This window comes from Nonomuraea sp. 3N208 (genome assembly GCF_052245935.1).
Classification (GTDB): Bacteria; Actinomycetota; Actinomycetes; order Streptosporangiales; family Streptosporangiaceae; genus Nonomuraea.
This window is the reverse complement of record NZ_JBQQBR010000039.1, coordinates 57,672-115,342: the sequence shown is the minus strand read 5'-3', so window position 1 is coordinate 115,342 and position 57,671 is coordinate 57,672. Positions and strand designations below refer to the sequence as shown.

47 protein-coding genes and 3 pseudogenes (2 of these 50 cut by a window edge) are annotated in these 57,671 nt (G+C 68.0%); 21 read left to right on the top strand and 29 right to left on the bottom strand.

All coding sequences use genetic code 11. The features are described 5' to 3' along the window. The 7 genes from ACTWPT_RS44450 to ACTWPT_RS44420 all read right to left on the bottom strand — a co-directional run. Positions 1-331 carry the 5' portion of an AraC family transcriptional regulator gene (locus ACTWPT_RS44450; RefSeq protein ID WP_443183577.1) on the bottom strand. The gene continues 353 nt to the left of window position 1, outside the view, so 331 of the gene's 684 nt are visible here — the first part of the coding sequence; its start codon is at positions 329-331; its stop codon lies off the left edge, out of view. Positions 332-637: 306 nt separating this feature from the next. Then, entirely contained in the window at positions 638-1,450 is an 813-nt protein-coding gene (locus ACTWPT_RS44445; protein WP_443183576.1) for an SDR family NAD(P)-dependent oxidoreductase, read from the bottom strand. A 142-nt stretch (positions 1,451-1,592) separates the two neighbouring features. Continuing rightward, positions 1,593-1,931, bottom strand: coding sequence for an ArsR/SmtB family transcription factor (locus ACTWPT_RS44440; protein WP_443183575.1), 339 nt, complete (start codon positions 1,929-1,931; stop codon positions 1,593-1,595). Beyond that, the gene (locus ACTWPT_RS44435; RefSeq protein WP_443183574.1) at positions 1,928-2,377 is read right to left on the bottom strand and encodes an SRPBCC domain-containing protein; all 450 of its coding nucleotides are present in this window, start codon (positions 2,375-2,377) and stop codon (positions 1,928-1,930) included. Before ACTWPT_RS44435 ends, ACTWPT_RS44440 begins: the two co-directional genes overlap by 4 nt. A gap of 434 nt (positions 2,378-2,811) precedes the next feature. Beyond that, the gene (locus ACTWPT_RS44430; protein ID WP_443183573.1) at positions 2,812-3,003 is read right to left on the bottom strand and encodes a hypothetical protein; all 192 of its coding nucleotides are present in this window, start codon (positions 3,001-3,003) and stop codon (positions 2,812-2,814) included. A gap of 142 nt (positions 3,004-3,145) precedes the next feature. Further along, entirely contained in the window at positions 3,146-3,427 is a 282-nt protein-coding gene (locus ACTWPT_RS44425) for a hypothetical protein (protein WP_443183572.1), read from the bottom strand. A 160-nt stretch (positions 3,428-3,587) separates the two neighbouring features. After that, the gene (locus ACTWPT_RS44420) at positions 3,588-4,346 is read right to left on the bottom strand and encodes a hypothetical protein (protein ID WP_443183571.1); all 759 of its coding nucleotides are present in this window, start codon (positions 4,344-4,346) and stop codon (positions 3,588-3,590) included. A gap of 96 nt (positions 4,347-4,442) precedes the next feature. On the opposite strand from ACTWPT_RS44420, the gene ACTWPT_RS44415 reads away from it, so the two are divergent. Continuing rightward, positions 4,443-5,069: a TetR/AcrR family transcriptional regulator gene (locus ACTWPT_RS44415; protein WP_443183570.1), complete on the top strand. Its 627-nt coding sequence runs from the start codon at positions 4,443-4,445 to the stop codon at positions 5,067-5,069. 609 nt (positions 5,070-5,678) lie between these two features. On the opposite strand, the gene ACTWPT_RS44410 is transcribed toward ACTWPT_RS44415, so the two are convergent. Together ACTWPT_RS44410 and ACTWPT_RS44405 are read right to left on the bottom strand one after the other, a co-directional pair. Further along, on the bottom strand, positions 5,679-6,632 hold the full coding sequence (locus ACTWPT_RS44410; protein WP_443183569.1) for an aldo/keto reductase: 954 nt from the start codon (positions 6,630-6,632) through the stop codon (positions 5,679-5,681). Further along, a complete protein-coding gene (locus ACTWPT_RS44405) occupies positions 6,614-7,855 on the bottom strand; it encodes a cytochrome P450 (RefSeq protein ID WP_443183568.1) in 1,242 nt (413 codons plus the stop codon). The genes ACTWPT_RS44410 and ACTWPT_RS44405 overlap by 19 nt, the downstream gene beginning before the upstream one ends. Positions 7,856-8,004: 149 nt before the next feature. Here ACTWPT_RS44405 and ACTWPT_RS44400 point away from each other — a divergent pair, with 149 nt between their 5' ends. The 6 genes from ACTWPT_RS44400 (at position 8,005) to ACTWPT_RS44375 (ending at position 17,683) form a co-directional block, all read left to right on the top strand. Beyond that, complete coding sequence (locus tag ACTWPT_RS44400; RefSeq protein ID WP_443183567.1) at positions 8,005-9,606, top strand: FAD-dependent monooxygenase; 1,602 nt, start codon at positions 8,005-8,007, stop codon at positions 9,604-9,606. Positions 9,607-9,669: 63 nt separating this feature from the next. Further along, a complete protein-coding gene (locus ACTWPT_RS44395) occupies positions 9,670-10,551 on the top strand; it encodes a phytanoyl-CoA dioxygenase family protein (RefSeq protein ID WP_443183566.1) in 882 nt (293 codons plus the stop codon). 43 nt (positions 10,552-10,594) lie between these two features. Beyond that, positions 10,595-11,644: a ketoacyl-ACP synthase III family protein gene (locus ACTWPT_RS44390; protein WP_443183565.1), complete on the top strand. Its 1,050-nt coding sequence runs from the start codon at positions 10,595-10,597 to the stop codon at positions 11,642-11,644. A 26-nt stretch (positions 11,645-11,670) separates the two neighbouring features. Next, positions 11,671-12,732: a ketoacyl-ACP synthase III family protein gene (locus ACTWPT_RS44385; protein ID WP_443183564.1), complete on the top strand. Its 1,062-nt coding sequence runs from the start codon at positions 11,671-11,673 to the stop codon at positions 12,730-12,732. After that, positions 12,732-16,478, top strand: coding sequence for a type I polyketide synthase (locus ACTWPT_RS44380; RefSeq protein ID WP_443183563.1), 3,747 nt, complete (start codon positions 12,732-12,734; stop codon positions 16,476-16,478). The genes ACTWPT_RS44385 and ACTWPT_RS44380 overlap by 1 nt, the downstream gene beginning before the upstream one ends. 26 nt (positions 16,479-16,504) lie before the next feature. Then, positions 16,505-17,683 (top strand): cytochrome P450, encoded by a 1,179-nt coding sequence (locus tag ACTWPT_RS44375; RefSeq protein WP_443183562.1) that lies wholly within the window; start codon positions 16,505-16,507, stop codon positions 17,681-17,683. A 6-nt stretch (positions 17,684-17,689) separates the two neighbouring features. Here ACTWPT_RS44375 and ACTWPT_RS44370 read toward each other — a convergent pair whose 3' ends face one another. Continuing rightward, positions 17,690-18,697 (bottom strand): NAD-dependent epimerase/dehydratase family protein, encoded by a 1,008-nt coding sequence (locus ACTWPT_RS44370; RefSeq protein ID WP_443183561.1) that lies wholly within the window; start codon positions 18,695-18,697, stop codon positions 17,690-17,692. Between the two features lie 372 nt (positions 18,698-19,069). Further along, the gene (locus ACTWPT_RS44365; protein ID WP_443183560.1) at positions 19,070-21,766 is read right to left on the bottom strand and encodes a glycoside hydrolase family 3 C-terminal domain-containing protein; all 2,697 of its coding nucleotides are present in this window, start codon (positions 21,764-21,766) and stop codon (positions 19,070-19,072) included. A 501-nt stretch (positions 21,767-22,267) separates the two neighbouring features. Between ACTWPT_RS44365 and ACTWPT_RS44360 the strand changes: the two genes are divergently transcribed. The 10 genes from ACTWPT_RS44360 to ACTWPT_RS44315 all read left to right on the top strand — a co-directional run bounded on the left by ACTWPT_RS44360 (position 22,268) and on the right by ACTWPT_RS44315 (position 36,482). After that, on the top strand, positions 22,268-23,293 hold the full coding sequence (locus ACTWPT_RS44360; protein WP_443183559.1) for a LacI family DNA-binding transcriptional regulator: 1,026 nt from the start codon (positions 22,268-22,270) through the stop codon (positions 23,291-23,293). Further along, positions 23,290-24,663, top strand: coding sequence for an ABC transporter substrate-binding protein (locus tag ACTWPT_RS44355; RefSeq protein WP_443183558.1), 1,374 nt, complete (start codon positions 23,290-23,292; stop codon positions 24,661-24,663). The genes ACTWPT_RS44360 and ACTWPT_RS44355 overlap by 4 nt, the downstream gene beginning before the upstream one ends. Next, positions 24,660-25,562 carry a carbohydrate ABC transporter permease gene (locus tag ACTWPT_RS44350; protein ID WP_443183557.1) on the top strand — a complete coding sequence of 301 codons (903 nt, stop codon included), beginning with the start codon at positions 24,660-24,662 and terminating at the stop codon, positions 25,560-25,562. The genes ACTWPT_RS44355 and ACTWPT_RS44350 overlap by 4 nt, the downstream gene beginning before the upstream one ends. Beyond that, positions 25,559-26,470, top strand: coding sequence for a carbohydrate ABC transporter permease (locus ACTWPT_RS44345; protein WP_443183556.1), 912 nt, complete (start codon positions 25,559-25,561; stop codon positions 26,468-26,470). Before ACTWPT_RS44350 ends, ACTWPT_RS44345 begins: the two co-directional genes overlap by 4 nt. A 20-nt stretch (positions 26,471-26,490) precedes the next feature. Then, a complete protein-coding gene (locus tag ACTWPT_RS44340) occupies positions 26,491-28,569 on the top strand; it encodes a beta-galactosidase (RefSeq protein ID WP_443183555.1) in 2,079 nt (692 codons plus the stop codon). Positions 28,570-28,901: 332 nt separating this feature from the next. Next, positions 28,902-30,566 carry an ABC transporter substrate-binding protein gene (locus tag ACTWPT_RS44335; protein WP_443183554.1) on the top strand — a complete coding sequence of 555 codons (1,665 nt, stop codon included), beginning with the start codon at positions 28,902-28,904 and terminating at the stop codon, positions 30,564-30,566. Beyond that, positions 30,563-31,480 carry an ABC transporter permease gene (locus ACTWPT_RS44330; protein WP_443183553.1) on the top strand — a complete coding sequence of 306 codons (918 nt, stop codon included), beginning with the start codon at positions 30,563-30,565 and terminating at the stop codon, positions 31,478-31,480. The genes ACTWPT_RS44335 and ACTWPT_RS44330 overlap by 4 nt, the downstream gene beginning before the upstream one ends. Beyond that, complete coding sequence (locus ACTWPT_RS44325; protein WP_443183552.1) at positions 31,477-32,376, top strand: carbohydrate ABC transporter permease; 900 nt, start codon at positions 31,477-31,479, stop codon at positions 32,374-32,376. The genes ACTWPT_RS44330 and ACTWPT_RS44325 overlap by 4 nt, the downstream gene beginning before the upstream one ends. A gap of 90 nt (positions 32,377-32,466) precedes the next feature. Continuing rightward, positions 32,467-33,483, top strand: a complete 1,017-nt coding sequence (locus tag ACTWPT_RS44320; RefSeq protein ID WP_443183551.1) for a LacI family DNA-binding transcriptional regulator — start codon at positions 32,467-32,469, stop codon at positions 33,481-33,483. An 11-nt stretch (positions 33,484-33,494) separates the two neighbouring features. Then, the gene (locus ACTWPT_RS44315) at positions 33,495-36,482 is read left to right on the top strand and encodes a cellulase family glycosylhydrolase (RefSeq protein ID WP_443183550.1); all 2,988 of its coding nucleotides are present in this window, start codon (positions 33,495-33,497) and stop codon (positions 36,480-36,482) included. A 53-nt stretch (positions 36,483-36,535) separates the two neighbouring features. Here the strand turns inward: ACTWPT_RS44315 and ACTWPT_RS44310 are convergent, their stop codons facing one another. Both ACTWPT_RS44310 and ACTWPT_RS44305 read right to left on the bottom strand, forming a co-directional pair. Next, the gene (locus ACTWPT_RS44310) at positions 36,536-37,204 is read right to left on the bottom strand and encodes a glycoside hydrolase family 2 TIM barrel-domain containing protein (protein WP_443183549.1); all 669 of its coding nucleotides are present in this window, start codon (positions 37,202-37,204) and stop codon (positions 36,536-36,538) included. Beyond that, positions 37,205-38,020: a sugar-binding domain-containing protein gene (locus ACTWPT_RS44305; RefSeq protein ID WP_443183548.1), complete on the bottom strand. Its 816-nt coding sequence runs from the start codon at positions 38,018-38,020 to the stop codon at positions 37,205-37,207. It abuts the gene before it with no gap. Positions 38,021-38,299: 279 nt separating this feature from the next. Here ACTWPT_RS44305 and ACTWPT_RS44300 point away from each other — a divergent pair, with 279 nt between their 5' ends. Continuing rightward, a complete protein-coding gene (locus ACTWPT_RS44300; RefSeq protein ID WP_443183547.1) occupies positions 38,300-39,346 on the top strand; it encodes a LacI family DNA-binding transcriptional regulator in 1,047 nt (348 codons plus the stop codon). Between the two features lie 149 nt (positions 39,347-39,495). On the opposite strand, the gene ACTWPT_RS44295 is transcribed toward ACTWPT_RS44300, so the two are convergent. The 5 genes and pseudogenes from ACTWPT_RS44295 to ACTWPT_RS44275 all read right to left on the bottom strand — a co-directional run. Further along, positions 39,496-39,660 carry a hypothetical protein gene (locus ACTWPT_RS44295; protein WP_443183546.1) on the bottom strand — a complete coding sequence of 55 codons (165 nt, stop codon included), beginning with the start codon at positions 39,658-39,660 and terminating at the stop codon, positions 39,496-39,498. 202 nt (positions 39,661-39,862) lie between these two features. After that, positions 39,863-41,035, bottom strand: a complete 1,173-nt coding sequence (locus ACTWPT_RS44290; RefSeq protein ID WP_443183545.1) for an ROK family protein — start codon at positions 41,033-41,035, stop codon at positions 39,863-39,865. A 392-nt stretch (positions 41,036-41,427) separates the two neighbouring features. Further along, positions 41,428-42,507, bottom strand: a complete 1,080-nt coding sequence (locus tag ACTWPT_RS44285) for a phosphotransferase (RefSeq protein WP_443183544.1) — start codon at positions 42,505-42,507, stop codon at positions 41,428-41,430. Positions 42,508-42,534: 27 nt separating this feature from the next. After that, on the bottom strand, positions 42,535-44,010 hold the full coding sequence (locus tag ACTWPT_RS44280) for an aspartate aminotransferase family protein (protein ID WP_443183543.1): 1,476 nt from the start codon (positions 44,008-44,010) through the stop codon (positions 42,535-42,537). Positions 44,011-44,073: 63 nt separating this feature from the next. Next, a pseudogene (locus ACTWPT_RS44275) lies at positions 44,074-44,399 on the bottom strand (XdhC family protein); the annotation flags it as partial. Between the two features lie 82 nt (positions 44,400-44,481). On the opposite strand from ACTWPT_RS44275, the pseudogene ACTWPT_RS44270 reads away from it, so the two are divergent. Then, positions 44,482-45,428: pseudogene (locus ACTWPT_RS44270) on the top strand (isocitrate/isopropylmalate family dehydrogenase). Positions 45,429-45,621: 193 nt separating this feature from the next. Here ACTWPT_RS44270 and ACTWPT_RS44265 read toward each other — a convergent pair. From ACTWPT_RS44265 to ACTWPT_RS44215, 11 genes and pseudogenes are all read right to left on the bottom strand, one after another. Continuing rightward, on the bottom strand, positions 45,622-45,825 hold the full coding sequence (locus tag ACTWPT_RS44265) for a hypothetical protein (RefSeq protein ID WP_443183542.1): 204 nt from the start codon (positions 45,823-45,825) through the stop codon (positions 45,622-45,624). Positions 45,826-46,212: 387 nt separating this feature from the next. After that, a complete protein-coding gene (locus tag ACTWPT_RS44260; protein WP_443183541.1) occupies positions 46,213-47,697 on the bottom strand; it encodes an NAD-dependent succinate-semialdehyde dehydrogenase in 1,485 nt (494 codons plus the stop codon). A gap of 60 nt (positions 47,698-47,757) precedes the next feature. Next, positions 47,758-48,624, bottom strand: coding sequence for an ABC transporter permease (locus ACTWPT_RS44255; RefSeq protein WP_443183540.1), 867 nt, complete (start codon positions 48,622-48,624; stop codon positions 47,758-47,760). Then, positions 48,621-49,508 carry an ABC transporter permease gene (locus ACTWPT_RS44250; protein WP_443183539.1) on the bottom strand — a complete coding sequence of 296 codons (888 nt, stop codon included), beginning with the start codon at positions 49,506-49,508 and terminating at the stop codon, positions 48,621-48,623. Before ACTWPT_RS44250 ends, ACTWPT_RS44255 begins: the two co-directional genes overlap by 4 nt. Before the next feature lie 3 nt (positions 49,509-49,511). Further along, positions 49,512-50,651, bottom strand: coding sequence for an ABC transporter ATP-binding protein (locus tag ACTWPT_RS44245; protein ID WP_443183538.1), 1,140 nt, complete (start codon positions 50,649-50,651; stop codon positions 49,512-49,514). After that, positions 50,644-51,747: an ABC transporter substrate-binding protein gene (locus tag ACTWPT_RS44240; protein WP_443183537.1), complete on the bottom strand. Its 1,104-nt coding sequence runs from the start codon at positions 51,745-51,747 to the stop codon at positions 50,644-50,646. The genes ACTWPT_RS44245 and ACTWPT_RS44240 overlap by 8 nt, the downstream gene beginning before the upstream one ends. A 60-nt stretch (positions 51,748-51,807) precedes the next feature. Continuing rightward, positions 51,808-52,028: pseudogene (locus ACTWPT_RS44235) on the bottom strand (transposase); the annotation flags it as partial. A gap of 170 nt (positions 52,029-52,198) precedes the next feature. Beyond that, entirely contained in the window at positions 52,199-52,933 is a 735-nt protein-coding gene (locus tag ACTWPT_RS44230) for an SDR family NAD(P)-dependent oxidoreductase (protein WP_443183536.1), read from the bottom strand. A 49-nt stretch (positions 52,934-52,982) separates the two neighbouring features. After that, positions 52,983-54,092, bottom strand: coding sequence for an alanine racemase (locus ACTWPT_RS44225; protein ID WP_443183535.1), 1,110 nt, complete (start codon positions 54,090-54,092; stop codon positions 52,983-52,985). Between the two features lie 126 nt (positions 54,093-54,218). Continuing rightward, positions 54,219-54,692, bottom strand: coding sequence for a RidA family protein (locus ACTWPT_RS44220; RefSeq protein ID WP_443183534.1), 474 nt, complete (start codon positions 54,690-54,692; stop codon positions 54,219-54,221). A 938-nt stretch (positions 54,693-55,630) separates the two neighbouring features. Then, positions 55,631-56,317, bottom strand: a complete 687-nt coding sequence (locus ACTWPT_RS44215; protein ID WP_443183533.1) for a GntR family transcriptional regulator — start codon at positions 56,315-56,317, stop codon at positions 55,631-55,633. Positions 56,318-56,692: 375 nt separating this feature from the next. Between ACTWPT_RS44215 and ACTWPT_RS44210 the strand changes: the two genes are divergently transcribed. Beyond that, positions 56,693-57,373 carry a haloacid dehalogenase type II gene (locus ACTWPT_RS44210; RefSeq protein WP_443183532.1) on the top strand — a complete coding sequence of 227 codons (681 nt, stop codon included), beginning with the start codon at positions 56,693-56,695 and terminating at the stop codon, positions 57,371-57,373. Between the two features lie 58 nt (positions 57,374-57,431). Beyond that, positions 57,432-57,671, top strand: partial view of a RidA family protein gene (locus ACTWPT_RS44205; protein WP_443183531.1) — the 5' end (the start) only. It continues 246 nt past the right edge of the window; 240 of the gene's 486 nt are visible here — the first part of the coding sequence; it begins with the start codon at positions 57,432-57,434; the stop codon falls past the right edge of the window.

The window sequence follows — 57,671 nt, the reverse complement described above, 5'->3', positions numbered from 1 at the left end:
GCCCGGTGCACCAGGCCCGCAACGCGATCACGAGGAGCAGGTCCAGGAGCCGGGCGAGAACGGCGTCTTGGCCCGGCTCGTCGTGGGCGGTTTCGGTGGCGAGGAGGTCGAGGGCTGCCTGGGTACGGGGGCCTGAGGGGACGACCGCCAGGGGCGGGATGAGGGCCAGCAGCCTGGAGGCCGAAGAGCCATGCAGGTCGTAGACGCCGCGGAGCATGACGGTGGCGCCAGCATGGTGGAGCTGGCCAAAGACGTGGGTGCCATGTCGGTGCGCGGCGGGTTCATCGTCATCGGCGTTGACGGTCGCGGGGCCCCACGGGAAAGACGACAAGCGCCCACACCGCGGCGTTCGACGAAGTGCGGCTGAAGCAGTCGCTGGTCAAGTGGCTGCCTGACACGCTGCAAATTCGCACCCAGTCCCATCAGATCGACGGCTGTCAGGTGGTCCTGATCGCGGTTGCGCCCAACCCGGCCGGGTGCGCCTTCTTCCGCGCCGATGGCCAGCATGTACACGGCCTCGTCGACGACGGCGCGGGCGCTGCCCACGTCCCAGGCGTTCGGCAGCACCAGCGGAGCGCCCGGGATGTGCAGGGAACGAAGCAGATTGGCCTTGTCGGCTTGATTCGACATAGCGGTCTCAGTCGACAAGTGCGCCGGCGGACAGATTGGCGATTGTTCCGGTCATGGCTCCAGCTCGATCTGAAGCCAGGAACGCGGCCGTCTCTGCGATTTCAGAGAGCGTAGGCAGCCTCTTTAGAAGCGTCCCCTGCGCCATCCCCCCGCCTTCGAGCAATTCCTGGACCGACTGCCCGGCCGCTGCCGCGATTTGCTTGAAGAGGTCCTTGGTGTAGGAACCCGCTGCCGGCGCATCGACGACAGCGTGTGGACGGATGCCGATCACCCGGATGTTGCTGGGTGCAAGCTCCGCAGCCAGAACCCGCGAGAAGGCCTCCTTGCCGGCCGCGCTCACGCTGTGCCCCAAGATGCCGCCTATAGCCAGTTTGGAACCCGGCTCGGACAAAGTCAGGATGACGCCAGGACGCTCGCGACCCATGTGCCGTGCCACAGCCTTGCTTGTGATGAACAGCGTCCGCAGAAAGCCATCGATCGGCCGCATGAACTCCTCCAGCGAGAGGTCCGCCAGCAACGTCCCCTGGTCGTGCATGACACTCACGGCGTTGATGGCGATGTCGATGCTGCCGGCCGTCGCCGCGATGGCATCGGCGTGCTTTTCGACCGCCTGTTGATCGAGAACGTCAACTTGCGCGGTCTCGACTTTTCCGCCCGTGGCGGCGATATCATGCGCCACGTCGTCGAGCTTCGCCTGCGTCCGCCCGGCGATGAAGACCCTCGCGCCTTCCCGGGCGAATACCCGTGCGATTGCGCCGCCGATGGCGCCCCCGCCTCCATAGATCACAGCGTTCTTATCGCCAAGCAGCAATCCACTCATATGTGTCCTCCGAAGGTGATTGATTCTTCCGAATGATTCCGCAGGCTCGATGGTCACACCGTCGCCGCTGCGAGTGCGACGTCGACAGGGCGCCGACATCGGTCGAGGAGGTCGCCAGAGATTTCTTCCGGCGGCCTGTTGGTCAGTCGCGTTTCTGACGCTGGATCTGTTCTGCGATGCGCTTGATGCGGTTCAGTCGCGCATCCCAGGTCTTGCCGACTTCATTCAGTTGCCGGACGGCGCGGGCGAGCTGCGCCTCGTCGACTTCGTAGCGCCGCTCGCGGCCCATCGGTGTCGCGTGCACGAGGCCTGCGCGATCGAGGACGCTCAGGTGCTTGGTGACCGCTTGGCGCGAGATCGGGAGACGATCGCTCAGGCTGGTCGGCGTACCGACTCCTTCCGCGAGCAGCAGATCGAGCAGGCGGCGCCTGATCGGGTCGCCGATCGCCGACCAGAGTTCGTCGTCGACGGCGACGGTCATCGCGCCACCACGGAAGGGGCGTAGCTCTGCAGTCTGGGCAGGAACATGTCCCAGCCGCGCTCGTGGTCGTGGAAGGCCTCCTCGAGCACAGCGGCTTCCCAGCCCTTCTCCCGCCAGCCGCTCTCAGTCAGGCGCAGAATCGTGCCGTCACCGGAGGGCTCGAGCTCGAAGGTGACCAGGAGAGAGTTGTCTGCATCGGGCAGCTGACCATCAGGAGCGATCCAGCGGAACGCGAACTTGCGGGGCGGATCCAGGTCGACCACCGTGATCGGTTCAACCGCAGCGCGGTCGCCCCACACCAGTTCGCCGACCGCGCCTGGCGAGGGCTCAAACGACGCGTCATCGGACCACCACATCTTGATGTGCTCGGGACGACTCACCACGTCGAACACGATCTCCGGTGCCGCGTCGAGGCGGATCTCGCGCACCAACTTTCCGAACTCCACTACGGACCTCCAATAAGCAACCATCGGTTGCGCATGACTCTAGCGGTCGCGCCGGCGATCCGCAACCTCATGTTGCGTAACGACCGTGAGGTCGACGCAAGGGAGCTCTTGACCCGGCGACGGCGACCTTCGATTGACAGAGGCGCCTTGCGATGAGCCGTAGGGATCAGAACACGCCGGGCGCTCTACCACGCCGACCTGGACTGCCCGGCCATCCGAGAGATCGCCGATCCCCTCTCGAGGCGCAGCGGCATGGTGTGGGAACTCGACCGGTCGACCGGTGACGTGTAGGGCTGGACCCACGACCCCGAGGACGGCTGGCGAGAGTGGCGGCGAGCTCATCTACATCTGCCGCGAGCGGATCTGGGTGAAGGAGTGGCGGCCGGACAGGCGGAGTGCCAGGCCGGCTCATCAGGTGGTTGGGCTGGGTCCCGTCACGTCAGTAGGGTGCGCCGGCGGTCGGCCGACTCGATCATGTCCAGGCTGACGCGTTCCAGGAACGCCGCTGTCTTGGCCAGCGGTTGCCCCACGGGGCTGTCGAGCCCGAAGGTCTCGGCCGCCGCCATCGTGGCCCGTCGTTGTTCTTGGACAGCTCGCACGCCGGGGGCGAGCTGGACGACCCCCACGAGCGATTCAGCGCCGAGGCGGACACGTGGCGCCGGGGCCTGCGGACAGCACCTGACGTGCTGCGGGCTCTGTTCCCGGAGACGACGGAGCGGCCGTTATAGGGGGCAGACCAAATACGCCCGAAAGGAGTTGTGGTTGTGTTCAAGGCCGGGTGGCGGTGACCACCCACCAGGCGCCGCGCATGCGGACGGTGTCGGCTTCGTGGTAGGGGCGCAGCGCCGCGGTCAGTCGTTCGCGCGCCTGGTCGATGGTGAACTGGTCGGCGTTGCGGAGGTTGAACTGGACCGGGCCGCTGCCGAGGATGAAGGCGGCGGCGTCGGTGCCGTAGACCATCGTGGTGTCGACGGGCACGGTCTGCACGTTCTGGAATCCGGCGTGGGCCAGCACGTCGTTGATGCGGCCGGGGTCGGCCAGGGAGAACATGCCGGGGGCGTGTGGTGCGGTGGCCGGGGGCGTGGGCCCAGCGATCGTGGTGGTCGGCCCAGTGGATCCCCTCGTAGCCGTTCCACGCCTCGGCCTGCTCGATGTTTATGATCTTCGGCATCACAGAACCTCGTCTGTTGAAGTGATGGTCGGGTGCCGCTCATCCGGCCGCCCGCAGGAGGCTGTCGCCGTGGCCCGGCAACGACCGCGATGCGCGCAGCCGACGCAGTGAGACGATGTGCAGCGCGAGCGCCACAGGGACCGCGCCGGTGGCGACGAGCGTGAGCGGGAGCAGGCTCAGCGCCTCGGTGGTGGGTGTGACGTCCAACGGCCGGAACGGCCCGAGCCCGGCCAGGAATCCGATGGTCACCGCAACCACGAGATCAACGATCCCCAGCACGTTGAACCACAGCGCCTGCCGGCGGCCGGCGCCGTGGTACACCCGCCAGGCGACCAGCGGAGCGGCCAGGCCGACCGCGATGTCGCCCAGTCCGGCCGGCAGGGCGAACACGGGCGGCAGCTTCCCCAACGCCATCACGATCAAAAACAGCACGCCGGCGACGCGCAGGGTGTGCGGCAGGACCAGCCGCGCCAGAGTGCCCGGCTCGGCCAGGACGCGGCTCACCACGGGAATCCGGGTGGCCAGCAGCAGCACGGTCAGGATGCCGGCGAACGCCACGCCGAGCCAGGGTCTGACCTGGCCGGGCTGCTGGCGGTAGAACCCGGCCTCGGCGATCAGGCCGCTGACGACCAGCCATCCCCCGATCACGACGAAAGTGCCACCGGCGATCCCAGCCGCCGCCCGTGTGCCGACACCGGCGGCGACGGCGCCGCGGTAGAGCATCACGCACGTGACGGCAGGTATCCCCACCACGCCCAGCAGCACCAGCGCCCACACAAACCCTGGTAGGTCAGCCACGATCGACTCCTTCCATGACCCGAAACTCGGACATGAGTGTCTGAGTTAGCTGTCACCGTAACTCGTACACTGCTGTCTTGGATAGGGGTGGTGAACGTGGACTCGGCACCAGCGGGCGGACTCGCCGGCACGACGCATGTCCGCGGCGCGCACGGCAGGCGGGCCGACGCCCGGCGCAACATCAGCGTGATCCTGGACGCCGCCCTGACCTGCCTGGCACGCGACCCGGACGCGAGCGTCGGCGAGATCGCCAAGGCGGCTGGTGTCGGCAGAGCCACCCTGTACGGGCACTTTCCCTCCCGAGCCGAACTCGTCGACGCGGTGTTCGCTCAGGCCGTGCAGCGGGCCGAGCGGGCTCTGTCGGCCATCGACACCACCGGCGACCCGCGCCTCGCCCTCACCAGCCTCATCGCCTCCAGTTGGCGCTTGATCAGCGAGTTCCGCGCGCTACTGCTCGCCGCCGAGCGGGAGCTGCCCGCCGAGCGCATCCGCGCCCATCACGACCAGCCACTGCACCGTGTCCAGGAACTCATCACCCGAGGACAGCGCAACGGCGTCTTCCGCCGTGACCTACCGGCATCCTGGCTCGCCACGACCTTCTACAGCATGCTGCATGGTGCTGCCGACGAGGTCACCGCAGGGCGGTTGCCCGACCATGACGCCATTCAGATGATCACAGCAACGCTGCTATCGGCCTATTCCCCGCCTGAGCCCCAGGACTGAAAGGGTCGTGGCGCGATGGGATCGCATGCGGGGGCGACAGGGAGGACAGCGGGGGTGGGGGGGCGTGCCACACGGCCGGATGGCCGGGCTGCGGGGCGGCAAATCCGCGTAGGGGAGTGGATGAATCACGACCTACGGATTATGAGTCGGCTCGATTAGTGCCGCTGGATGCCGTGAAGGGTCACTTTCTGTCACTCTAGCCGCAATTATCGCCGCCGTCGTGTCGACGAGTAACCATGCGTATCCGGCCGTATCGCGTACAGGCGGGCAACTGCCGATCGACCGTGCACCCTTTACCCTTGGTGGTATGTGCTATTTGTTCGCATCCTATTGAGGATGGCGTAGCTGTGGAGAGCCAAGTCTCCTTGCAGGTCGAACATGCACGAGCAGCCATTGAGCAATCATGGGCCATCTATTTCCAGCGTCTCCAGCTGCGCCGGGGTCGAGTCGAAAGCGCGGTGCCAGCGGTTCGCCGACATCCTGCTCGCCTGGAACTCCGCTGCCAGCTGGACGTTCGGTGCTTGAGAGCAGTGACGCAGAGCGAGGGCGCGCGAGACAGGCAACTTGACGAGCTCACCATCTGGTCGGCCACATCCGTGACAGGACGAGTCAGTTGAGGGGCACCAAAGCGGTGATCTCAGCCAGTTCCTCGGCGGTCGGTTCCCAATCGGCGGCGGCCGCATTGGCCCGGATCTGCTCCAGGCTGGTCGCACCGGCGATCACCGAACCGCAGCCGGGTAGCGCGGCCAGGGCGCCGATGGCCACCTCCAAGAGGAACCGGCCGTGCTTTTCAGCCCAGGACGCCAGCGCCTCCACCCGATCCAGCTTCTCCGGCGTGATGAGGTGGGGGAGCTTCGCAAGCCGGGACCCGGCCTGCGGCTCCTGCCCACGTCGCACCTTTCCCGTCAACAGCCCGTGGGCCAGCGGGAAGTAGGGCAGGACACCGACCCCATGGTGCAAGGCCGCCGGCACCACCTCGCGCTCGGCGCTCCGGTCGAGCAACGACCAGTGGGTCTGCACTGACACAAACGATGCGTATCCACCCGCGCGGGCCAGATGCGCGGCCTCCGCAATCTGCCAGCCGGCGACGTTCGAGCTGCCGATGTAGCGCACCTTGCCCTCGCGCACCAGCTCAGTCAGAGCGGACAGGGTCTCCTCGATCGGAGTGACGCCGTCCGGAACGTGGTACTGGAACAGGTCGATGTAGTCGGTGCGCAGGCGGCGCAGCGACCCCTCCACCGCCCGTCGGATGTACGACCGGCCGCCAAGCGCTCCGCGTGCCTCGCCCTGCCCATCGTCGGGACGGTGGTCGGGGCTGCCGAACTTGGTGGCCAGCACCACCTTTTCCCGGCGACCGGCCAGCACCTCGCCGAGCAGTTCCTCAGAGGCGCCGACGGGTTCGCCGTACGACTCACTGGTGTCGAAGAGCGTGACGCCCTCCTCGATCGCCGCGTCCACCATCGCCCTGGTCCGGGTCACGTCGACACCTGCACCGATGCTGTTGCACCCCAACCCGACAACCGACGTCCGGAGGCCTGAGTTACCTAAAGTCCTGTAGCGCATGATCTGGAACCTTTCTCGGCTGGTCTGCCGGAATAACGCCCCCAAGCGACCGGCAGCCGGTCCACTCCGTACACCGCCATGCGGTCGCGGGTCGGCACCTCGGCTGCCGGCACCGCCAGGCGCAGATCGGGGAAGTGCTCGAAGAGCGCGGTCAGCGCCACACGAAGTTCGGCCCGCGCCAGATGCTGCCCGAGACACTGATGGACGCCATGCCCGAACGCCAGGTGCCCGGTCGCGGAGCGTGTCACGTCCAGTGTGTCCGGGTCGGGAAAGCGTTCAGGATCCCGGTTGGCCACCGGCAGCGCCAGCACCACGGTCTCGCCGGCCGCGATGACCTGGCCGTCGATCTCGACATCGACCAGTGCGGTGCGCCGTACGTCGAACTGGAGGATCGACAGGTACCGCAGCAACTCCTCGACCGCCCGCTCCGGATCCGCTGCTAGGCGGGCCCGCTGGGCCGGGTCGGTCAGCAATACGAACGCCCCGAGCGCGAGCATGCTCGACGTGGGAAGGTGGCCCGTGGCCAGAAGCACCATCCCGAGGTTGGTGAGTTCGTCGTCGCTCAGGTCGCCGGTCGCCGCGGCGTGCGCCAGCAGCCCGCCGTCCGATGGGCCTCCGGTGGGTAGGCGCGCGAGGACGCCGCGTACCGTCCCAGTGATCGACATCACGGCGTCGATCACCTGCTCCGCGCGCGAGTCCAGGTCGTTCATCACCGCGGTGGCCGCCTGGATCCGTTGCCGGTCCTCTGCCTGCACGCCCAGCAACTCGCAGATCACGAGCGCCGGAATCGGCATGGCGAACGAGGCAACGAGGTCGATGGGCGCCCCACCGTCTGCCATGCCGTGGAGTGCCTCTGCGGTGTACCGCCGGATCGTGGGCGTCAGCTCGGCGACGCGCCGAGGCCCGAAGTGGTGGCTCAGCAGGCGGCGGTACCGCGTGTGTTGAGGCGGGTCCATATGCGGGAAGATGCCCGGCTCCGCGGGTGTCGGCCGCTCGATCGCACGCTCGCGGCCGACCGGCTGATGCAGCAGCTCGCGCCGGGTGCTGAACCGCGGATCCGCCAGGATGGCTCGGGTGACGGAGTATCCGGTGGCCACCCAGCCGAGGTGCCCGTCGGGGTAGGCCAGCCTGCTGAGCGGGGCTCGGCGCCGCAGTTCGACGGGCGGGTCGAAGGGGGTGGGCCGGTCGGTTTCCAAGGGCTGGGCTATCTGGCCGTCGCTCATGGGGCGACCTCTCACCTGCGCACCGTTGATCACAATCGAAGGGGATTATGCATGACAAATCTGGTAAATGCCACCACTAGCAATTTTTGAACCACCCGATTTAGCATCGGCACTACCTGAACAGACACATCTGCCAACACACGAGAAGCATGACCGCGCCCCGGCCGCTGTTGCCGGGCTGCGGTCGGCAATCCAACGATTCCTCCAGCAGGCTCACGCCCCCAGCAGAGGTATGTATGGCACAGGTCGCGGTAGTTGGTGGTGGACCGGTTGGGCTCATCCTCGCGTGCGAGGTGGCGCTGCACGATGTACCGGTGGTGGTGCTCGAGCGATTGCCCGAAATCGAAACACACCCGAAGGCCGAGGGCATAACCGGGCGGGCCATTGACATCTTGGATCGTCGCGGTCTCATGATCGGGATCGACGGGACCCCCTCGCAGCCGACGGCCGAACAGCGGACACGCATCGCCATGGGCGAACGGCGGCCGGACAGCCTGCAACCCAAGGCCTTTCCCGGCGCACGGCATTTCGCCACCATGTTCGTGCTCCGTCCGGAATCTCCCGACCTGCTGGTACCCCAGCAACTGCTGGAGAAGGACCTGGCTCGACGTGCTGCGGACCTCGGCGTCGAGGTACGGCGCGGCCATACGGTCACCGGGTTCACCCAGAACGGCGATGGGGTGCGTCTCGATGTCGACGGTCCGGACGGGCAGTACCAGATGCAGGCTGACTGGCTCGCCGGATGCGACGGCGGCCGGAGCATGGTCCGGAAGCTGGCCGGCATCGCCTTCCCGGGAACGGACGGCATCACGACCGGATACCGCGCCTTCGCGGAGATCGACGACCCCGACTTCCACCTGCCCGGTTGGTTCCGCAAGGACAACGGGCTCCTGGTGTATGAGGAAGGACCGCCCCGGTTCATCACCCTCGAGTTCATTGGCCCACCGGCGAATCGGGACGCGCCGATAACGCTCGAGGAATTCCAGGAGGCGCTGCGCCGGCTCAGCGGCACCAAGGTGACGGTCACCAAGGTCAACAAGATCAACCGGTTCACCGACAACGAGCGGCAGGCCGAGACATATCGCCAGGGGCGGGTCCTGCTTGTCGGCGACGCGGCCCATGTCCAATCGCAGTGGAGCGGCCCGGGCCTGCGGCTCGGACTGGGCGACGCCGTCAACGTCGGGTGGAAGCTCGCTGCGGTCGCGCGAGGTCAGTGTCACGAGGACCTGCTTGACACCTATACATCGGAACGACATCCGGTCGGCGCGCAGACACTGGAGGTTCAGCGTGCCTCCATCGCGTTGATGCGCCCCGGCCCGCACGTCGACGCATTGCGCCGGCTGCTCACCCACCTGCTGCTCCACGACGACACGAACCGGCAGCTGACCGCCCTGGTCGACGACCTGCACATCAGGTACGACATGGGCGACCCGTCGCTGACCGGTCCGCTGGTCGGGCGCTACTGCCCCGACCTGCGGCTGAAAGGCGCCAACGGCACGGTACGGCTCGCCGAACTGCAACGTACCGGGCGGCCGCTGCTGCTCGACCTCGGTGCCGATCCCGGACTGCGTTCGCTCGCCGAGCCCTGGTCCGACCGGGTCGACGTGGTCACCGCCGAATGCGCCGAGGCTCCGGCGGACGCCCTGCTGATTCGTCCGGACGGCTTCGTCGCCTGGAGCACACCCGCCGACGAGGCGTCGCTGCCCGGTGCTCTCGCGCGGTGGTTCGGTCGCCCCGCGCGAGTCACCTGACCACCGCGTACAGACCACCTCGGACAGACCACACAACAAGACACAGCCCTCCCGGAGGCCGGGATGACCGATTCCAAGCCGACGACGCTGACCATCCTGCCCGCCTCGGCCGCGATCGAAGAAGCGATCGAAGCGGTCGAAGCAGCCGGAGCAGTGATCATCGAGGATTTCATCGACTCCGACACACTCAACGGTCTGTGGGAAGACTTGGGCCCGGCCCTGGAACGCCAGGCGGACGGCGACGGGCGACTGGTCGGTGAGAAGACCCGAATCCTGCCGGGCCTGGTTCGCCGGACCGCGCGGTCGGCCACGATCATGCGAGAGCCGCACTTCCTCGGCAGCGCGCGGCACTTCTTGCAGCGGCCGGTGCGAGCTTGGCTCGGTGAGCAGCGCATCGAGTTCGTTCCGACGATCCAGCTTGGCATTTCGCGGGCGATCCAGATTCAGCCCGGTGTGCCGATCCAGGGCCTGCACCGGGACGACACGGCTCACCTCCGTACCCACCCGGGCCCGGAGAGCCGGGTCCAGGTCATGGTCGCCGCGAGCGAGTTCACCGCACGCAACGGCGCCACCCGGGTGATTCCGGGAAGCCACATGTGGGACGACGAGCGAGGGCCGCGCGACGATGAGGCGGTGCCCGCCGAGATGCGAGCCGGCTCTGCGCTGCTGTGGCTCGGCAGCACGTACCACGGGGCCGGCGCCAACGCTTCTGGTGAGCCCCGCACCGGCCTGTCGTACGCCTACGACCTCGGCAACCTCCGCCAGGAGGAGAACCAGTACCTGTCCATACCCCTGGACGTGGTCCGCAGCTACCCCGAGGACATTCAACGGCTCCTCGGCTACGAGGCCTGCCCACCGATGTGTGGGCTGTACGAGCTGAACGACCCGATGCTGTTGCTCCGCGACGGGCCGGGTGATCCCGTTGCGGCATCGCACACCCAGTGAAGCGCCCGGCACCCCGGCGTGTCCACGCTGAAGGAAGGGCTAGATGCGCACTCCCGGCACGTACTTGCGCAGTATCGGCGTCCATCTGCCACCTGTGGTCACTATCGAGACGGCCGTCGCCGAGGGCCGGTATCCGGCCGATGAGGCGGAGTACTTCCGCCTGGTCGGCGCAGCGGTGGCCGGCGACGTACCGGCCCCGGAGCTGGGCCTCCGCGCCGCCCGGCAGGCGTTCGAGCGCTCCGGCGGACTGTCGCCGCCCGGCCTCGACCTCATGCTGTACTGCGACGTCTGGCACCAAGGCCCGGAGGGCTGGGAGCCGCAGTATTACCTGCAGCAGCATCTGGTCGGCGGGGACGTCCCGGCGATCGAGCTGCGGCAAGGATGCTGCGGCCTGTTCAACGCGCTGCAGCTCACTGCCGGATACCTGCGGCCGGGCGGCACCGCGCTGCTGGTCGGCGCCGACAACCACGGCACCCCGCTGGTCGACCGGTGGCGGATGATCGAGGGCACCGTGATGGGCGACGCCGGGTGCGCGCTGATTGTCACCACGGACACCGGATTCGCCGAGCTACGGTCGGTCAACGTGACCGTGCTGCCGGAGGCCGAGGCCGTCAATGACGGCGGCGTACCGATGTTCCCTCCGGACGCGACCGTGGGCCGGCCGCTGGACTTCGCCGCGCGCAACCGAGAGTTCCGCAAGCGCCTGCTGAACGGTGACGGCGCCCAAGTGATGCTGGCGATCCAGACGACGATGATGGAGCTGGTCGACCGCACGCTCAAAGAGGCGGAGATCACGCTCGACGACGTGGCGCGGGTGGCCTTCCCCCATGTGCGCTGGGACGACGTGGAGCACCGCGGTGTCAACTGGTTCGGGCTGACCCTGGCCGACACCACCTGGGAGTACGGCGCCCGCATCGGACACCTCGGAGTCAGCGACCAGTTCGTCGCTCTTGACCATCTGCTTGCCTCCGGAGCGCTGGCCCCTGGCGACCACATGCTGCTCATCGGGTTCGGCGCCGGCACCACCCTGGCCTGCGCCGTACTGCGGATCCTGGACATCCCGCCGGAGTACGCCTCCGGAGGGCCGGACTGACCTGTTCGAGCGAGCCAGGAGGCGACATGGAGACGGCGGACATGTACATCAGCGGCGTCGGTTCGTACCTGCCCGACACAGTGGACGTGGACCATGCGGTGGCGGCGGGCTGGTACCCGGCCGAGGAGGTCGAGTTGCACGGGCTCGCCTCGGTCGCGGTGGCCGGTGACATCCCGGCACCGGAGATGGCGTTGCGGGCGGCACGCACCGCGGTGGCCCGCAGCGGCCGCTCTCCTGCCGATCTGGACCTCCTCCTGTACACCTCCACCTGGCATCAGGGTCCGGAGGGATGGCCACCGCAGGCCTACGTGCAGCGCCACCTGGTCGGCGACGGCGTCCTGTCGACCCAGCTCAAGCAGGGCTGCAACGGCATGTTCGCAGCCCTGGAACTGGCCGCGAGCTACCTGCGGGCCGAACCCGGGCGCCAGGCGGCTCTGCTGGTCGCCGCCGACAACTATGGCACTCCTCTGGCCAACCGCTGGCGGATGCTGCCTGGGGCCGTCGCCGGCGACGCGGCCAGCGCCGTTGTGCTCGACACCGAGCCGGGATTCGCCCGGCTGGCCTCGGTGAGCTCGGTGTCGGTGTCGCAAGCCGAGGAGATGCACCGGTGTGCCGAGCCGCTGTTCCCGCCTGGCGTCACCGAGGGCCGCGCGGTGGACTTCGCCGCGCACAACGACACGTTCCGGCGCCGTGCGGTCGCCGGAGGCGAAGGGACCATGGTGCTGGTGACGCTGGACGAACGGATGGTCGAGGTGATCGACCGCGCCCTGTCAGAGGCCGGCATAAAGGCGGCGGACGTGACCCGGATGACGTGCATGAACACCTCTCAAGAGATCGCCGATCAAATCTGTGAGCACCGGCTGGGCATCCCGGCGTCCCGCTCGGCTTGGGAGTTCGGCCGGACCATCGGCCACTGCGGAGCCAGTGACCAAGTTCTCGCCCTGGAGCACTTGGTCCGCGGTGGTGGCCTGGGGCCCGGCGACCATCTCCTGATGTTCGCCTACGGCCCCGGCGTGACCATCTCGGCCGCCGTCGTGGAAATTCTCGAGTCGCCCGCGTGGTCGCGGAGGCGGGGAGGGGATGCGTGATGGATCGACCGTCTGAAGCGATCGCGGTGATCGGGATCGGCTGCCGGCTGCCCGGCGGCGCCGACTCGGCGGACGAGTACTGGAACCTGCTGTGCCAAGGACGAGACACGAGCGGACCGGCACCTGCCGGGCGCTGGCAGGCCTATGCCGACCGTGGCCCGTCCTACACGGCGGCAATCCGCCGCACGGTGTCGCACGGCCACTTTCTGAGCGAGGTGGCGGACTTCGATGCGGAGTTCTTCGGGCTCTCGCCGCGCGAGGCGGAGCTGATGGATCCGCAGCAGCGCCTGGTCATGGAGACCGCGTGGGAGGCCCTGGAGCACGCCGGGATATCAGCCGGCGCACTGGCCGGTACGGACACGGGCGTGTACGTGGGCGTTTGCACAGGTGACTACGGGCACCGGCTGCTTGAGGATCTGCCCGACATAGAAGCCTGGACCGGGATCGGCGCCGCCACTTGCGCGGTGGCCAACCGAGTGTCGCACGCGCTGGACCTGCGTGGCCCTAGCTTGGCGGTGGACACGGCATGCTCAGCGTCTTTGGTCGCCGTCCACCTGGCCGTGCAGGCCCTGCGGGCAGGGGAGACCGACGTGGCGCTGGCAGGCGGGGTCAACCTCATCCTGTCCCCCGGCGAGACGCTGACCTTGGACGCCGCGGGCACCCTCGCGCCGGACGGGCGGAGCAAGTCGTTCGACGCCGCCGCCGACGGGTACGGGCGAGGCGAGGGCGCGGCAGTCGTGGTGCTCAAGCGGCTCCGCGACGCCGTACGGGACGGGGACCTGGTGCTCGCGACCATCCGCGGCAGCGCCGTCAATCAGGACGGCCACACCGTCGGCATCATGGCGCCGAGCGGCCAGGCGCAGGAGCATGTCATGCGCCGCGCGCTGCGGCAGGCCGGCGTCGATCCTTGTACGGTCGGCTATGTCGAGGCGCATGGCACTGGTACCGCGGTCGGCGACCCTCTCGAGGCCGCCGCGCTGGGTGCCGTGTACGGGGCCGGCAGGCCGGCGGAGCGGCCGTGTCTGATCGGCTCGGCCAAGTCCAACATCGGACATCTTGAGGGTGCCGCCGGCATCGCCGGCCTGGTCAAGGCCGTCCTGGCGTTGGGTCGCAGTGAGCTCCCGCCGAGCCGGCTCGACACCCCCACATCGGCCGTCGACTGGATCGGCGCCGGGCTGCGCGTGGTCGACGAGCCGACACCTTGGCCCGACTCCGCGTACCCGCGCCGTGCCGCGGTCTCCGCCTTCGGCTACGGCGGGACCATCGCCCACATGATCCTCGAACAGGGGCCTGCGGTACCGGCGCCCACGGAGGAACCCGCTGGGCGCTTGTATCCGGTGTCCGCCGCGTCGCGGTCGGCATTGCGGCAGGCCGCGGGCAACCTTGCCGACGTCGTCGGCCGGGTGCCGCTGGCGAGCCTCGGGCACACACTCTCACTGCGCCGGACTCACCTGTCGCACAGGGCGGTAGTGGCCGCGGAGGACGAGGCCGCATTGACCGCCGGACTGCGTAACCTGGCGGCCGGTACCCCGAACGACGCGGTGACCATGGGGCGAGTACTCAGTGATCCCGGTCCCGGGCCGGTGTTCGTGTTCTCTGGACACGGCTCGCAGTGGGCGGGCATGGGCCGGGAACTGTTGACCGCCGAGCCGGCATTCGCCGGCGTCATCGACGAGCTGGAGCCGGTATTCGCCGACGAGATCGGGTTCTCACCGCGGAAGACGCTCAGCGTGGGAGAGCTCACCGAGGTTGACCACATCCAAACCATGATCTTCGCGATGCAGCTCGGCCTGGTCGAGCTGTGGCGTGAGTACGGGCTGCGCCCGCACGCCGTGATCGGCCATTCGGTCGGCGAGATCGCCGCCGCGGTGACGGCCGGAGCACTGAGCCGCCTGGACGGCGCCCGGCTGATCTGCCGGCGATCCCGCCTGCTACGCCGGGTCGCGGGCCGGGGCGCGATGGCTATGGTGCGGCTTCCGTTCGCCGAGGCAGAGCGGCGATTGGCGGATCATCCCGGTGTGGTCGCCGCGATCGCATCATCACCTGGCTCCACGGTCGTCTCAGGCGACCCGGACGCCGTGGCCGAGGTACTGACGGGTTGGCTCGAGGAGGGGATTCCGACCCGCCGGGTCACCTCGGACGTGGCGTTCCACGGACCGCAGATGGATCCGCTTACGACGGACCTGACCGCGGCCGCGGCCGACCTGACGCCCGGCGTCCCCGGCATCGCCGTCTACTCGACGACGCTGGATGATCCACGGATGATGGCTCAGCTTACCGGCACGTACTGGGCGGCCAACCTGCGCCGGCCGGTGCGCCTGACCGACGCGGTCACTGCGGCCGCAGCCGACGGATACCGCGCATTCATCGAGATCTCCGCACACCCGGTCGTCACGCACTCGGTGCTGGAGACGCTGAACGAAAGCGGGCACGAGGACGTCTTCGTGGGCGCGTCGCTGCGCCGAAACCGGCCCGCCCAGGCAGCCATGCTCACCGCCGTGGCCGCGGCGCATTGCGCCGGTCTCGACGTGGACTGGCACCGGCTACAACCCGCTGGTGGGCCGGTCGTGCTCCCGGCGTATCCCTGGCAGCGTCGCAGGCATTGGCGCACACCATCGCCCCCCGACACCGGCGGCCGAGGCCACGATCCGGACACGCACACGCTGCTCGGCGACCGTGTCGATCTTGTCGGGACGGACGTCCGGTTGTGGCGGACCGTTCTGGATGACCAGACGCGGCCCTATCCCGGCAGCCATGCGATCGAGGGCGTGGAGATCGTACCGGCCGCGGTTCTCGCAGCGACGTTCCTCGCCGCCGCCGGCGGTCAAGCGCTCGGCGAAGTGACGATGTCGGCTCCGCTGCTGACCGCCGACCGCCGCGAGGTCCAGATCGTACGGCAGGGCACCGAGCTGCGACTGGCCGCCCGTATCGCCGGCGAACCTGACGGCACCTGGCAGATGATCGCCACGGCCAGGATCGCCGCCGGGCCGGGACAGCCGCCGGCACCGCGGTCGCAGCCGCTCACATCAACGGAACCCGGCTTGGTCACCCGCCGGTTGGCTGCTGTCGGCGTACCGGACACCGGGTTCGACTGGAGCGTTGAGGAACTGCGGCGCGGGTACGGCGCGCTGCGCGCCCGCGTGCGGTGCGGCCCAGCACCGTCCAGCGCCTCACCCTGGGCGCCCATCCTGGACGCGGCCATGTCGGTGGCACCGAGCGTGTTCCCCGGGGACCCGTTGCTGCGCATGGTGACGCATATCGATCGGCTGGTCACGTTGGGAAAGCCGACAGGCACGGTGAACATCGAAGTGTTGCTCGACCACGAGCACACGGACACGGTGCAGGTACGGATCATCGACGACACCGGCGCTGTCGTCGGCTGGCTGTCGGGGCTGCGGTATCCGGTGATCGACACGCCGACCCCTGGAGAGAACGGCGCCAAAAGCGAGCGGCTCGCTGAATCGTTCGCCGATCTGGAGCCAGAGAAACTGCGCACATTCCTGATCGAGGAGGTCGGCGCGCAGATCGCCAAGGAGATGCGGCTCGCCCCCGCCGACCTGTCACCACACCGACCGCTGATCGAGCAGGGACTGGACTCGGTGATGACCGTGGTCGTCCGGCGGCGGCTGGAGCAACGATTTCGGTGCTCGCTACCGGCGACGCTGCTATGGGCGCAGCCGACCATCGCCGCCATTTCCGATTACATCGCCGGGGTGGTGTCCGGCTCGAACGGGGAAGCGCAATGAGTACATCCGAGCATGACATAACCGCGATGCCGACCTTCCCGATGGAGCGGACCTGCCCGTTCGCACCGCCGGACGAGTATCAGCGGATGCGTGCCACCGCGCCGGTCGTCCGAGCCGCCCTGCCCAACGGCGCACCGGTCTGGGCGGTCACCCGCTACGCCGAGGCGCGGCAGATCCTCAGTGACCCGAGGATCAGCTCGAACACTGGACGCCCTGAACGGCCTCGCGGACCCGACGACGATCGCCCTGACGACGGCTTCTTCGTCGATATGGATCCACCGGAACATAGCCGGTTCCGGCGGTTGCTGATCTCAGAGCTCGGCGCCCGTCCGATGGACGCCATGCGGCCGGCCCTCCAGCGAATAGCCGATACAGCGATCGACGAGTTGCTGGAGGCCGGGGCGCCCGCCGACCTCGTCGGTTTGTACGCGCGCCGGGTTCCGTCGCGAGTCCTCTGCGAGTTGTTCGGTATCCCGGCCGGCGACCACGAGTTCTTCGAGTCACGGCTGCGGATGCTGTCAGTAACGAGTATGGACCCGAGTGTGGCAGCCCAGGCGTCCAGAGACCTTCGCGGCTATTTGCGCGAACTTATCCGCAGCGCAGAGCGTGAACCGCACGAGGGAATGATCCGACGGCTGGCCGCTCGGCACCTGCCCACCGGCGAGCTGACCACGGACGAGCTGATCAACATCGGTTTCCTCCTGCTGCTCGCGGGTTACGACTCGCCGGCGAATACGATCTCCCTAGGCGTACTCACGCTGCTGCGGCACCCAGCGCAGCTTGCCGCGTTGCGCGCCGACTCGAGCCTGCTGCCGGGTGCGATCGAGGAGTTGCTGCGCTTCCACTCGGTGCAGGACTGGGTCAGCTTCGACCGGATTGCGACCGACGACATGGATATCGGCTCTGCGCGGATCCGCGCAGGTGATCGCCTGACGGTGCTGGCCGCATCCGCCAACCGTGATGTGCGGGCGTTCGAGAACCCCGACGAGTTCGACATCCACCGGTCCGCCCACCACCACGTTGCCTTCGGCTATGGGGTACACCAGTGCATCGGCCGCAACCTCGCCCGCGCCGAGCTGCAGATCGCCTACGGCACGCTGCTGACCCGGATACCGACGCTGCACCTGGCGATCGGGTTGGAGGAGTTGTCCTTCGCTGACGATGCCCCGTTCTTCGGGCTACACGCGATGCCTGTTGCCTGGTAGGGCCGCCTACGCGCCGGCGACATAGGCGTCCTCGGCCGCATAAGGGAACCAGACGTCGGGGCCGTGGCGAACGATCAGATCAGGGAAGACATCCTGCCAGCCTCCGCCGCCCGCCTCGGCCTCGGTTACGGCGGGGACGGCCCATCCGATGTCCTGGCGCAGCGCGTCGTCGTAGGAGACGGCAGGGCGGTACCCGAGCTCGGTACGGGCCCTGTCCAGACTGAACACGATCGGCTCAGGCACATTCCACGGATTGAAACCCAGGCCGTCCGGACGCGACGGGCCCGCGAAGGTGACGATCTCTGCCTCGTGGCCCATGACAGCGAAGATCCTGGCTCCGATCTCGGCGACGGTCAGCGGGTCATCGGCGATGTTGAGGACCCGGGCCGCCGGGTGCTGCGCGCACAGATATATCAGCTCGGCGACGTTCGCGACCGCCGAGGTGGGGAACCGGCTCCGCCCGTCCTGGGCGAGCACGACGTGCGGCCGCTTGTCCAGCGCCCGCTTGATGAACGACCAGTGATCCAGCGATTTGCCATACGGGCCGTGCAGCACGCCTGTCCGCAGAATGCTGACCGGCAGGCCGGGCGTCGCCAGCAGGAGACGCTCCAGCGCCGCTTTCCCCGCCGGATAGTCGTGGGTGTCGCGCTCGACCGTCGGCCACGTCTCCGGGATCGGCACCGGCAGGCCGGGAGCCTTGTAGACCGCTCCCGTCGAGATGACCACCAGCGAGCCGACGCGGCCGGCCAACTGGGCGAGCTGCGCACCGTGGTGTGGGGTGAATGCGACCGTGTCCACGACCAGATCGTGGCCGTCGAGGGCATTGAGCAGCGCCTGGGTGTCGGCCCGGTCGACCTGGACCGACGCCACCCCGTCCGGCTCCGCGGCGTCCGGACGGAGCCGGCGGTGCCCAAGGGTCACCGCGTACCCGGCCACAGTGAGTCGGGCGGCTGTGGCCCGGCCGATCTGCCCCGTGCCTCCGATGATGAAGGCGCGTCGGTCGTGAACCGTCACCAGGCGATATTAACCCGCCACAGTCGAGGCCCCAGGTTCGTCACGACAAGCGCACCAACGTGGCCGACAATCAGGGCCTGGTCGTGCTCGGGCGTTATCTTGGGGTGCCAAAACCTGCATGTAGAGCCTGAGCAGCGGCTTCGTGAAGGGATCAGGCGACTCTACCGCCACCGCTCGACCAGGCGTCCAGTCCAGCGGGACTGCCGGCGTTGTGCGTCGGGAAGGCGCCGATCACACCGCACGTCCTGCCAGTTGCAGAGCGGCATGCGACTGCGTCTGGATCGGACAGGTGAGACGAGATTTGGTGGCCCACGGGATCCCGCCGTGCTCGGTCCCACGCCAGATGCGGGGGACCGGGGCGAATCGCTCGTTTCAGGCTGTCGAGCCCAAGCGGAACGCGGCGAGCCGGATGTCGCCGTGCAGGTTCACCTGCAGGTCATGGACGCCTTCCGGCGAGGTCTTCAGGTCTTCGGCGACGGTCGTCCACGCGTAGCGGCACCCGGTGACCGGCACCGGGATTTCGACGAGCAGCCGGTCGCCCGCCAGGAACTCCAGCTTCCCCGCGCTCATACCGGCGACCTCGGCCTCGATGCGGATGGCCCCGGACAGGTCGGTGGAACGGAACAGCAGCGTCGCGGGCCGGGCCCGGCTGGCGGGAGCGACCGCGTCGCCCGCGGTGCGGGTGGCGTCGACCAGGGTTATGCCCGTGTGGTCGTCGAAGTCGACGGCCGAGGTGCTCCTGTCGACGAGGACACGCGGTCCGGGGGCGGGACCGCTCACCGTGATCGGCGCCGTCCGGGTGATGTCACCGGCGGAGCGGCCCATCAGCACCTCGTAGCCGCCGGGATCGACGGCGAATTCCCCGCCGGCCACGTCCCAGTGGGCGAGGTGCTCGGCTGACAGCCGGAAGGTGAGTTCCCGGCTCTCGCCCGGTGACAGCACGACCTTGCGGAAGTCGGCGAGGCGCAGCCGGGGGGCCTCGTAGCGAGCGTTCAACCCTCGGACGTAGAGCTGCACCACCTCGGATCCCGGCCGGGTTCCGGTGTTGGTCAGCGTCATCGAGACGTCGACCGCACCGTCCGTGGCCAGGGTCCCCGAGGAGAGCCGCAGGTCGCCGTAGGTGAACTCCGTGTAGGAGAGTCCGTGGCCGAAGGGGTACAGCGGGGCGGCCTGGTGGTACTGGTAGGTCCAGCCCGCCTTGATGATGTCGTAGTCCAGCGGGTGCGGGAGCTCGTCGTCGCCGCGGTACCACGTCTGCGGCAACCGCCCCCCGGGGTCGGCCTCGCCAAGCAGGACGGCAGCCAGGGCTCGGCCGGTTTCCTGCCCGCCGTGGGACGTCCACACCATGGCGGGCAGGTGCTTGTCGGCCCAGTCCAGGGCGTAGGGGTAGCTGCTCATGGTCACGAGCACGGTTTCGGGGCGGACCTCGGCGACCGCGCGCAGCAGCGCCTCCTGTCCCGGGGGCAGCGCGAGATCCCGGCGGTCTTCCGTCTCACGGCCATTGATCAGCGGGTGGTTGCCGAGCACCACGATGGCGACGTCGGCGTCCTCGGCGGCGGCCCTGGCCTCCGCCGTACCGTTATGCAGGAGTTCGCGCTCCCAGCATTCGGCGGCGGCGGGGGTTTCGGCGGTGACGCTGAGCCGCCCGTCGACGGGGTCGATCGCGGCGTACCGGCCGGTGCGAACGTTGCGCAGCACCACGCCACCGGGGACCGGTTCGAGGCGGAAGGTCTCGTTGATGAACCAGGTCTTGAGCACCTCCCGGTCTGCGGCCAGTGAACCGTCGTCCTGGACGCTGAGGTAGCGGCCAGTGGCGGCGTCACGCAGGGTGCACGCCCCGCCGCCCCAGTCGACGACCTCGAAGGAGGACCCGCCCAGCAGCTCACCGGTGGAGCGGGCGCGCAGCGCGATCCGGTCGGCCCCTTCCACACGGACGACCTCGCCGAGTGTCTCGTCCAGCCCCGCCGCGACGCCGATCTGGTAGGGCAGGGTGCCGCTGTACCAGTCCTCGAACAGCCTGTTCGTGAGGGGGCCAATGACCGCCACACGAGGGGTGCCCGTCAGGGGCAGCAGGCCGTCGTTCTTGAGCAGCACCGCCGATTCGGTCGCGGCGCGCAGGGCGACAGCCCGGTGTTCGGCGCAGTCGATCACTTCGGGACCGATGGCGGCGTACGGGTCGAGGTCCGGGTCGAACTCCCCGAGCCGGAAGCGCAGCGAAAGTTGCCGTCGCACCGCGCGGTTGATGTCGTCCTCATCGATCAGTCCCCGGCCCAGCGCCTCCCGCAGCCTGCCGACCGGAGTCTCGCTGTCCTCGCCATGGTCGGTGAAGCTGTCGATGCCGGCCTTGAGCGCGGCGGCATGGGATTCGGCGTGGTCGTCGAAGTAGTGCTCCAGATCGACCAGGTTGGACGGCGCCTCCGCGTCGCTGACCACGAACAGCTCGTGTCCGGTGGGCTCGGCCCACCGCCGCAGCTCCGTCTCGATGAGCGGGCTGACGTGGCAGGGGCGGCCGTTGACCAAGTTGTACGCAGCCATGACGCCGGTGGCCAGGCCCGAGGCGACCACGGGCCGGAACGCTGCCAGGTCGTATTCCTGCAGCACACGGGGACGTACGCCGGAGGAGGTGACGCATCGGTCGTCCTCGTTGTTGTACGCGAGGAAGTGCTTGAGCACCGGGGCCGCACGAAGGAAGGTCGGATGGTCGCCGGCCAGACCCTTGCAATAGGCCACGCCGAGCCGCGCGATGTGCACCGGGTCCTCGGAGTAGCCCTCCTCGTTGCGCCCCCAGCGCGGGTCGCGCAACAGGTTCACCACGGGAGCCCACGCCTGCAAGCTGTTGGCGCCGGAGCCGATCACGGGCGGGCGGTGGCGGTGGAAGGCGCGCAGCTCGACCGAGATGGCCTCGGCGACCAGCCGTACCAACTCCTCATCCCACGTCGCCCCCAGGCCCACTGCCTGCGGAAACACCGTCGCAACTCCCAGCCACGCCACGCCGTGCAGGGCTTCGGACCCGGTGCGGAACGAGGCGATGCCCAGACGCGGCACAGCAGGCGCGTACTGGTGCAGCATCGCGATTCTTTCGTTGAAGGTTAACCGTCCGAGTAGATCGTCGACGCGCTTGTGTATCGGCAATGCGGGGTCCCTGAAGGGAACCGCGTCGGCCGCGGACAGAGAGGGGGAGCTCACGTGTCAGACCTCTAAGCAGGCTCGATGGGAGAGTGGTCAGCGAAGCGCATCGAAGCTGTCACGAGCCTGACGAACTGTCAATGCCTCATCAGAGAGAAACTTTCGTTTAATAACTTCCCTTGTGCTGTCGAAAAACATGTCATTAGTCTCGCGGCAACACGGAAGCGCTTCGACGACAGGGCCACCCGGCGAGTGGAGGGCCTGGGAGCGCCCGAGCCGTCGCAGCCGGCGCACGCGGGGTGGCCATGGGCGCGGAAACGTGCGTGAAACAAACCCTTGACACGAGGTGTCTCCGGAACGAGAGTAATGGGCATTCCGTCTGACTACGTAGTCAGGCCGAAGGTCCGCCCAGTCTGACTACGTAGGCAGGATCGAGGAGCCCTTATGTCGGAGGCCAGGCGCCGCGCCCCTACCAGCACCGACGTCGCGCGGCGCGCCGGCGTCTCGCAGAAGACCGTCTCGCGTGTCATGAACGCCGAGCCGTACGTCAGCGCCGACGTTCGGGAGCGGGTTCTCGCGGTGGCTCGCGAGCTCGGGTATCGCCCCAACACCGCGGCCCGCGCGCTCCTTCTGGGCCGCTTCCAGCGCATCGGGATGGTCTCGCTCGGCAGTTCGCTGTACGGGCCCTCGGCGCTGCTGGTCGCGCTGGAGCGGCGGGCCCGGGAGACGAGCTATGCGTTCAGCGTGGTCCACACGTTCGAGGGCAGACCGGACAGCATCACGAGCGCGGTGGAGTCCCTGCTGGACCAGGGTGTGGACGGCATCGTGCTGTCCGAGCCGGTAGACGATGGGCAGGAACTGCGCATCGACCCGGACATCCCCGTGCTCAGCTTCGGCAGGTTCCCCGGTCTCGACGGGCCCCGGTTGGTGGTCACCGGGGCATCCGGCTTCGATGCCGGCCGGCTCGCCACCGAGCACCTGCTCGGCCTGGGGCATGCGACCGTCTGGCATGTCGCGGGGCCTGGTCAGTGGCTGGCGTCGCGCGACCGGGCCCGCGGCTGGCGGCACGCGCTCGAGTCCGCGGGGATCGCCGCGCCACCGCCGATTGAAGGGGACTGGTCGCCCGCCTCGGGTTACGAGGCCGGCCGGCGACTGGCCGCAGATCCGGAGGTCACCGCGGTGTTCGTGGCCAACGACGAGATGGCGATCGGCCTGCTGCGGGCCATGGCTGAGGCGGGCCGCGCCGTCCCCGAAGAGGTGAGCGTCGTCGGGATGGACGACATCCCGGCCGCGGCGTACCTATCGCCACCGCTGACCACCATCCGCCAGGACTTCGAGGCGATCGCCTCGCACGCGCTCGACCTGCTCGTCCACCAGATCGAGAACGCCCCGGGCTCGGCGACCGTCGACGACCTACCGGCGCAGCTCGTGCTACGCCGGTCGACGACCCCCCCAAGGAGTAAGAGATGACTTTGCCGAGGAAGAGACGGCTCGCCGTGGGAGCCGCCGCGGCCCTGTTCCTCGCCGGATGCGCCGGCGGCACGACCGGCGGCACGACCGGCGGCACCGGCGGCGGCGAGGGCAAGCCCGCCGCCATCAGCCAGGCCGACATCGACAAGGCGATGAAGACGCCGACCGAGCTCACGTTCTGGACCTGGCTGCCCGACATCGACAAGGAAGTAGCGCTTTTCCAGAAGAAATATCCCGCCATCAGCGTCAAGGTGGTCAACGCAGGTAACAGCCAGGCGGAGTACACGAAACTGCGGACGGCGCTCAAGGCCGGCAGCGGCGCCCCGGACGTGGTGCAGATCGAGTACCAGCACATTCCCGGCTTCGCCATTACCGACAGTCTGCTGGACCTGCGGCCGTACGGCGCGGAGGCGCTCAGGGACCGGTTCGTCGACTGGGCGTGGGGCCAGGTGAGCGGCAGGAACGGCGAAGTCTGGGCGATCCCCCAGGACACCGGGCCGATGGGGATGCTCTACCGCAAGGACATCTTCGACAAGCACGGCATCCAGCCGCCGAAGACCTGGGACGAGTTCGCCGCCGCGGCCCGCAAGCTGCACGCCGCCGACCCCGGCGTGTACCTGACCAACTTCCCCACCAACCACAACTCCATCTGGACGGGCCTGATGTGGCAGGCCGGCGTCAAGCCGTTCCAGATGAAGGGCGCCGACCAAGTCTCCGTCGACGTCGCCGGTGAGACGTCGAAGAAGCTCGCCTCCTACTGGAGCGGCCTGGTCAAGGAGGGCGTCGTGTCCACCGACGCCGACTTCAGCGACCAGTGGTTCCAGGCCCTCAACAAGGGCAGGTACGCGACCTGGCTGACCGCCGCCTGGGGCCCGCTCTTCCTGTCCACCAGTGCCAAGGAGACCCGCGGAAAGTGGCGTGTCGCGCCGTTGCCGCAGTGGACGGCCGGTGAGCAGAAATCCGGCAACTGGGGCGGCTCGACCAGCGCCGTCGTCAAGATGACCAAGAACCCGATCGCCGCGGCCAAGTTCGCCGAATTCCTCAACACCGACCCCGAGTCGGCCAGGATGCTGACGACCCTGCAGTTCCTGTACCCGCCGACCAAGGCGCTGCTGAGCGACCCGGGCTTTGTCGAGCAGGAATCGGACTTCTACGGCGGGCAGCAGGTGAACAAGGTGTTCGCCGACATCAGCGGCACGGTCCCCACCGACTTCACCTGGCTGCCGTTCATGGACCAGATCAACAACGACTGGAACGAGACGGTGGGCAAGTCGCTCGCCGACAAGACCGACCCGGCCGCCGGGTTGGACAAGTGGCAGCAGACCATCACCACCTACGCCGAGAAGCAGGGCTTCAAGGTCGCGCGATGAGCGTCATGACAGTGCCGCCGTCCCGGCGGGCGAGCGCCCGCCGGGACAGGGCGGGTTACCTCTTCGTCGCGCCGTTCCTCATCATGTTCGTCGCCATGCTCGTGGCGCCGCTGGCGTACGCCGGATATCTGAGCCTGTTCCGGGAGCAGCTGATCGGCGGTGTCAGGTTCGCCGGTCTCGACAACTACATCCAGGCGCTGAGCGACGAGCGGCTGCTCGACGGCGTGCTGCGCGTGAGCCGGTTCTTCCTCGTCCAGGTGCCGATCATGCTGGGGCTGGCGTTGTTGTTCGCCCTCGCCCTGGACAGCGGCGCGATGTGGCTGTCGCGGGTGATCCGGCTGGGGATCTTCGTCCCGTACGCGGTGCCCGGCGTGATCGCCGCGCTGATGTGGAGTTACCTGTACGGCCCGCAGTTTGGGCCGATCACCCAGCTCGCCGAGGCGCTGGGCCTGCCCGCGCCGGACCTGCTCAGCAGCGACTTGATGCTGGGCTCGGTGGCCAACATCGTGACCTGGGAGTTCACCGGCTACAACATGATCATCTTGTATGCCGCGCTGCGCGCCATCCCCACCGAGCTGTACGAGGCCGCGGCCGTGGACGGTGCCGGCGCCTGGCGGATCGCCTGGAGCGTGAAGATCCCCGCCCTGCGCCCCGCCCTTCTGATGGCACTGATCTTCTCGGTGATCGGAAGCTTCCAACTGTTCAACGAGCCGGCGTTGCTGCAGCGCCTGGCCCCCAACGTCATCGACAGCGCCTACACCCCCAACCTGTACACCTACTCCCTGGCCTTCGTCAGCCAGGACGTCAACTACGCGGCGGCCGTCTCCTTCCTGCTCGGGCTCGTCATCGTCGTGGTGTCGTACACCGTCCAGCTCGCCGTCGCCCGGAGGAGAAGATGACCGTCACCGCAACGGCGCCGCCCCGGGCCACGGCCGGCGCCGCCCACTCCGCCGCAGCGGGCCGGCGTCGTAGCCCGGTGCTCACGTTGGGGATGCTCGCCGTCCTGATCTACTTCCTGCTGCCGCTGTTCTGGCTGGTGGTGGCGGCCACGAAGACCACCGGCGCGCTGTTCTCCAGCTTCGGGCTCTGGTTCGGCGACGACTTCGCGCTGCCGGCCAACGTCCGGAACGTCTTCACCGCTGACGGCGGAGTGTACGTCCAGTGGCTGCTCAACACGGGGATGTACGCGCTGGTGAGCGCGGGCGGCGCGGCGCTGCTGGCCGCACTGGGCGGCTACGGGTTCGCCAAGTTCGCCTTCCGCGGCAACAGGCTGCTGTTCGGAACCGTCCTCGGCGCGATCATGGTGCCCAGCACCGCGCTGGTCATTCCCACGTACCTGATCTTCTCGAACGTCGGGCTGGTGAACACGCCCTGGGCGATCATCCTGCCCTCGCTGGTGAACCCGTTCGGGCTCTACCTCATGCGCGTGTACGTCGAGGAGGCGGTGCCCGACAGCCTCCTGGAAGCGGCCCGCATCGACGGGGCCGGCGAGTTCCGGATCTTCCGTCAGGTGGTGCTGCGCCTGCTCGCGCCGGGCTTCGTCACTGTGCTGCTCTTCACGCTCGTCGCCACCTGGAACAACTACTTCCTGCCGCTGATCATGCTCAACGACCCCTCCCTCTACCCCGTCACCGTCGGCCTGGCCAACTGGGCCGGGCGGGCGTCGGTGGGCGGCGGCGGCACCGGCGACGTCATCCCCCTCGTGGTCACCGGCTCACTGTTGTCCATCATCCCGCTGGTCGCGGCGTTCCTGATGCTCCAGCGCTACTGGCAGAACGGCCTCACCGCCGGCGGGGTCAAGCAATGAACGAAACGAAGGGAACACACGTGTCGCGAGTGCTCCTCGGCGCCGCCTACTACCCCGAATATCACCCCAGTGAGCTGCTGAAGACCGACCTCGACCTGATGGCCGAGGCGCGCTTCTCCGTCATCCGGGTCGGCGAGTCCGTCTGGTCGACCTGGGAGCCCGAGAACGGGCGCTTCAACCTGGACTGGCTCCAGCCCACGCTCGAGGGCGCGCACGAGCGCGGCATCGGCGTCATCCTCGGCACCCCGACCTATGCCGTGCCGCCCTGGCTCGCCCGCCAGTACCCCGAGATCGCCGGCGAGCGGGGCTCGGGACGGCGCATCCCGTGGGGCGCCCGTCAGGAGATGGACTTCACCCACCCGGCCTACCGCTTCCACGCCGAGCGGATCATCCGGCGCATCGTGGAGCGGTACGCCGGGCACCCGGCGGTGATCGGCTTCCAGGTGGACAACGAGCCCGGCCCGGTGCTGCTGCACAACCACGGTGTCTTCCAGCGCTTCGTTGATCATCTGCGCGACCGCTACGGCGACGTGGAGACGCTCAACGAGGAGTGGGGCCTGGTCTACTGGTCGCATCGGCTGTCGACCTGGGCCGACCTGTGGACGCCTGACGGCAACGCGCAACCGCAGTACGAGCAGGCCTGGCGCCGCTTCCAGGTCGAGCAGGTCACCGAGTTCATCGCCTGGCAGGCGGACATCGTGCGCGAATATGCCAGGCCGGACCAGTTCGTGACCACCTGCATCTCCTACGACCGGCCGGCGGTGGCCGACGACGAGTTAACCCGGCATCTCGACGTCACCGCCGGCAACCCGTACTACGTCATGCAGGACGGTCTCGCTCTGCCCGCCGGGGAGAGCGGCCCCCAGCAGTGGGCCACCCACGACACCTGGGCGTTCTACCTCAGCGGCGACCGGATGTTCGCCTCACGTCAGGAGCCCTTCCTGGTCACGGAGACCAACGCGCAGGCCATCGGTCCGTCGTGGATGAACCAGCCCGCGTACGACGGTCAGTGGCGGCAGGCCGCCTGGGCGCTCGTCTCGCGAGGCGCGAACATGATCGAGTACTGGCAGTGGCGCACCCTGGTCTTCGGCACCGAGACCTACTGGGGCGGCGTCCTGCCGCACAGCGGCCGCCCGGGCCGCGTCTATCGGGAGATCGCCCGGATCGGCGCGGAGCTGGAGACGGCCGGCGAGCTGGTCGCGGGCCTGATCCCGGACGCCGACGTCGCGATGCTCTACTCCATACCGAGCAATTGGGCGCTGACCGCCCAGCCGGCTCTGGCGCTGCCGGACGGCGGCCCGGACCGGCGTTCCTACAAGGGCATCTTCGACCCGTTCTACCGTGGCGCGTTCGAGGCGGGCCTCCAGGTACGGGTGCTGCACGCGGCTCAGGCGGTGGCGGCCGAGCCGGGCGAGATGGCCGCACGGCACCCGGTCCTCGTCGCCGCCGGTCTGTACGCGGCCGACGACGCCACGCTGGACTGGCTGGCGGCCTACGCCTCGGCCGGCGGCCACCTGGTGCTCGGGCCGCGCACCGCGTACGCCGATCACGAGGCACGCGCGCGCCGCGAGGTCCAGCCGGCCCGGCTCGCCGAGCCCGCGGGCGTGTCGTACGACGAGTTCAGCAACCTGCCGGCCGACCTGCCCGTGCAGGCCGCGCCTGGCTCACCGCTGAGGCTGCCGTCCGACGCCGCGGGCACCCGATGGGCGGACGGAGCGCACGCGCAGGACGCCGAGGTGCTCGCCGGCTACCGGCACCCGCACTTCGGCCGGTGGGCGGCCGTGACCACCCGCCCGTACGGCGCGGGCCGCATCACCTACGTCGGCACCATCCCCAACCCCGGCATGGCGGCGGCGCTGTTCCGCTGGCTCGTCCCCGATGCCGGGTCGTGGGGCGGCATGCCGGCGGGCGTCACCTCAACCGGCGCCGTCACGGCGGACGGGCGGCGGCTGCGCTTCCTGCACAACTGGACCTGGCAGGAGGTCGCCGTCCCGGCACCGACCGCGGTGCGCGACGTGCTCGCCGGCGCCGACCATGCGGCCGGTGCGGAACTACGTCTCGGTCCATGGGATGTACGCGTCCTGCTGGAGATGCCATAGCCGTCGCTGTGCCGGTGCGGGAAGAAAGGCCGGCACCCCTCGCCCGCCGGCGTCATGCGCATGCCGCGCGACCACGACGAACAGAACATCGCTAAGAAGCGGACGGGCGAGGTCTGAGCGCATACCGATGGAGCGCACGTGTCAGACCTCTGAGCAGGCTCGATGGGAGCGCGGTCAGCGAAGCGCATCGAAGCTGTCACGAGCCTGCCGGGCTGTCAAATGCCCACCAGAAAGAAACTTTCGTTTAACAACGTCCATTGTGTTGCCGGAAACATGTCATTAGTCTCGCGGCAACATAGAAGCGCTTCGACGACTTCGAAGGTGAACCCCCCATGAAACCCGAGTTGAACCGCAGAAGCTTCATCGGTGCCGCCGCGATGGCTCCTCTCCTCGCCGCCTGCAGCAGCGCACCCCAGCAGAAGCAGAAGGTCGGCACGAACACCAAGACCGGGCTCAAGGCGGCGCTCCCGTCCTACGTGCCGAGCACCTCCGTCAAGGCGGACATCGCCTCCGTCACCGGCTCCGGCGGAGGGGTGACCGAACCCGCCTTCCTGTCCTACCCCTCCGGCGGGATCGCCACGGTCCAGGGAGTGCCGGGTAAGGGCGGCAGCTACACCGCCGTCACCCCGCTCTGGGGCACGGTGCCGTCCGCGAACAACTCCTTCTACCAGGCCATGAACAAGGCCCTGGGCGCCACCCTCACCATGAAGCCGGCCGACGGCAACAACTACGACACCATCGTCACGCCGATGGCGGCGGCCAAGAAGCTGCCCGACTGGATCCAGCTGCCGAACTGGTGGAACGCCAAGTTCGGCACCGACCGGCTGGTCGGCACCCAGCTCGCCGACCTGACCCCGTACCTGGCCGGCGACAAGGTCAAGAAGTATCCCAACCTCGCCGCCATCCCCACCGGCGCCTGGCAGGCCTGCGTGTGGGGCGACAAGCTGTATGGCATCCCCTCCTTCTCCACCAACTTCAGCGTCCCCGGCTACATCACCTACCGGCGGGACATCCTGGAGGCCAAGGGCATCACCCCCGACCAGGTGAAGTCCGTCGAGGACTACATGAACCTCGGCAAGGAACTGACCGACGCCAAGCGCGGCGTGTGGGCCTTCGACGACGTCTACACCTACATGGGCTTCGCCTGGGACATCCCGCTCAAGTGGAAGGTCGAGGGCGGCAAGCTGATCCACAAGTACGAGCTGCCGCAGCTGCTCGAGGCGCTCGACTGGCATTACAAGCTGGCCAAGTCGGGCTACCTCCACCCGGACGCGATCGCCGGACGGAACGCCGACAGCAACGCCCGCTTCTACGCGGGCAAGGTGCTGATCTCCGGCGGGGGCGCCGGCGGCTGGCACCTCGCCGACTACGAGTCGGGCGTCGCCGCCGACAAGAACTACCGGCGGGGCGCCTTCGACTACATCTCCCACGACGGCAAGAGCCCCGGACGCATGTACATGGGCGAGGCGGCCCGCATTATCAGCTACCTCAACATCAACCTGAAGCCGGAGCAGATCGAGGAGTGCCTGGCGATCGCCAACTACCTGGCGGCGCCGTACGGCTCGGCCGAGTACACGCTGATCAACTTCGGAGCGGAGGGCGTCCACCACACGATGAAGGACGGCGTGCCGACCGCGACCGAGGACGGCAAGAAGTTCGTCCAGGCCTCGACCTTTCCCTTCCTGGCCTCGCCACCCTTGGTCATCAGCAACCCCGGCGCCGACCAAGTCACCAAGGACTACGCGGCCTGGCAGGCCAAGAATGTTAACGCTCTCATCAAGCCGGTGTTCTGGAACATGAACATCAGCATGCCCCAGCAGATCTCCCTGCTGGAGACCTCGCAGGCCATCGACGACGCCATCAAGGACTGCTACCACGGCAAGAAGACGGTCGCCGAGGTCAAGGCCGTCATCGACTCCTGGAAGAAGAACGGCGTCGATCGGCTCAAGGGCTGGATGACCGAGAACGTGCTGAACAAGTACGGCACGGGCCAGTGAACGAGGGCCTGACCAGGCGGGACAGACTGCGGCGCGACCGATCCCTGCTGATCATGGTGGCGCCCGCAGTCGTCCTGCTGCTGATCTTCAGCTACGCGCCGATGGTCGGCGTCATCACCGCCTTCCAGTACTACGACCCGCTGATCGGGATCTGGGACAGCGACTGGGCCGGCCTCGACCAGTTCCAGCAGCTCTTCGCCGACTCGCGCTTCTGGCACGCGTTGAGTAACACGCTCTATCTGAGCTTCGTCCAGCTCATCCTGTTCTTCCCGATCCCGATCGTGCTGGCGATGCTGCTCAACTCGGTGCTCACCGAGCGGGTGCGCAACTTCATCCAGTCCGTCGTCTACCTGCCGCACTTCTTCTCCTGGGTGCTGGTCATCACGATCTTCCAGCAGATGCTGGGCGGCGCGGGCGCGTTCAACCAATGGTTGCGCTCGAACGATCTGGCCACCTGGGACGTGATGACCAATCCCGACACCTTCGCGCTCCTGGTCACCTTCCAGGGCGTGTGGAAGGAGGCGGGCTGGGGGATCATCGTCTTCCTGGCCGCGCTGGCCGCCATCAACCCCGGCTTGTACGAGGCGGCCGCGGCGGACGGCGCCGGGCCCTGGCGGCGGATGTGGCACATCACCCTGCCGGGCCTGCGCGGAGTGATCGTGCTGATGCTGGTGCTGCGGCTCGGCGGCGCGCTCACCGTCGGCTTCGAGCAGTTCCTCATCCAGCGCGATGCGGTCGGCCACGAGGCCGCGGAGGTGCTCGACACCTACGCCTTCTACTACGGCATCGCCACGACGAACTACAGCTTCGGCGCGGCGGCGGGCCTGTTCAAGAGCGTGATCTCGCTCCTGCTCATCTGGGGCGCCAACAAGCTGGCGCATTCCTTCGGCGAGGACGGGTTGTACCGGAAATGAGTCAAAGACCAAGCTGGCAGGAGCCGCCAACCCTGGCCGGCCAGTCAGCCAAGGGCGTCACCCTCGGTGGGGTGCTGCTGATCGTGCTGGTTCCGCTGTGGATCGTGGTGCTGACCAGCCTGTCCACCAAGGGCGCCATCAACCGGGCCGGCGGCCTGGTGATCTGGCCCGACGGAATCACCTTCGAGGCGTATGAGGAGATGCTGAAGGGCCCGACCGTGCGCACCGCGCTGCTGGTGAGCCTCGGCATCACCATCATTGGCACGGCGATCTCCATGGTCGTTTCCGTCCTGTGCGCCTACGGCCTGTCGCGATCGGGCTCGTTCGGGCACCGCTTCATCCTGGTGCTGCTGATCGTGACGATGTTCGTCAGCGGCGGCCTCATCCCGACGTTCCTGGTGGTGACCGGGCTGGGCGGCTACGGACAGTGGTGGGCGCTGATCCTCCCGGGCGCGGTCTCGGTCTTCAACATCCTGATCCTCCGCTCCTTCTACTCGAGCACCGCCGCCGAACTGATGGACGCGGCCCGGATCGACGGAGCGAGTGACTGGCGGATCCTCTGGTCCGTCATCCTGCCCACCTCGCGGGCGGTGACCGCGGTGATCACCCTCTTCTACGCCGTCGGCTACTGGAACTCCTTCTTCAACGTCATGCTCTACATGCCGACGGAGAGCGAGAAGTGGCCGCTGCAATATGTGCTGCTGACCTACGTCAACCGCGGCGTCGGCATGCCCGGCTCGGTCAACGCCGGTTTCGGCATGGCGCACTCGCAGACCGCGCCGCTGTCTTTGCAGATGGCCGTGGTGGTCCTCACCCTGGTGCCGCTCGTGATCGTCTACCCCTTCGTCCAGAAGCACTTCCGCACCGGCGTCCTGACCGGCGCCATCAAGGGCTGAGGCATGGCGACCGAGCGCAGCGAGGGCGCCCAATCAACACAGCGACTTGGTCGCCTGCCCGACGGAAGAGGGCAGGCGATCATAGCCGACGTGGCCAGAGCCGCGGGCGTCTCCCCGAGCACGGTCAGCTACACCCTCAGCGGCAAACGCCCCGTCTCCGCCGGGACCCGGCGGCGGGTCGAGCGTGCGGTGGCCGAGCTCGGATATCACCCCAACGCCGGGGCGCGGGCGCTGGCCGGCCGGCGCTCGCACATCCTCGCACTGGCCGTGCCGCTCCGCACCGACGTGTACGTACCGATCATGATGGAGATCGCCACCTCCGTCACCGTGGCGGCCCGCAAGCAGGGCTACGACGTGCTGCTGATCACCAACGACGAGGGCCCCGACGGTATCCGCCGTCTCGCGGCGAGCGGCCTGGCCGACGGCGTCATCCTCATGGACGTCGAGCTGGACGACAAGCGCATCCCGACGCTGGGAGACCTGCGGACCCAGGCGGCGCTCATCGGCCTGCCCGACGACCCCCGAGGACTGTCCTGCGTCGACCACGACTTCTCCGCCGCCGGCGCGCTGTGCGCGGATCATCTGGCCGACCTGGGCCACCGTGACATCGCCTTCATCGGTTACGGCTCCGGTATCTACCGGCGGCACGCGGGATACGCCGAGCGCACCCTCGCAGGGTTCCGCGCGCGTGCGAAGGAGCGCGGTCTGCGTTTCCTGCACCGTCCATGCGAGGGAACCTATGAGGCCACCGCAGGTACGCTCGGCCGCATCCTGTCCGACAGGCCTCACACGACCGGCTTCGTCGTGCAGAACGAGGGAGCCATCGGGCCGCTGCTCAGCCTTCTGCGCACCAGCGGGCGGACCGTTCCCGAGGACGCGTCGGTGATCGCCCTGTGCCCCGATCACCTGGCTGAGCAGCACGCACCGGCCCTCACAGCGGTGACCGGCCCGGCGAAGGAGCTCGGCCGTATCGCTGTCGAGCAGGTCATGTCCCGGATCTCCGCATCCACGCGCGGCGAGCAGCCCACCGACGAACTCGTGCTGCTCAGCCCCACCCTGACCGTCCGTCAGAGCACCGGACCGGTCCCGGAACACAGCCTCATCTAGGAGCACTTCGTATGTCCCCGCATTTCCGCGACCTCGGCGAGGCCCTGGAATGGCGTGCCAAGGGTGAGACCCTGCGCGTCGAGGCGTGGGGCCCGGACGCCGTCCGCGTCCGGGCCACCCCCGGTGGCCCCCTGCTCGACAGGAACGAGGACGGCACCTGCTGGTGCACGTTCGCCGGAGTCGGGCAGGTGCGCATCGATCCGCGGACGGGCGAGACGTTCGGAGAGCCGCACAAGCTCTGGTCCGGCACCCTGGGCGCCGCCGCCCCGGAGGCACCGCACCTCTACCGGATCGGCGAGTACTGGTACCTGCTCATCGCCGAGGGCGGCACCGAGCGGGGCCACGGCGTGTCGATCGCCCGCGGTCCCGCGCCCGACGGGCCGTTCGAGCCCTGCCCCGGCAACCCGATCCTGACGCACCGGAGCACCACACACCCGGTGCAGAACACCGGCCACGCGGATCTCGTCCAGGCTCCCGACGGATCCTGGTGGATGGTCCTTCTCGGGGTACGGCCCGGCGGGGGCACTCCCGGCTGGCACGTCCTGGGCCGCGAGACCTTCCTCGCCCCGGTGACCTGGGTGGACGGCTGGCCTGTCGTCGGCGAGCTCGTGCCCGGCGTGCCGAACGGATCGAACAGGGACGACTTCGACCTGGCCGAGCTCCAGGCGTGCTGGATCTCGCTGCGGAGCCGCCCGGCGGACCTGTGCACCACGAAGGAGCGGGCCGGCTGGCTGACGCTCCACGCCCACGGGGCCTCCCTGGACGAGCCCGACGTGACCCTCCTCGGCCGCCGCCCGCAGCACCTGAGGTGGCGCGCCCGCACCATGATCGACCCCGCACAGGGCCGTGGCGGCCTGGCTGTCCGGCTCGACGAGGGACACCACTACGAGATCGAGGCTGGAGACGGCCAGGTGCAGGTAGTCGCCCGCGTCGGCTCGGTGCGGACGGTGGTGGCCGAACAACCGGCACCCGCCGGCCCGCTGGTGCTGGCTGTCCAGACGGACGAACCGCTGCCGCCGCACGGCCCGCGCGCCGCGCCCGACGCACTCTCGTTCGGCGTCGAGACCGAGGCCGGCGCCCTCACCCGTGCTCGCCTCGCTCGACGGCCGATACCTCTCCACCGAGGTGGCGGGCGGCTTCACCGGCCGGGTGGTCGGCATGTACGCCGCGACCGGCGCCGTGCACTTCGACTGGTTCGACTACGAGGCCAGGCCATGAATGGGCGGCGACGGCTGCCTGTTGTTCACGCACCGCATCCACCCCACGGCGCAGCAGGCGCAGTGGCGACTCATGGAAGGGAAGAAATGAGGAAAACCCCCCTCTCGCGCGCGGCGAGCCTCCTCATCGCGCTGATCACCGCATTAGGGCTGGCCACCAGCCCCACCGCGGCCTCGACCGACAAGCACACCGCCAGCGCGATGGACGTCGTGGCGGCGATGCAGCCCGGCTGGAACCTGGGCAACACGCTGGACGCGTTCCCCGACGAGACTTCGTGGGGCAACCCCCTGACCACCAAGCCGCTGTTCGAGGCCATCCGCGCCCAGGGCTTCCGCAGCGTCCGCATCCCCATCACCTGGACCGACCACCAGTCCGCCACCGCGCCGTACACCATCGACGCGAAGTGGATGAACCGGGTCAAGGAGGTCGTCGACCTGGCGCTCGCCTCCGACCTCTACGTCCTGATCAACGTCCACCACGACTCGTGGCAGTGGATCTCCAAGATGCCCGCCAACCACGACGAGGTGGTCGCCCGCTTCAACGCCTCGTGGACCCAGATCGCCGCCGCCTTCCGTGACGCGCCGAGCAAGGTGCTCTTCGAGAGCGTCAACGAGCCGCAATTCGACAACGCCACCGACGAGGAGAAGATCAAGCTCCTCGCCGAGCTCAACCGCTCCTTCCACGGCATCGTCCGCGGCTCGGGCGGCCTCAACGCCGACCGGATCCTGGTCCTGCCCACCGTTCACACCAGCGCGGACCAGAAGTACCTGGACGGACTCTCCAACGAGATCACCGCGCTGAACGACAAGAACCTGGCCGCGACCATCCACTTCTACGGCTACTGGCCGTTCAGCGTGAACATCGCCGGAGTCACCACCTTCAACGAGGAGACCCAGCAGGACCTGATCGGCTACTTCGACAGGGCGGCCCAGACCTTCGTCTCCCGCGGCATCCCAGTGATCGTCGGTGAGTACGGCCTGCTCAGCTTCGACGTGGACTGGAACGCCGTCCAGCAGGGCGAAAAGCTGAAGTTCTTCGAAATGCTGGGTTACCAGGCGCGTGCCAAGGAGCTCACCACGATGTGGTGGGACAACGGCCAGCACCTCAACCGGGAGACCCTGCAGCAGTGGAAGGACCCCGGGCTGTTCGCTCAGATCAAGTCGAGCTGGACCACGCGTTCGGCTACGGCCTCCACTGATTCGATCTTCGTGCCGAAGTCGGGCGCGATCGAGGCCCGGTCGCTCACCCTGAACCTGAACGGGACCTCGTTCCGCGGACTCTGGCATGGCGATGCCAGGCTCGCCCCGGGCCGGGACTACACGGTCTCCGGCGACAAGCTCACGCTCACGGCGGCGGCCCTCACCCGGCTGGCGGGCGACCGGTCCCACGGCGTCAACGCGACGATCCAGGCCCGGTTCTCCTCGGGAATCCCGTGGAACATCTATGTGATCAGCTACGACACACCGGTCTTGTCGAACGCGACCGGCACCACGGAGTCGCTGACGATCCCCACCCAGTTCAACGGTGACCGGCTCGCCACGATGGAGGCCAAGTATGCCGACGGCACCAACGCCGCACCCCACGACTGGACGTCCTACAAGGAGTACGGCAGGTCCTACTCTCCCGCCTACGCCGACAACTCGATCCGCCTGCTCAAGGAGCTCGTCAGCCAGATGCGGGAGAACACGCCGCTGACGCTGACCTTCCACTTCTGGAGCGGCGCCAAGGTCACCTACCAGGTCACCAGGTCCGGCGACACGGTCACCGGCACGGCCTCCTGACCCTTCTCACCGAGAGCCGCCCCGCACATGCGGGGCGGCTCCCTTTTTTTGGTCTAGGCCGTCGTCGACAGGATGAAGGCGAAGTCGGCGGCCCTGACGTCGAGCCGGTACTGGGGGAGGACGCCGGGACCGACCGCCCCGGACCCGACGCCGTGCACGACATGGTCGGTGTACAGGTAGATCAGCGGCTCGGGGACCAAATCGGTCTGGTGCCGGGCCGCCGCGAGGTGCCGGTCGCTCCAGCGCCGGGCGGCGAGGCTGAACAGAGGCTCGCCCTCGATGCGGATTCCCGCGCCCGCCCGGTCGGTGATCTCGGCCCACCGCACGTCGGCGCGAGATCCGTTGTCCTGCGGGCGGACGTACGGGGTCTGCAGCTCGTCGACCGTGGCGTGGAAGCGAGCGATCCGCGCCGCCTGCCGCGAGTCGGGGTAGGCTTCGCCGGGTCCGGCGCCGAACCACTGGATCTGCGACCATTCCTCGAGCTCGTCGCAGAGATCCAGGAAGGCAGGGTGGGGCGGGTAGTGCGAGGTGCGGACGGCGTTGACATTGTGCTGCTTCATCAGTTCCACGTCGCGGCGCATCAGCTCCTTGCTCACCACGCGGCCGCGATCGGGGTCGAACTCGTGCCGGTTGACGCCGCGCAGCACCACTCGCCGCCCGTTCACCGTCAGCACACCGGACTCGTCGATGGCGACAGTGCGGAAGCCGAAGCGTACGCGCACCTATTCGGCCGGGGTGGCAAGAGTGGCCTCGTACAGGAACGGGTCCGCCGCGCTCCACGGACGCACGTGGCCGAACGCGAACGTCTCCGTAGCTGGGGCGGCACCCACCCCGAGCAGCGGAATGCTGACCTCGGCGGGAGCCCCCGCTTCCACGTCGAATCGCACCCGCCCGCCTCCGCCGGAGACGTCAAAGTCGGCGTGCACGAACACGTCCCGGATCCCGCCGACAGGCCGGGCCAGCAGCGCGACGTCACGGAAGATCCCGGACAGCCGCCAGGTGTCCTGGTCCTCCAGGTACGTGCCCGAGGAGTACTGGTGAACCCTGACAGCCAGGACATTGCGGCCCGGACGCAGCGCCTCCGAGGCGTCGAACTCCACCGGCAGGCGGCTGCCCCGGCTCACCCCCAGTTCCACCCCGTTGAGCCAGACTCGCGCGCACGAGTCCACGCCCTCGAAGCGCACCACGGCAGGCGTGCCGTCCCATGACTCGGGCAGATCGAAGACGCGGCGATAGTCACCGGTCTGGTTCTCGTCCGGAACGAACGGGGGATCCAGGGGAATCGGGTAGGGGATGTTCAGATAGGCGGGCTTGCCGTACCCATGGAGCTGCCAGTGTGAGGGAACAGGAAGCCTGTCCCATCCCATGTCGTCGTAGCCGGGCAGCTCGAAGCCGTCCGGCTCGTCGAGACCCGTCTGGGAGAAACGGAACGCCCAGTCACCGTTCAGGTCGAGCCGCGGGGCGTCTGAAGCGAGGACGGCGCGCGGCGCCAGCTTGCCGTAGCCGGGCGAGAAGTCTTCGAAGTAGCGAGGGGACATGCTTTCCTCAGGACGGCACGAAAGTTTCGCGCGAAACCATCCTATCGAACATCTCTTGCGGGAAGCCGTGCCGTACCAGCGATGACAGGCACGCCAACGGCCATACCGCGACTGTGCAAGCCGGCCGTGCCACGCTCGCCTGCGTCGGTGCACGAGGCGAAACCACGGCTTGCCGTCAGAGACGGAACTCAAGCGGTGGTGAGCGGCAGAAAGTTTTTCGGCTGGCTTGCTCTATAGTTTCCTTGGTGCGAACCCGCCGTTGATGAGGAAAGGGTGAACGTGACGGATAACCGACCGGGCGAACCAGCGGCCGACGAGCAGAACGCGCGAGGTGGTGGAATTCCGTCGGTCACCATCGCGTACATCGCCGAGTCCGCAGGCGTCTCGATCCCCACCGTGTCGAAAGTGCTCAACGGACGTTCGGGGGTCTCGGATCAGACTCGTGCCCGCGTCGAAGAACTGATCAATCGGCACGGATACCGCAGGCCCTCGGGCAGCCGGAACAATATCGTGGAACTCGTGTTCCGCGAGCTTGAGAACATGTGGGCCGTGGAGATCATCCGCGGTGTCGAGCAGGTGGCCCGCAAGAACCGGGTCGGGGTCATGGTTTCGGAGTTCGGCCTCCATGACACGCCTGCGATGTCCATCGACGACACGGTCGGCCGGCGCCCTCGCTGCGTCTTGTCAGTGGCGCAGCTATCGCCGTCCGAGCGTGAGAAGTTGAAGGCGAAAGGCATCCCGTACGTCGTCTACGACCCGATCGACGATTTGCCGGACGGCGTCCCCTTCGTGGGCGCCACCAACTGGAGGGGTGGCCAGGCGGCGACCCGGCACCTGCTCGAACTGGGACACCGCCGCATCGCCATGATCAGCGGACCTGATCATTCGTTCTGTCGCGCCAGAGTGGCCGGCTACCACTCCGCGCTGGCTGAAGCCAACGTTCACCCGGATCCCGAACTCCTGGTCCGGACCCTTCTCACTCGCGAGGACGGCTGCGCCGCGGCGCGCGAACTCCTGTCCAGGCATGACCGGCCGACCGCGATCTTCACCGCGAACGACATGCAAGCGCTCGGCGTCTACCAGGCCGCTCGCGACCTGGGGCTGTCCATCCCCGGGGACCTGAGCGTAGTGGGCTACGACGATCTTCCGGTCGTGGCCTGGGTCGACCCGCCTTTGACCACGGTTCACCAGCCGCTGACTGAGATGGCGGTCGCCGCCACGGAACTGGCGCTGGCCATCGGCCGTGGGGAGTCGGTTCCCCAGGTGGGACTGGAGATCGCGACGACCCTCACGGTCCGCGAGAGCACAGCACCGCCGAGCGGCTGAGCCGTTTTGGTGGAGCAGGCCGACACGGCCCGCAACGCGCAGGCCCGACCGCGGCACCCCTGTCACCAATGGGGCGCCGCGGGGGAGCAGGTCCTTCTGCGGATCGGAAGAAGAGCTCGGCGAGGTCGTAGCGACAGTCGCGCCCCTCGTCAGGAGAGCAGGGAGTCGCGGGGGCGCGCGGGTGCGGTGGTCCCGCGGAGGGAGATGGGCGGAGCGAGGAGGAGATCGCGGTGCGGAGTGGCCGGATCGGCGATGCGCTCGATGAGCAGCTCGACGGCGCGGGCGCGATCGGTGAACTGCACCGGACCGTGCACTGATACGCGCGGATCGTAGAGGGAACCAGATGCAGCTCAGCCGTCAAGTGCAGCGACCACTCATCCATATGCCCCGGCGACCAGTCGCACTGTTCGCGGGCGAACCACAGGAAATGGAAGAACGTGCGCAGGCCCCGGCTGTGCGCGGTATGTGTGTTCCACGGGGAGGACGGCGCTCTCGTCCTCATGCTCGCGGTCCGGATCAGAATGCCGGCGCAGCTTGCCCCTGCCGCGGTCCCTGATTGCGTGCCTTGAGCAGCGTGTCCCGTAGGCGGTTGTGGGTCATGGCCAGGCAGGCGTGCACCGCGCCGCGTGCTACCGAGAGTCCCAGAATCTGCGAGACGGTCGTGATCCGGGGGACGGCCGGCAAGTTCTGTGCGAGTCGCTTGCGTACCTCGGGGAGCACCTCGTCCACCAAGGGGTGCAACCGGCCGACGAAGTAGACGGACTCGGGATCGAGTGTCACGGCGACGATGCTCACGGCGGTCGTCACCGCCGTCGTGAACGCCTTGAGTATCTCGGCACGGGCACGATGGTCCTGAGGTGCCAGCCACAGGTCCTCGACGCGTTCGAGGTCCAGTCCGTGTTCGCGAGCGAACTTCACCAGCCCTGCGGTGCTCAGCAGCCCGTTGAGGGTGCGGTCGTCGATGCCCGAGGAGAGGGAACCGATGTCGCCGAACGCAGGAGTACGTCCCCGAGCCAGTTCCTGGTCCATGCAGGTGGCGAAATTCAGGGTGCTGCTGACGCTGAACAGGGCAGCGTTATGGATACTCGCGTCGTCCGTGAGCACCCGGAGCAAGGACGCGTTCGCGTCACTGTCGAAGGTCACTGGAGCATCGACGAGCATTTCAACGGTTCGGTGGAGGTCTCTGCCGGAGAAGATTTTCATCGGATCGGCAGGCCGAAAGACCTCGACGCCGTCGCGGACATGGGCGGGCAGTGCCGCGACGACCTGGCGCAGTGGCCCTCGTGCGGATGCGCCGGCCTGCGCGATCAGGTCGACCAGCCAATGGCCGGCAGCGGGGACGTCGTGGTGCTCGACCGTCGGAACGATCACGTGTCCGATCTCACGGCCGCGTAGGTCGGTCGCCAGCACCCCGGTGGTCAGGGCGCCGAAGCTGACCCCCACGACGTGTCCGGCCGTCTCAGGCACATCGAGGTACGTCGACCGACGGCCACGCCCGACGACGGCGTCGACTCCCCCGTCCACGACGAACCCGTCAGAGCGCAGTTCCTCGACGGCCCGCGACACCGTCGCCTTGCTCAACCCTGTGAGCTCGATGAGCCTGTTCCGGGTCAACGGCGCATGGGAGAGAACCACGTCAAGGACACTTGCCTTGTTGTAGTCGCGTGGTGTGGGGTTGATGCTGCTCACCTCATGACCTTAGCGAGACCATACGCAGCCCGAACCAGTGGTCTCTGCCGCACTTGCTGAACCGCCCGTGGGCGTCGGCGAAGCTGCTGATCCTTGGCCCGCCTGCGCTTCTGATGAACTCCGCCTGTTCCCCTCAGAGGGGAGAACCTCGTGGCCGTCTCCTGCTGGAGGCGGGGTCGCAGCGCTCGGCTCTGTGTTCTCTGTCCTGGAAGTCCACCGGGGTGGCGTAGGCGTCGAAGGTGACGTCTCTCGCATAGGGTTCAGCCTCAATTCTCGGTGGTCGTGGGAAAGTTGGCGTTCAGACAATGCGGCCGCCGGGGGTGACGATCTCGTCGAGTGCGGCCAGGTCTGCCGTGTCGGACGCCGACGAGTGTCGCCGCAGTCGCGCCGCCTCAAGGCGTGTCATGGCGGGTGCTCAGCAAGCGGGCCACGACCTCCTCCATGGCGACGGCTATGGCCCGCTCCACGTTGACCCAGTCGTCTCTGGCGTGCTCGAGCAGGTAGTCGCGACGCTCCGGCACTCGTTCCGCGCGCCAATGGGTGACCAGCGCGCGAAGTGTCAGGCGTGCCAGCGCGGCAACAGGCAGGAGCGGGAGTTCGGTGTCCTTGATCGGCCGGGCCCGCTCGTATCCCGCGACGAAGCTGCATGCCTCACGCCAGGGATCCCACGGCGTCCGGCCGAGAAGGTTCGCGAGAGACACAGCAGGATCGAAGATCAAAGCACTGCGCACACTGTCACCGAAGTCGATTACTCCTGTGACGAAGCTGTCTGTTCGCGGATCCACCAGGACGTTGTAGGGGCTGTAGTCACCATGGATCACTTGGGTCTCGAGATCACTCAGCCTCGGAACAACGTTCTCGTGGAAAAGACGGAACACTTCTTGTGCCAGCCGACGGTGCGCGGCGCTGGGCGTGTACTCGATGAGCTCCCGCAGCTGGTGAAAGTGTCGAAGGTCCCACACAAGGCGCCGCTCGTCCGCTGGATGCCTGAATGACCGCAGAGCCAGATCCACTCGCCCGAGCATCTGCCCGACCTTCGCAAGCTGCTGGGGATCGGGGTTCGTCCGCGCCAGGACGGCACCTTCGACGAAGTCGAAGACCCGCAGGACTCGAACCCCGCCGTCTTTCGTCTCGATCAGTACGTTGTCGCTGCCTTCGATGGCTTCCTTGACCCGCTGGAGAGGGAGATGAGGAGCTTCGGCTTCGAGGTGGCGCATCACAGCCGTCTGCAGAGCTACGACAGCTACCGCCTCGTCAGGCGGGGAAACCTTGACGAGATGGTCAGCCGTGCCGGTCCGCAGCCGGAACGTGTCGTCCTTCTCGGTTGCCAGCCGCTCGAGATGTCCGCTCAGCTGGTAGTGCCGGGCGAGGAGGGCGTCTACCACGTTCGTCTCGATGGACTCGTGGGACGATGCCAGGCCGCTCTCCTCGAACAACTGCTGGGCGATACGCGCGGGGGGCGAGGTGCTCACCGTTCGGTCCCTTCGGCTCTCGGCCTGCTACAGGCGCATCTCGGCGATCTCCGCGAAGGTCTCGAGGAATCGCGTCAGGTCGGCCGAGTCGAAGGCCAGCGGCGGTCGGATCTTGAGCACATTGACTGCTTTCCCGGTGCCGCTGATGAGGACGCGACGCTCACGCATGTCGTTGATGACGTGCTCAGCGCGGACACGATCGGGCTCCAGCGACTCCCGGTCCTTCACGAGTTCGACGCCCACGTACAGACCACTGCCGCGGACCTCTGCGACGTAGGGAGACTCGCGAGTGATCTCCTCAAGGCCGGCTCGAAGCGCCCTGCCGTTGTCGAGAACTCGCCGCTGCACGTTCTCCGCTTCGAAGACGTCCAGAACCGCGGCACCGGCGGCAACCGCGATCGAACTGCCCGCAAAGGTGTTGAAGTAACGGACATTCTGCCCGAACTCGTCGCACACCTCGGGCCTGAACACCACACCGGAGATCGGCATGCCGTTGCCCATGGGCTTGCCCATCGTGACGATGTCCGGAAGCACCCCATGGCGGCTGAACCCCCACATCGACTCTCCGAGCCGGGCGAATCCCGACTGGACCTCGTCGGCGATGTACACGCCGCCCGCGGCGTGCACCTCCTCGACCATGTCACGCAGGTAACCGACAGGATCGGTGAAGAGGCCATCACTGGAGTGCGCGCAGTCGGTGATCAGCGCCGCAAGCCTGTAGCCGTGGCGCTCGAGGTCGTTGATCGCGCCGCGCACCTGGCTTCGCATGTGGTCGGGAAGCGATGAACCCGGCGGGACGAGTCGCGGATCAGGAGCATCGATGAGCCGCACATTCGGCCCGAGCGGTGACCCCGCACCGAGCGTCGGCGAGAAGCTCGCGACCTCGCGAGTGAGACCGTGGTAAGCCCAGCGAGTCACTACGATTCCCTCGCCGCCCGTGTGGAAGCGAGCCACGCGCATGGCCAGGTCGTTCGCCTCCGACCCGCTGCAAGCGAAGCTGACCCTCGAGAGCGCTTCGGGCATAGTCGCGACAAGGCGCTCGGCGTAGTCGACGAGTGATTCCTGCACATAGCGCGTGTTGGTGTTGACCGCCGCCATCTGGCGGGACACGGCCTCAACAACGTGCGGGTGTGCGTGACCGACGCACGGCACGTTGTTGTAGGCGTCAAGGTAGTCGTTGCCATCCCGGTCAAACAGGTGAGCACCTCGACCGGAGACGAACTCGACCGGCTCCCGGTAGTTCAGCGTGTAACCAGGGCCCAGCACGTTGTTTCGCCGCTTGACGGTGGACCGCAATCGCTCGGGCAGTTCACCGAGCGCTGCGGGGTCGAACCCGTTGGGGTAGTTGACCAGCGCTCGACTCAGCGTGGAAGCCATCAGCAGGTCCCCTCCTTCGTGGCTTGCATCTCGTCGCGGCTGCTTCAGCGGCAGCCTGCCATATTTCGTTTCAGTTCCATCCTGAAACTTATCACTCGTGCACGGCTGCGGCAACGTGATCGGCAAACGGCAGATCGAGCACGTTGCTCGCTTGACTCCGCTCTGCGAGGTGAGCTGCCGTACCGGTGTTCAGCCTTCGCCGTGGATGCGGCCCTCGGTGTCGGTCAGCGGGCGTCCCGACCCGCCCCATCCGAGCTGGATCAGCTCGGCGCCGATTGCCGCGGCGGTCTCCTCGGGGGTATGCGCGCCAAGGTCGAGGCCGATCGGCGAGCGGAGCCGAGCCAGCTCGGCGTCGGCGACACCCGTCTCGCGCAGCCGGGTGAGCCGGTCCTGGTGAGTGCGCAGCGAGCCCATCGCGCCGGTGTACCCGGCGGGGGGGTGCGCAGCGCCACTTTCAGCAGTGGCACGTCGAACTTGGGATCGTGAGTGAGCACGGCGATCACCGTGCGCTCGTCGCCGCCTTATAAGGCGGCCTTATAAGGCACATCGGGATTGTGTCTTGGACGCGTTGCCCGGCCCGCTGCTGCAATCGACCGTATGACGATCCAGAACCACCGCATCGCCCTCATCCCCGGTGACGGTATCGGGACCGAGGTCCTGCCGCCCGCCCGGCGAGTCCTGGACGCCGTCGGCCGCCGCCACGGAATCGGCTTCTCCTACACCTCCTACGACTGGTCCTGCGAGCGCTATGTGTGCGAGGGCTCGATGATGCCCGGGGACGGCCTGGACCGGCTGCGCGAGGCGGACGCGATCCTGCTGGGCGCCGTCGGCTACCCGGGCGTGCCGGACCACGTCTCGCTGTGGGGGTTGCTGATCCCCATCCGCCGCACCTTCCGCCAGTACGTCAACCTGCGGCCGATCCGGGTCTTCGAGGGCGTGGACAGCCCGCTGCGCAGCGCCGCCGCGGGCGAGGTCGATCTCGTCGTCGTGCGGGAGAACGTCGAGGGCGAGTACAGCGAGATCGGCGGACGGCTGAACCAGGGCACGCGCGAGGAACTGGACGTCCAGGAAGCGGTGTTCACCCGGGCCGGGGTCACCCGGATCGCCGACTACGCGTTCTCGCTCGCCGCTCGCCGCCGAGGGAAGCTCACCTCCGCCACCAAGTCCAACGGCATCATCCACACCATGCCGTTCTGGGACGAGCTGATCGCCGAGTGGGCCGCCGCAGCGACCTCGCGGCCGCGGTCGCCGGATCCATCGGCATCGCCCCGGCGGCCAACCTCAACCCCGAGCGTGACTTCCCCTCGATGTTCGAGCCGGTGCACGGCTCCGCGCCAGACATCGCGGGCCAGGGCATCGCCAACCCGCTGGGCGCGATCTGGTCTGCGGCCATGATGCTCGACCACCTCGGCCACCCCGAGGCCGCCCGGGACATCGACAACGCCATCACCGCCGTCCTGGCCAAGTCGGATGTGCGAACCCGCGACCTGGGCGGCACGGCGACGACCGACGAGTTCACCGAGAAGCTGCTGGAACTTCTCTGACCGTCCCGGCCCTTCGGAACCGCAGCCGAGTACACCGCCGTACTGGGATCCCAAAGCCGGAACTGCGAGACAAGGGGCGGTTGTGAGCCGTGGGCCCCGCAGGGCCCGGCTCCCGTCCAAACCACCTCAAATCGAACAGCCTCACGTCGAGGGCACAGCATGCGCCCCGGCGATACGAAAGGAAAGTCCTGTGTCAGCTGAGAGGAAGCGCGTCGCCGTCGTCGGCGTCGGAACGATGGGCAGCCAGGCCGCTTGGCGGCTGGCGGCCCGCGGCGCCGAGGTCGTCGGATACGACCGGTTCGCCCCCGGCCACGACCGCAGTGCCGCCGGTGGCGAGTCCCGGATCTTCCGCAGTGCACACTTCGAGGACTCGCGGTACGTCCCGCTCCTGAAGCACGCCGACGTCCTGCTCGACGCCGGGCGCGGCTGTGCACGTTCATGTGTACGCCTACAAGGGGTCAACCCGGTGGGGAAGAACCGAGGCTCCCCACCGGGCTGCCGTGGCTGCGTCACGCCGGAGACGGTGCCCAGCTTCTGCAGGATGCCCTTGCCGTCGGTGACCAGGTACTGCGGGGCAGGCACCAGCAGCGGGAACTGCTTCACGGCGCCGTTCCTGTCGGAGATTCGTCCGGGCGGTCCAGACCGGCGACATCAGGCTGCCAGAGGCTTCGCGGCCACCAAGGTGAACTTAGCCGCGCTGCTGGTGGCCGTCGCCGAACGGATCGTCGCCCCCGCCGCTCCCCGGCCAGGACGCGGGCGAGCTCTGCGCTTGGGTCCGGCTCGCTCAGGTGTGAAAGCCGGGCATCGACAGGTACTTGAGCTGCTGGTATTCGTGGAGGCCTTCGGGGCCGCCTTCGCGGCCCAGGCCGGATTGCTTGATCCCGCCGAAGGGTGCTGCGACGTCGGAGACCAGGCCGCGGTTGATGCCGACCATTCCGGCCTGCAAACGGGCGGCGACCCGGCGGGCGCGGTCGATGTTGGACGTCATCAGGTACGACGCGAGGCCGTGCTCGGTGTTGTTGGCCACCGCTATGGCCTCGGCCTCGGTGGAGAACCGGTGGATGGCGACGACGGGTCCGAAGACTTCCTCGTGCATGATCGCGGCGTCGGCGGGGACGTGGTCCAGCACAGTCGGGGCGGCGTAGCAGCCCGGCCCGTCAGGGATGTCCGCCTCGGCGATGACAACGGCACCACGGGCCACGGCGTCCTCGACGAGGTGGCGGACCTTGTCCACCGCCCGGTGGTCGGCCAGCGGGCCGAGGCCGGTGTCCTCCCGGTCCGGGGGGCCCACCCGGGTGGCGGCCATCCGTTCGGCCATCGCCGCGGCGAACACATCGGCGATCTGCTCCTGGACCAGGAATCGGTTGGCGCCGACACAGGACTGGCCGCCCAGCCGCATCTTCGCGATCATCGCTTCGCGGACCGCGAGGTCGAGGTCGGCGTCGTCGAAGACCAGGAACGGCGCGTTGCCGCCCAGCTCCATCGAGGTGCGCAGCACCCGCGCACCGCTCTGCTGAAGCAGCAGTCTGCCGACCGAGGTGGACCCGGTGAACGACAGCTTGCGCAGCCGGGGGTCGGCCAGCAGTGGCATGGTGACCGCTGCCGGGTCGCTGCTGGTGATCACGGTCAGGACACCTGGAGGCGCGCCGGCCTCGCGCGCCAGCTCGCCCAGCGCCAGGGAGGACAGCGGGGTGAGCCCAGCCGGTTTGAGCACGGCGGTGCAGCCTGCGGCCAGGGCGGCGGCGACCTTGCGGGCGGCCATGGCCAGCGGCACGTTCCACGGAGTGATCAGCAGGCAGGGCCCGACCGGTTCGGCGACGGTGACGATGTGACTCTTGCCGTCCGGGGAGGGGGTGCTGCGAGCGTGCTGGCGGACTGCCTCCTCGGCGTACCAGCGGAAATAGGCTGCGGCGTAGTCGACCTCGCCCCGGGCTTCCGTGATCGTCTTGCCGATCTCCAGGGTGATGATCCGGGCCAGACGCTCACGGTGCTCGGTCATGGCGTCGGTGAGCCGGTGCAGGACGGTCGCGCGGTCCCGCGGGCTGGTGAAGGCCCACCCGTCGGCGGCCGCGGCCGCCGCGTCCAGTGCACTCAACGCGTCTTGTGCGCCGCAGTCGGCGACGGTGGCTATGACTTCTTCGGTTGCGGGGTTGCGCACCTCGAAGGTGCGCCCGTCGGTGGCGGGTTGCCAGTCGTGGGCGAGGAAACCACGAGGGACGGATTCCAGGACTGCCGACTCCCACGAGGGAGCGGTAAGCATGTCAGTCATGCGCATGGCCCTTTCGATGATCGCAGAATGGTGTGCCACGGGAGCACGAGCGCTGGGTGGTCATACGGCCTCGCCTCCCGGAGTGGCGACCCCTACCGTGCTCTCGACCGACAGCAGCGAGTCCTGCCGCCCGGAACCGAGCCAGCGCACCAGGGCCACCAGGCCGAGGGCCAGGATCGCGAAGGCGATGAAGATCGCGCTGACCGCGGTCACACTGGCGTCGATCTCGAAGGTCAGCGAGTTGTAGACCCGCACGGGCAGGGTGACGGTGTCGACCGAGGAGAGGAACTGGGAGATGTAGAACTCGTCGAAGCTGGTGATGAAGGAGAAGATCGCCGCCGCGAGCATTCCGGGGGCGGCGAGGGGGAAGGTGATCTTCCGGGCGATGGTCAGGCGGCCGGCGCCCATGCTCGCGGCTGCGTCCTCCAGCCGTTCGTCGATCCCGCGCAGGGTCGCGATCAGGATCAGCACCGCGATCGGCGAGGCCAGCACGGTGTGCCCCAGGGCGATCGCGATCGGGCTGCCCAGCATCGCGGCGGGCTCGAAGAGCAGGAACAGGCCCAGCGCGGTGACGATCTGCGGGATGACCAGCGGTCCGAGGACCAGGGCGTAGACCGCGGAGCGCAGCGGCAGTTCGCTGCGCGTGAGGGCGGTCGCCGCGGTCACACCGATGATCATCGAGAACACGGTGCTCAGGGCGGCGACCAGGGCGCTCAGTGACAGCGCGGCCGGCCACTTGCTGCCGTCGGCGAACAGGCCCTTGTACCAGTTCAGCGTCCACACTTCCGGCGGGAATTGAGCGAAGGCGTTGTTGCTGAAGGAGGTGACGAGGATGACGACGATCGGCAGCGCCAGGAACAGCAGGATCACGGTGGCGATGGCGGTCAGGGCGATCCGCCCGGCGAGGGTCTTGCGCAGCTCCATCATGACGCGCTCCTCTTCTTGGCGCCGGCGCCGAGGGAGCTGACGAGCTTGACCAGCAGCAGTCCGGCGATGGTGAGCAGCAGCAGGATGACTCCCTGTGCGGCCGCCCCGTTCCACTGGTTGTCCTTCGTCACCTGCTGGTTGATGAGGGTGGCGATCATCGTCTGGTTGGGTCCGCCCATCAGGGCCGGGGTGATGTAGTAGCCCAGCGACAGGATGAAGCTGAGCAGTCCGGCACTGGCAAGGCCAGGGGCGACCAGCGGCAGATAGACCCGGAGGAAGATCGTCACGCCTCCCGCGCCCATGCTGGCCGCGGCGGCGAGCAGCCGCCGGTCCACACCGCGCATCACCCCGTACAGCAGCAGCACGGTGTAGGGCAGCATCATCGAGGTGGTGCCGATGACCACGCCGAGTTCGTTGTAGAGCAGCTGGAACGGCGTCCCCGGTAGCGACAGGCCGGCCAGGATCTCGTTCACCAGGCCCTTGTCACCCAGCAGGATGATCCAGCCGTAGGTGCGCACCAGGGCGCTGATGAAGTGCGGGACGACGACGATCAGCATCGCCAATGCGGCCCACAGGGGCTTCAGCCGGGAGATCGCGTTCGCCAGGAGGAACCCGATGACGAGGCTGAACAGCGCCGTCTCGGCGGAGATCCGCAGCGTGGTGAACAGGACCGAGAGGTTGACGCCCGTCAGCGCGTCGACGTACCAGTGCAGGGTCAGCGACCCGTCGGCGTTCTTCAGGCTGAGGAACAGCGTGGTGAAGATCGGGTAGACGAACAGCACCAGCAGGTACACGACGACCGGCAGCGCGTAGAGGATCCCGACGCGGGTCTTGCGCGAGGCCAGGAGCTTGCGCGGATGGGCGGTGGCGGTGAGGGCGGCCATGGCTCACCCGTCCTGTTCGCTGGGGAAGAGGTTGACGTCGTCGGCGTCGGCGCTGATCCCGACCCGCTCGCCGGTGACGGGGCCGCGGCCGGCCGGTACTTCCAGGCGCAACAGCGGAGAGTCACCGCCATCGACCCGCACACCCGCGCGGACCAGGGTGCCCACGTACGTGGCGCTCTCCACCGCGCCGGTACAAAAGCCGTCGTCGGTGGCACAGGCCCGCAGCCGGCCCGGCTGGACGGCGACCTTGACCGGGGTGCCGGAGGCCAGCTGGTGGCGCCGTGCCTTCAGCAGGCCGCCGGACTCGTCGAGGCGGACCAGGGTGTACTCGTCGGTGTGCTGCTCGATGCGGCCGGGCAGGAAGTTGGCTGCGCCGAGGAAGTCGGCGACGAAGGGGGTCTTCGGCCGCTCGAACAGCTCCCGCGGGGTGTCGAACTGCTCGATCCTGCCGTTGCGCATCACCGCGATGCGGTCGGACAGGACCAGCGCTTCTTCCTGGTCGTGCGTCACGTAGATGACGGTCAGGCCGAGTTCCTGCTGGATGGTCTTGATCTCCACCTGGAGCTGGTCGCGCAGCTTCTTGTCCAGCGCGCCCAGCGGCTCGTCCATGAGGATGACCGGCGGGCGGTAGACCAGCGCCCGGCACAGAGCGACGCGCTGCTGCTGACCACCGGACAGCTCGCGCGGCTTGCGGCCGCCGAACCCGGACAGGCCCGCGATCTCCAGCGTCTCCCCGACCCGCCTGCGGATCTCGCCCTTGGGCACTCCGCGCAGCGTGAGCGGGAAGGCGACGTTCTCGCTCACGCTCATGTGCGGGAAGAGCAGGTACTGCTGGAACACGAAACCGAGGTTCCGCTTCTGCGGGGCCAGCCGGGTCACGTCGCGGCCCCCGACGGTGATGGTGCCGGAATCCGGCTCGCAGAAACCGGCGATCATCATCAGGGTCGTGGTCTTACCCGACCCGGAGGCGCCGAGGAAGGTGACGAACTCCCCGGCCGTGATCTCCATGGACGCCTCGTCGACGGCGACGACGTCACCGTACGTCTTGCGCAGGGCTACCACTGACAGCGGTTTGCCGGTCGAGGTGGCCGGCTTGACGCCGGCCACCTCGACGGACGGTCTGATCACACCGAATTCAGCCACGAGCCCACCCCAGCCAGCGCTTGCTGACGGCCGCTTCGTTCTTCAGCCACCAGTCGATGTCCGCGTCAAAGCCCTTGTCGTAGTACTGCGGCGCACCGGCAAGTGCGTTGCGCTCGTCCTCGGTGAGCCTTTCGTAGGCAAGCGGAGATGCCGGGTTCGACGGGAAGGCCTTGGCCAGGTTGGCCTGGATCTCGGCACGCAGCGAGAAGTCCATGAGCTGGTAGGCGCCGTCCAGGTTGGCCGCGCCCTTGGCGATGGCGTAGCCCGAGAACTGGCGGCGCATGCCGTTGAGCTGCCGTGCGACCGGGACACCCTGCTTTTGCAGATCGGCGAGGCGGCCGTCCCAGACGGTGGACATCGTCACCTCCTGGCGGCTGAGGAGCACACCGGGCAGCGGGCCGCTGTCCCAGAACTTCTTGATCTCGGGCCGCAGCCGGGTCAGCACCTTGAAGGCGCGGTCCACATCGAGCGGATACAGCTGGTCCATCGGGACGCCGTCGGCCAGCAGCGCGAACTCCAGCTCGGGCAGGTCACCGTCCGGGTTGACCATCGAGCGGGCGCCCTTGAACGCCTTGGTGTCCCAGAAGTCCGCCCACGACTCGGGCTTGCGGCCGCCGAAGGCGTCGGTGCGGTACGCGATGCACTGACCATAGAAGCTGTGGCCGATGGCATGGTCGGTGATCTGGTTCTCGGGGATCTTCGCGCTCTTCAGGCTCTTGATCCGGTCGGGGTCCAGCGTCTCCAGAGCGTCCTGCGCCACGTACTTGAAGTGAGACATCATCGAGTTGTTGATGAGGTCACATTGTGGGCGGCCCTGCTTGATCTGGGCCAGCAGCGGGGCGTCGTCCAGGTTGAGCACCTTGACGCTGATGCCGGTCTCCTGAGTGAACGGCGTGTAGATCGCCTTCTGCAGGGCCGCGCCATAGGAACCGCCGCTGTCGCGGACGACCACCGTCTTGCCGCCGCCCTTGCCTCCGCCGGACGAGACACGGCTCGTGCCGGTGCCGCAGGCGGCGATCGAGGGCACGGCGGCGAGGGCGGCCAGGCCGCCGGCTCCGCGCAGAAGCGCTCTACGACCGATCATGGAATCACTCATGGCAATACTCCTCATCTAGGGACGCGTGGGACCGAACTGTGCGGGGGGCTTTACCTGGCAGGTGCGGGGGGCGAGATCGTGCAGGGCGGCGAACGCGGACAGAAGCACCGCCCGCTTGCGTTGCCGGTCGCCGCTTCTGGTCGGGTGTTCGCCGTGGATCGAAGTCCCCGACGACCTTGTTGTCGAGGCGACGCCGGCTAGAAGGCGGGGTGAGCGGCGGTGGGGAAGCTGGAGCCGTCGCAGGCGGTGACCAGCAGGGTGGCGGCGGTCCTCAGCGTGACGCGTCGGGGTGGCCGGGGTGGCGCGGATGCGGTCCTCGGCACGGGCGCACTGTGGGTGGCGCAGTTCGAGTGCGGCGATCGGGGCATGCGCTCGACTCGTGGTCGATCGGTCATGCTGCAATCGGCGGTCGCCCGAGGCAGAAGGCGAGTGGTGATGCCCAGCAGGGTATTCAGAAAGCGGTGTACCCGCCGTCGACCGGGAGGACCGATCCGGTGACGTACGACGACTCCGATGATGCGAAGAAGAGCACCGCGTCGGCGACCTCTTCGGGGGTGGCGAGGCGTTGGAGCGGGATCTGGTTCTCGCGCTCGCGGCGGTAGGCCTCGGGGTCGGGGTTGCGCTGGAACGACGCTTCGATGATCGGGGTGGCGGTCAAGCCCGGAGCGACGACGTTGACGCGAATGTTGCGCGGGGCCCATTCGATCGCCGCGCCCTTGGCCAGCATGATCAGGCCTCCCTTGGCGGCGGAATACAAGACTTCCCCGGACTTGCCGACCATGCCGAGCCGTGAACTGACGCAGACGAACGATCCCCCTGTCTCGGGCATCAGCGGCGCGAAGTGCTTCATCACCAGGAACGCGCTGAGCAGGTTGCTCTCGAGCACATTCTTCGCGTCGCCGTAGGCCATCTCGGTGAGCGGACTGACGGCCTGCAGGCCGTGGTTGAGGACGACGACGTCGACGGTGCCGAAGGACTCCGCAGTCTGCTTGGCCAGGTGCTCGACGAACGCCTCGTCATTGAGGTCTCCGGGAACGTACAGGTCGTCGGGCTCAGCGCTGTCGAGCCGCTCCCTGCGGCCGGTGAGCAGCAGCCGCGCCCCCTCGCGGCGGAAGTGGGAACTCACCGCCTGCCCGATGCCACTGCTGGCGCCGGTCACCAGGGCCGCCACGTTGTTGAGTCTCATGTCAGGCACTCCTTGGGGGAGGTCGGTCGGGTTGCGGGCTCGGGGCCGGTCAGTTGAGGAATCCGCGGGCGTCGACCGGCCAGCGCTGCAGCGACGTGCCCGTGCTGTCGGTGACGATCAGTTCCTCGAAACCGAGGACGACCGGGCATACGTGGTTCGGCACCACCGGTACGACGGTGCCGACGCTGGGGCGGAACTCGCCGTCCGGCAGCGGGAGGAATCCGTGGTATTCGTTGAGCTTGGACAGGACTGCCTTCGTGCCGGCGATGCCGCCGTAGCCGAGCTCGGGGCTGCCTTCACGGCTGAGGGCTTTGGTGCCCACATCGAGGATGACCTGGTCGGGGACCCAGTCGCTGACCACGGTGCCGGCGACGAACAGCGCGATCTGGTCGTCCGTACAGGCGCCCAGCCGGGTGTTGTTCAGATCGCCGAAGACGTACTCGCCGGGACGGATCTCGGTGATCACGCTGCTGCTGGTGGAGAACTCGAGGGTGGGAGTGGAGCCGGCGCTGACCACCTGTGCGGTGACCCCGACGTCGGCGAGGCTGCGTACCGCGGTGATGAGCGCGGCTTCCTGGTCCTGCGCGGCGCGCCGGCGAGCGTCCCGACCGGCGCCGCCGTGACCTGGATAGGTGAAGACGCCCACCGGCACCAGACCGCGCTTGCGGGCGGCGAGCGCGAGGTCGCCCGCAGCCTCGGGCGGCGCCCCGGAACGACGGGCGCCACAGTCGACCTCGATCACGACCTGCAGCCGGTCGGGTTCGTCTCCCATCGCGTCGGCCAGGGCCTCGACCGCCGGCACGTTGTCGACGCCGACCCGCAGCCGGGCGGACTCGGCGAGCCGGCGGATCCGGGTGCCTTTCGTTCCCGCGGGCCAGATCGTGTAGGCGAGGAAGATGTCGTCGAATCCGGCCGCGGCGAAGACCTCAGCCTCACCGACATTGCCCGCGGTGATCCCGACCGCGCCGGCCTTCACCTGACGCCGCCCGATCTCCACACACTTGTGCGTCTTGACGTGCGGCCTGACCTTGAGGTTGTGCTGGTCGGCGAAGCCCTGAATGCGCTCGATGTTGCCCTGCATGACGTCGACCAGCACGATCGGCGCGGGGGTGTCGATCCGCTCGGCCAGAGCGTCGAGTGCTCGTTGCAGCCGGTTCACGCTGCCCTCCTTGTGGTTCTGCCTGGAAATGATCGGGGGGCGCGGGTGCTGACTCCCCCTGGATGCCGAACGCGCGCGGCCCGCGACATCGCGCGTGCTCGCGCCACACCACCGTCGTGCCCCGGCCTACACCGCGGTGCAGACCATCTGGATCTCGACCGGACTGTTGAGCGGTAGTCCGGCCACACCGATCGCAGTGCGAGCGTGCCGTCCGTTCTCGCCCAGCACCTCGATGAGCAGTTCACTGGCCGCGTTGGCGACGTTCGACTGCTCACCGAAGTCCGGCGTACTGGCCACGAAGAGCAGCATCTGCACGATCCGGACCCGGTCCAGGTCGCCCACCGCCTGCACAGCGGCAGCGAGCGCGTTGAGCGCGGCATGGCGCGCGAGCTCCCGCGCCGTCTCCAGTTCGACGTCCCGGCCGACAATGCCCTGCCCCAGCAGCCAACCGTCCTTGTAAGGCAGTTGGCCCGAAATGTAGATGCTGGAATCCACACTCCGGTGGTGCACGTAGTACGGGTTGTCACGGAGCTCGGGAAGGGCCAGACCCAATGCCTGGAGCCGATCGGAAGCCGAGTCGGTGTTCGCTGCCGAAGTCACGGACTGGCTCATCGCGCCATCTCCGCGGACGGAACAGAGCACAAACCCACACAGTTGGCCACGAGAACCCGCTTCGTACGAATCTTGATCATCTGCACTCGGTTCTCCTCTCGAGTAACAGTTGCGGACAAACGTCGCACGATGGCTAAAACAGCCCACTGTATTGTCGTTTGTCGACCATATGCGTGCCCGTCGAGCACTGTCAATACAAACTTCAGCCTCGAGTGCGACCTCGGAACACCACGTGTGGCTCGACCCGCCGCTGCTGGAAGCGACGGCCGACGCCGCGACCCGGCTCATCGGTCTCCGCCTGCTGGGAACCCTGCTGGCGGGCATGCTGTTGCTGACGGACCGAAGCTTTGACGCCCCTACCTCGCCCGGATAAGGGCCGCGCCAGGTACCTCCGTGATGACCCGCAGGCAGGTGATGTCCGAGCGGGTGGTGGAGCCGGTGCTGACGGTGACCTGCCTGGAGGGCACCAGCCGCACCGAGCTGTGTCGCTTCGCGTCCACCCGCTGAAACCGCCGTCTCCCGTGCGGGTTGGTCACCAGCTGGCGCTGTGCAGGCCGGTTCCTGCACTCACGCGGCCCGCGCGGCATGGAGCCGCAGATCCACGCCCGCCGACGACACCTAGATGAATGAGTCCGATGTTTGTGCTTGACACAAGGCCGCCACGCCCCGCCCTCTCCTCGAAGAACGGACCCGCCCGCACAGCTACCCCCGCAGCCGTAAACGCCCCGTCGCCCCCTACCGGTCCCACCGCGCCGGCGCCCGGCGCCCGGCGACCAGCGACCGGCAACCGGGCAACCGGCAACCCTCACTCAAGATCCGCTACAAGATCGCGTTGACAGTGCGGGCTTGATCCTTGAATTTTCGGCTTTGGTCTACAACGTCACGGTGGCGAGCGGGCTTGGACACTTCACGCAGGCGGCATGGCCTCATACCTGCCGGGGCGTGCGTTCCCCTGAATCTCTCGTCTGGGCTCGCAGCCCCATTGGGAAATGGGCAGCCAGTTCCTGGCGGAACGCGTCGGGGTCGCCTTCCAGGGCAACCGCGGCCAACCTCTCGTGCTCGACGACCAACTGATGCGGGTTGTCGCTGTAAGTGCGGTGATCGACGCTGAGGTAGAGGCGCAGCTTGGTCTCCCAGCCGTTCCAAAGACTCTGCAGGATGCCGTGCCCCGAGAGATCGTAGAAGAGCCTGTGGAAGCGAAGGTGCGCGTCGATGCTGGCCGGGATGTCGCCCTTCTCCATTGCCCGGTGGAGATCCTCCACGGTTTGCAGCAACTGAGACCGCTCAGGACCGCGTAGTGCTTCGGCCGAGAGCTCGGCGGCGTACGGTTCGACACGTAGCCGGACCGAGTCGATCTCGGCGACCTCGCGAGCGCTCACCTCTACGACGAACGCCCCACGGTAGGGGATCTTTACGACGAGCCCTTCCTCCTCCAGCTTGGTCAGCGCCTCGCGCAGCGGTGACCGGCTGATCCCGAGATCCGCGGCGATGTGCGCCTCGCGCAGCTGGCCACCAGGAGGTACGGTCCCGTCGAGGATGGCGGCACGCAGTGTGCGGTAGACGCCGTCCGGCGTCGTCATCCGCTGCTCCTGCCACTCGAACTTGTGGTCCACCCCGTTGCCTTCCCTCGGTGCTTGTCGACCACTTGGTCGTTTGTCGACTATACCTCTGCAGGTTTTGCATCCACACCTCAACCCGCGTTCCGCGTAATTTCGGGGCCCCTAGAGGCCGGTCCGGCCTGAACATGCTGGTCAGTTACTCGAGCCGAAGCTGACAGACCGGAATCGCCTAGAGACGCGATTTTCGCCAAGAGGCTCATGGCTACGACGGAGAGGAGGACCGAGGAACAGGGGCAGACAGCGGTTCGAGAGAGCCCGCGACTGGCCATGAAGTTGTTGACAGTCAATCCCCGCTTAGTCGACAATCGACTACATGGTCGACAATCGACCAGAGCACCAGGCCGCTCCGCTGAAGCACTAGGAGGACTCGTGGGATTCGATGTCAAGCCCAAGTTCGTGACGTTCGACATGAACGGAACGCTGATCAAGTTCAGCATCAACGACGCGATGCGTGAGGTCCTGGGCGACCGACTGCCGGCCGAGGTCGCCGATGATTACCTGCGGATCTGCAAGGCGTACCGGATCGACGAGTGCACGGGCGCGTACCAGCCGTTCCACCAGGTCGTCGCTCGTTCCATGGAACGCGCCTCGCGCAGCGTCGGCCTCGAGTACCGCGAGGACGAAGCGCGCGAGGTGTACGAGACCATCCCCACCTGGGGCCCGTACCCCGGTGTAACCGAGGCGCTGAACCGCCTGGCCGAGGCGGTCCCGCTGGTCATCATCACCAACAGCGACACCGCGCACGCCGTGCGCCTCGCGGAGAACCTCAAGGCCCCGTTCGCAGACGTCATCAGCGCCGAGGAGATGGGCGTCTACAAGCCGCGACTCCGCGCCTTCGAGTACACGTTTGACAAGCTCGGCGTGACACCCGACGAGCTCGTGCACGTCTCCGCGAGCCCCATGTACGACCACCGCTCCGCGGCCATCATGGGCATCAAGAACAAGGTGTACATGGACCGCGGCTGGGAGCACGACGAGCACTGGCTCGGCTACGAGCGGATCACCGACATCGCCGACCTCCCGGTCCTCTTCGGCCTGCCGCGCCCCTGATGCCCCTGACGCCCGAGCGGAGAACTGAGGAAATGATCCACAGCAAGGCGGTGGCGGTGTGAGTCAGCCCCTGCCTCAAACCGTCAAGGGTGACTCGGCTTCAGAAAGGCTCCAGGCCCTGGGACTGAAGCTACCCGTCCTCGCCGGCACCACGTACCTGGTGCCCCACCGGACGGTGGGCTCCACCATCCACCTCTCCGGCCAACTCCCGTTCGAGGACGGCGAGCTGCTGGGGAGGGGCGTTGTCGGCCGGGACGTGGAGCTGGAGACAGCGCGGTCACTCGCGCGCCATGCCGCG

Coding starts and splice junctions, on each gene's coding strand:
- ACTWPT_RS44445 (WP_443183576.1), bottom strand. CDS start 1,450: ATGAGTGGATTGCTGCTTGGCGATAAGAACGCTGTGATCTATGGAGGC.
- ACTWPT_RS44440 (WP_443183575.1), bottom strand. CDS start 1,931: ATGACCGTCGCCGTCGACGACGAACTCTGGTCGGCGATCGGCGACCCG.
- ACTWPT_RS44425 (WP_443183572.1), bottom strand. CDS start 3,427: ATGTTCTCCCTGGCCGACCCCGGCCGCATCAACGACGTGCTGGCCCAC.
- ACTWPT_RS44410 (WP_443183569.1), bottom strand. CDS start 6,632: ATGCGCTACAGGACTTTAGGTAACTCAGGCCTCCGGACGTCGGTTGTC.
- ACTWPT_RS44405 (WP_443183568.1), bottom strand. CDS start 7,855: ATGAGCGACGGCCAGATAGCCCAGCCCTTGGAAACCGACCGGCCCACC.
- ACTWPT_RS44400 (WP_443183567.1), top strand. CDS start 8,005: ATGACCGCGCCCCGGCCGCTGTTGCCGGGCTGCGGTCGGCAATCCAAC.
- ACTWPT_RS44395 (WP_443183566.1), top strand. CDS start 9,670: ATGACCGATTCCAAGCCGACGACGCTGACCATCCTGCCCGCCTCGGCC.
- ACTWPT_RS44390 (WP_443183565.1), top strand. CDS start 10,595: ATGCGCACTCCCGGCACGTACTTGCGCAGTATCGGCGTCCATCTGCCA.
- ACTWPT_RS44385 (WP_443183564.1), top strand. CDS start 11,671: ATGGAGACGGCGGACATGTACATCAGCGGCGTCGGTTCGTACCTGCCC.
- ACTWPT_RS44380 (WP_443183563.1), top strand. CDS start 12,732: ATGGATCGACCGTCTGAAGCGATCGCGGTGATCGGGATCGGCTGCCGG.
- ACTWPT_RS44375 (WP_443183562.1), top strand. CDS start 16,505: ATGCCGACCTTCCCGATGGAGCGGACCTGCCCGTTCGCACCGCCGGAC.
- ACTWPT_RS44365 (WP_443183560.1), bottom strand. CDS start 21,766: ATGCTGCACCAGTACGCGCCTGCTGTGCCGCGTCTGGGCATCGCCTCG.
- ACTWPT_RS44360 (WP_443183559.1), top strand. CDS start 22,268: ATGTCGGAGGCCAGGCGCCGCGCCCCTACCAGCACCGACGTCGCGCGG.
- ACTWPT_RS44355 (WP_443183558.1), top strand. CDS start 23,290: ATGACTTTGCCGAGGAAGAGACGGCTCGCCGTGGGAGCCGCCGCGGCC.
- ACTWPT_RS44350 (WP_443183557.1), top strand. CDS start 24,660: ATGAGCGTCATGACAGTGCCGCCGTCCCGGCGGGCGAGCGCCCGCCGG.
- ACTWPT_RS44345 (WP_443183556.1), top strand. CDS start 25,559: ATGACCGTCACCGCAACGGCGCCGCCCCGGGCCACGGCCGGCGCCGCC.
- ACTWPT_RS44335 (WP_443183554.1), top strand. CDS start 28,902: ATGAAACCCGAGTTGAACCGCAGAAGCTTCATCGGTGCCGCCGCGATG.
- ACTWPT_RS44325 (WP_443183552.1), top strand. CDS start 31,477: ATGAGTCAAAGACCAAGCTGGCAGGAGCCGCCAACCCTGGCCGGCCAG.
- ACTWPT_RS44315 (WP_443183550.1), top strand. CDS start 33,495: ATGTCCCCGCATTTCCGCGACCTCGGCGAGGCCCTGGAATGGCGTGCC.
- ACTWPT_RS44305 (WP_443183548.1), bottom strand. CDS start 38,020: ATGTCCCCTCGCTACTTCGAAGACTTCTCGCCCGGCTACGGCAAGCTG.
- ACTWPT_RS44260 (WP_443183541.1), bottom strand. CDS start 47,697: ATGACTGACATGCTTACCGCTCCCTCGTGGGAGTCGGCAGTCCTGGAA.
- ACTWPT_RS44255 (WP_443183540.1), bottom strand. CDS start 48,624: ATGATGGAGCTGCGCAAGACCCTCGCCGGGCGGATCGCCCTGACCGCC.
- ACTWPT_RS44250 (WP_443183539.1), bottom strand. CDS start 49,508: ATGGCCGCCCTCACCGCCACCGCCCATCCGCGCAAGCTCCTGGCCTCG.
- ACTWPT_RS44240 (WP_443183537.1), bottom strand. CDS start 51,747: ATGAGTGATTCCATGATCGGTCGTAGAGCGCTTCTGCGCGGAGCCGGC.
- ACTWPT_RS44230 (WP_443183536.1), bottom strand. CDS start 52,933: ATGAGACTCAACAACGTGGCGGCCCTGGTGACCGGCGCCAGCAGTGGC.